The following is a 57129-nucleotide window of genomic DNA, read 5'->3' on the forward strand; positions in this document are numbered from 1 at the left end:
CGAATACCGCCATGCCGTTGACGGAGGTGATGTTGACCACCGACCCCTGGGTACGCTTCAACGCCTCCTCGAAAGCCCTGAAGCAGAGAAACGGGGCTTCCAGATTGAGGATATTGTCCTTGCGCCATATGTCGGCGGTCGTGTCATGCAGGCTGACCGCCCTTGCGGCACCCGCATTGTTGACGAGGGTCGCGACATCACCCAGTTCCGCAACCTCGGCGGCCAGCCTCTCAAGGTCCTGCGGATCGGTGACATCGCAGGTTTTCGCAACGAAGCGGGGACCGGAAAGCAGGGATAGCGCGCCCGAAAGAGCGTCGGGATCGATATCGACCAACACTACCTTTGCATGGCTTTCAGCGAGCGCCGCAGCAATTGCCCGACCAATATCACCTGCCGCGCCGGTAACGACGGCGAGCTGGTCTTTCCTGTCCTTCATCTCCTACAACTCCCTTGAAGCTTTACGACCCGCCACAAAGCGAGGTCTCCGGCAAAGCAGCCTGTGTTTTTCGGCATACCGCCCTCAATCACCGAGCAATTGCTTGTCATCCGGGTCACGATGTTCCACGAGCTGCTGCTTGATATGACGCAACGTCACCATCGACCGCTGCCGTTGGTGATAGGCAGCAAGCGTCGCCAGAACATCGACGGCGGCCAGATAGGCGTAGCGCGATGAGGTGGGGCGGAAGATATTGTTTCCCTCGGGTACATTAACGGCCACCACCATATCCGCAGCCGCGGCAACAGGCGTGTCGCTCTGGGTGAGCGCAATGGTGGTGACCCCCATTTCCCGCGCCAGCCTGAAACATTTCACCAGTTCCATGTTTCGGCCGGAAAAGGACGAACCGATGATGACGTCTTCCTTGCGCGCAGCGGCGGTCATCATCAGCTGCATGCTGTGATCGGCGCTGGTCGAAACGCGCAGACCCAGGCGGAACAGCCGGTTCTGGATTTCCGAAGCTATCATCGAGGAATTGCCGCCCGCGCCGAAGGCGTAGATCATGCCGCTATTGGCGATCCTGATCGCGGCCTCATCGGCCAGAGCGGGATCGAGCGTCCTGTGCAGCAGGAAAAGCGCTTCCTGCGCCTTGGCAAGCACCTCCTCCGCGACATCGGAAGGGCCGGTGCTGGAGGGCTCGGAGGTAAGATATCGGATACCCACATAGGCCGTCTTGGCGAGGCTGACCTTGAAATCCGAAAAGCTCTGGCAGCCGAGACGCCGGCAGAACCGCGTCACCGTCGGCGGAGATACTTCGGCGCGGGCCGCAAGCTCGATGATCGAGGCATTGACGGCGAATTCGAAGTCCGAAACCAGAATATCGGCGATCCGCCGTTCCGATTGCGAGAACTGCCCCCTGTCTTCCTGTATCCTTGCGAAAATATCCATGTTCACCGGTCTCCGTTCCGCCAAAACTTAAGCCTTGGCTCCGTTACCGATGCACCCTAATAAAGCGCGCCCGTCAACCGCATAGCCCCCTGAATCGATCCTGTTTCGTCCCATTGACGACACGACGGACACCTCTGATTTGAAAATTATTTTCTCTGTTGATTGATAGATGAGCATATGCCAACAATCTTCACCAGAGAAAACTCCAAATCTTGAAAATAATTTCAAAAACGGACCCAAACCATGCGTGACCCCTTCAAAAACCCCTTTCCCGCAACGGACGTCGCCCGCCATTCTATCTGGGAGATGCTGGTAACGCGGGACATCGACGCATTCCTCGCTGCCGACTGGTCGAAGGTCGCGGATGATTTCGTTGAGGACGGCTTTCTCGGCATCAACGCCAACCGCGATGCGAACCCGGACAACTGGCGCCTGTCCTTCCCCTCGCTTACCGCCTATCGCGACGAATGGCTGCGGCAGGCGCAGGATTTTCAAACCCAGCAATTCGCAGAGAATCCGCGCGATGCGATCTTCACGACCACCACGCTGGAAGAAATCGAAGTGGAAGGCGAGACCGCGCTGGTCCGCAAGAAGTTCGACGGCGGGCTTCGCAAGGCCGATGGCAGCTTCGACGTCATGAAATGGCAGACGCTCTATTATTGCCGGCTGCATCAAGGCCGCTGGAAGATCAGCGGTTTCACCGGCTACATGCCCAATCCTATGCCCTGATCCAACGGACTTGGCAGACAGTTTCGAACGCCGGGCCGAAAGCCCGGCGTTATTTTTTCGTCTGGAAGACGAAGAAGAAAACCGACGAAAATGGATCTCGTCAGAGAAAACCGGGCATGGGGAGACAGATTTCATGGCCCGGTTCCTGCCCTTTATTGTATCAGCTTGAGGACGGAGAGATCGACGCGCCGTTCCAGCGCTGTGCCGCTTTCATCGAACAGATGGCAGTCCGACGCCTTAATGCCGGTGACGATGAGTTCGTCGACAACAACCGGCGCGGAACCGGAAAGAAGCGCGCAATAATTTTCACCCGTGGGCGCGACGCCATAAGCGATCGTATTTACACCCAGCCGCTCGATAACGCTGGGCGCGACCTTGATATTCAGGTCGGCCGTTTCGAGACCGGTATGTTCCGGGCGAATGCCGAGCGTCAGCTGCGTGCCTTCAAGACCGGCGCGCGGCTCCACCGGCACGGTGATCGTCTGGCCCTCATATTCCACCGTCACACCTTCGGCGCTGACGGATTTGCAGGTGACCTTGAGGAAGTTCATTTTCGGATTGCCGATGAAACCTGCGACAAACACGTTCGCCGGCTTGTGGTAAAGCTCGAGCGGCGCGCCAACCTGGGCGATTTCACCACCATTCAGCACCACGATGCGGTCAGCCATGGTCATGGCTTCCACCTGGTCGTGCGTCACATAGATCATCGTCGCCTGCAGCGTCCGGTGAAGATTGGTGAGTTCGATGCGCATGTCGGCGCGAAGTGCCGCATCAAGGTTGGAAAGCGGCTCGTCGAACAGGAATATCTTCGGCTCGCGAACGATGGCGCGGCCGATCGCCACGCGCTGACGCTGGCCGCCGGACAACATGCCGGGACGCTGCTGCAGGCGCTGGTCAAGTTGCAGGATCTTGGCGACGCCCTCAACCTTTTCCTTGATCTTGGCCTCTTCCATTTTTTCGACGCGGAGGGGAAAAGCGATGTTTTCGAAAACCGTCATATGCGGGTAGAGCGCATAGGACTGGAAGACCATGGCGATGCCGCGTTTCACCGGCGGCAAGTCATTGACCTTCACGCCGTTGATGACGATATCGCCAGCGGAAATATCCTCAAGGCCGGCGATCATGCGCAGCAATGTGGACTTGCCACATCCCGAGGGGCCGACAAAAACGACGAACTCGCCATCCCTGATGTCGAGCTGAACGCCCTTGATGACTTCGAAATGTCCATAGTTCTTGCGGACGTTGTTGAGATAAAGCTGACCCAAAACTTGCCTCTCCCGTCACCAGCCGACATCAGGCTGCGTTCAGAGACGTTCCGCAACACGGGGAAAATCGCGTCGAACCGGAACCGTTGAAAAACACGAGACGACCCTTCCGTCATAACGGCAGGCATTCTCGCGGCGGATTATGGGGTTGCGGGCGACCTGCGCCCGCAACCGTATCAATGTGGATTACTTGTACTGCTCGAGAGCTGCAGAGGCCTTCTTTGCGGCATCTTCCGGTGTTGCCTTGCCGGTAACGACAGACTGCACCATCTCGATCATCGTGTCCTGGAAGCCCTTGTAGTCAGTGAAAAGCGGCTCGGGACCGCCATAGGCGATACCGTCGATGAGCGGCTTCCAGAAGGGGTCCTTGGCGATGAATTCATCAACCTTCGGCGACGGACGAAGCGGGGTGAGGCCAGCGCCGCCCTGCAGTTCGTATTCACCCTGCGGGCCGGGCGAGGTGATGAATTTGGCGAATTCGGTCGCCTTTTCTTCGACACCGGTTCCCTTGAAGATCGCGAGGCTGTCGGTGATGAGCAGCGTGCCGGGGCCCTTGGCTTCAGGGCCGAGCGGCAGGGTTGCGATACCCCAGTTGATCTTGGTTTCCTGCAGACGGGTTGCGGCACCCGATCCTGCCTGGATCATGCCGACCTTGCCATCGAGGAAGATGGCGCGGATTTCGTTCTGCTCATAGGCCGTCGGACCTTCGACGGAATAAGGCGTGATATCCTTGTAGGCCTTAAGCGCTGCGAGAACCTGCGGGCTGTCGACGGTGATCTTGTCGCCATCGATGACCTTGCCGTTGTTGGTGTAAACCCAGTGCATGAACTGGTGCATGGTATTGTCGAAGGTCTTGGCGGGCAGGCCGTAACCGGCAACGCCGGTCTTTTCCTTGATCTGCTTCGCAAAGGCGATCTCTTCAGCCCAGGTCTTCGGCGGCACTTCCGGATCGAGACCGGCCTGCTTGAACAGGTCCTTGTTCCAGTAGAGCGCCTTGGTCGAGAAAGCGACCGGCACGCCCCACTGTGTATCCTCGAAGGTGACCGTGTCGACGATATTAGGGTAATAGGTCTTCTTTTCGTCTTCCGTCATCGGCACCGGAACGATGAGGTCGTTCTGAGCGAACTGCTTCAGCGTGCGCGAACCGACATAGGCCATGGCGACCGGGGTACCGGCGGCAGCGAGCGTGGTTGCCTTGTCCTGGCACTGAGCCCAGCCAACGACTTCCGGAACGACCTTGTATCCGGCATTCTTGCCTTCCCATTCCTTGATGTATTTTTCATGGATGGGGTCCATCTTGTCGCCGCAATAGATCCAGCTGATCTCCTTGTCGGCGGCGTGTGCCGCCACCGTGCCAAGGGCAGTGGAACCGGCAAATGCGAAAGCGCAAAGCGCCAATCCGTAATGTTTCAGTGCCATAATTAGTCTCCCGTTTTCTGGTGGTCGTTCCTATTGTTGATTATTTCACCGCGCCGGCGGTAAGCCCGCTGACGAGATAGCGTTGCATGAAGAAGATGACGACCATGGCCGGCGCAATGCCGACGAAACTGGCCGCCATCAACTCATTCCAGACGACTTCCTGACGACCGAAATAGGCGAACAGGCCGATGGGCAGCGGCATATATTCGGTCTTGGAATTGAAGGTGAGAGCGAAGATGAACTGCTGGGCATAAGCGCCGATGAAGGTGGTGATGGACACAACCGCGATACCAGGCATCGCAAGCGGCAGGATCACCCGGCGGAAGGTATAGAAATAGCTCGCGCCATCCACATAGGCCGCCTCCTCCAGTTCACGCGGGATACGCAGCATGTAGGTCCGCAAAAGCCAGATGGCGGTGGGGATCAAAAAGGCGGCACCGGGAATGATCATCGCCAGATAGGTGTTCAGCACGCCCATATTGCGCATCAGCCGGTAAAGCGGGATCAAAAGCACCGCACCGGAGAACATGTTGATCGCCAGAAACGCGCCGAGCAATTGCCCGCGACCGCGAAACTGGAACCGCGCGAAAGCATAGGACGCCGGCACCACCAGAAGCAGAACGATGATCGTCGATATCGTCGAGATGAAGAAGGAGTTGAAGACGTAGCGGGCAAAGCCGGGAACGCTGACCCACATGGTCCGATAAGCTTCGAAGGAGCCGTTTTCCGGCCAAAACTTATACGGTGACGAAAAAAGCAGGCTGAGCGGTTTCAGCGAAACCAGAAACCCTTCGACAAAAGGCGCCAGCACGAAGGTCAGGAATACGGCGATGCCGCAATAAATCCCGACAATCTCATACCATCTGTAACGGTTGATCATCGCATTTTTGTCGGTCATCGGCTGGTCTCCTGCGAGATACGGCTGGTGATGCGGAAGTAGAAGTAGGTGAATATGGACAGGAAGATGCAGATCAGCACTGCACGCGCTGCGCCCTCACCGTATTTGTAGGAACCGATTGCCGTCTTGTAGGTGTCGATGATCATGGTCGTCGTCTGGCCCGTCGGTCCGCCCTGTGTCAGGATCCAGATGATGTCGAAGGAATTGAAGGTCGAAATCAGCGAGATCATCGACATGGTAATCATGGCCGGCAGCATCAGCGGCAACGTGATGCGGCGGAAGCGGTAGGTGCGGCTGGCGCCGTCGGTCCAGGCTGCCTCGTAAAGATCCTGCGGAATGGCCTGAATTGCCGCCAGCAGATAAAGCGTCACCATCGGCACGCCGATCCATACGTCGGTGATGATGGTCGCCCAGAAAGCCGTGCTGCCATAGGCGAGGAAGGCGACTGGACCGTCCACCAGGCCAAGATTCTGGAGAACACCGGAAATCATGCCGAACTGGCCGTTATACATCCAGCCCCACATGAAGATGCCGATAGCCATAGGCACGATCCATGGCGGCATGGTCAAAAGGCGAAACAGCGCCCGACCAGGAACGGCCGAATTCAGAAGGACTGCACCAAATGTGCCGATGATCATCTTTATCGAGACGGAAAAGAACGTCCAGATAAAGGTCCGCGTGATGACCTCGGCAAAAGTCGCGTTGAAAATCTTCTCGTAGTTGATGAATCCCACCCAGTTCGTCGTTTTTCTAAGCGACGCATCGGTGAAGGACAGGATGAAGGTATCGACGAGCGGATAAGCAACGATAACCGTGATGTATAAAAGCGCCGGCAGAAGAAGAAGCCAGGCGAAGACGACCGCGCTGCGTTTCGCATCCATCGCCGCGCCCCTCAAGCCGATTTCACGGCGGGGGATTTAGGCTGGCCGTGTAGCGCCAGATCATACTCCTCCCACACCGGCTTGAGATCGATCACTTTACGGCCATGGCGCGCTTCATCCATGGCAAGCGCCAGAATTCCGGCCTCTATCGCATCGAGTGCGGAAACCGGCAGCGGCGTACCCTTGACAATATGGGCGATGACGTCCTCCGCCATTTGCTCATCCGCACCATAATGCTGCGAGAGCGTGGTCGCCGCCGAATAGGTCTTGGCAACGGTCTTTTCATTGGTCCGGGCATTGTGCACGCTCAGGAAGCCGCGAACAAAATCACCCTCGGCCATGCCCTTGGCGCCGATCACGCAGAAGCGGCGGAAATCGTCGGGAACGTTGAGATTGGTATGGAAGGCAAGTGATGCGCCGTTCTCGTATTCGACGATCGCCGTCTGGTAGTCGATGATATCACCGTCGCTGTCGAAGACCTTGTCGGAACCCATCCATCCGCTCGGCTTGCGATGGTAAACCTCCATGTCGTTGATGCCGTCATTCTGCGGCGCGTTCGCCGGCGTGAAGCTCTTGCGCCCGCCGAAACTCGATACGAAACGCGGCCGCGCGCCGACCACGCCATTATAGAGATCGAGGTCGTGGCAGCATTTTTCCAGCATGAAGGAACCGGAATAATTCTCGTAACGCCGCCAGTCGCGCATGAAGAATGCGCCGTGATAGGGCGGGATATGCTCCGAGGCCTCGATGGAAACGACATCACCCAGCCTGCCTTCGGCCTGCGCGGCGCGCAGATCGCGGTAAAGCGGGGAGTAACGCAGGACCAGACCAACGAGCAGCCGCTCGTGGCCGTGCTTGTTGAGCAGCCGGGCGAGTTCGAGGCTTTCCTCGATGCTGACGACGATGGGTTTTTCGGAGAAGATGGTGCAACCGGCCTCAAGCCCGATGCGGATATGCTCAAGATGCATATGGTTCGGCGAGCCGATCATCAGCAGATCGAATTTTTCGTTCGCGATCAGCGCCTCGGGGCTATCGTAAGCCTTGCCGGCCGAAATGCCCTTCTCCTGCAGGCCCGGCAGGCCCGCCGGCGCGGGATCGACATAACCGACGATCTCGAAATCCCTGTCGATCTCATGAAAAACGTAGCCCAGATAACCGAGACGGAATCCGAGTCCGATAATTCCCACCTTCATGAACTTTGTTCCCTGTTCATTCGTAATTCATTTTCGCAGAAGCGACCATTTCTGTGCTGGCCATCCAGTTATCTGCGATAATTTTCCGTCACGATGAAATTAATTTTCACGACGGTCAAGTTAAATTCGATTTCACTAACGCTGCCGCCAGCTGGAAACCGATTTTTTCGTCGAGACAGGTGCGAAACAGATCGCCGCCGGCCACCAACGCACAAAACAATACCAAAAAAATGCCAATCGTCCAGAGCATTTCCGTTATCGGGAAATTTTTTTTGGTTAATGCGAAAATATCAAGCACATAGCCTTATTATCAGGCAAAACATCGAAAAAATAACCGATTAATCGTACAAATCCGACAATGGTTTTATTTTGGTATTGCTGATTACGCGGCATATGATATAGCCAGAGCCGGCCATATCGCCGACCACATGGATCGTGACAGAGGTTATGGATGAACGGGGCAGCGCTTAATCTGGATGACCTGCAATCAGGCGGCGGCCCGCTTTACCTGAAACTGCGCCAGACGATTGAAGACGCCATCAATGGCGGCCGCCTGAAGCATGGCGACGCCTTGCCGCCGGAGCGCGATATTGCCGAAAGCGCCTGCGTCAGTCGCGTCACAGTGCGCAAGGCGGTGGATGATCTCGTCCGCGATGGTCTTCTGGTCCGCCGGCACGGTTCGGGCACTTTTGTCGTCAAGCCCATCACCCGCATGCAGCAGCCCCTGACCAAGCTCACCTCGTTTACCGAGGACATGCGCCGGCGCGGGATGACGGCGAGCACACGCTGGCTGGACAGAGGCCTGTTCCACCCGACTGGCGACGAGATGATGGCGCTCGGCCTTTCCCAATCCGCCATGGTGGCGCGGCTCACACGTCTGCGTCTCGCCAACGACCAGCCGATCGCACTCGAAGTCACGAGCCTGCCGGGCGATATTCTGCCCGACCCGCAACTGGTTGAAAACTCGCTTTATCTGGAGCTCGAGAAAAGCGGTATCCGCCCCGTGCGCGCCATTCAGCGCATCTCCGCCCGCAATCTCACGGATGAGGAAACATTGCTGCTTGGGGTTCCGCCAGGCTCGGCAGCCCTTTCCGTTCAGCGAATGGCCTATCTGGAAAGCGGACGCCTCATGGAAATATCCCGCGCACTGTACCGCAGTGACGCCTATGACCTCGTCGCCGAACTGACGATGGGTCCCGAGTGACAAACCTTGATCAAGGACATGAAACGATGACAACCCTGATGCGCCAGGAAATCGATGAGATTCCCGATGCAGTCGCCCGCCTGCTGGACAATGCCAACGCCGACTTCCGGGAAGCCGGCGCTCACCTGAGGGCCCGTGACCCGGCCGTTATCGTCACCATTGCACGCGGTTCCTCCGACCACGCCGCGCATTTCCTGAAATATGCGATCGAATTGCAGACCGGGCTGCCGGTCGCTTCGCTCGGCCCCTCGCTCGCCTCGATCTACCAGACGAAACTGCGGCTGGACCGGGCGGCGGCCTTCGCCGTCTCGCAATCCGGTAAAAGCCCAGATATCGTCGCTCTGGCGGAAAGCGCCCGTAGGGGTGGCGCGCTTACCTTCTCGCTCGTCAACACCCTGCCCTCCGCGCTCGGCGAAGCGGCAAATCACGCCATCAACATCCAGGCCGGTCCTGAAAAAGCGGTGGCGGCAACCAAATCTTTCGTCAACTCCATCGTCGCCGGCCTCGCGATCCTTGCCGAATGGACGGAAGACAGCCTGCTTGCCAAGGCCGTCAGCGCCCTGCCGCAGAATTTCGCCAAGGCCATCGCGCTCGACTGGAGCCAGATCGGCGAAGCAGTCAAGGGCGAGGAATCGCTTTATATGCTAGGCCGCGGTCCGGCTCTCGCCATTGCCGCGGAAGCCGCCCTGAAATGCAAGGAAACCTGCGAACTCCACGCGGAGGCCTATTCTTCGGCGGAAGTCATGCACGGCCCCGTTTCGCTGGTCGCGCCGAAATTTCCCATCATCGCCTTTGCCGCGCGTGACCGCGCGGAAACCTCCGTGACGGACATAGCGGCCGGTCTCGCCGGCAAGGGCGCAAGCGTTTTCGTCACCTCCGCAAAAGGCAGCCCGGCCAAGCCCTTGCCCTTCGTGGAAACCAATCACCCGCTGACCGACGCCCTGTTGCTGATCGCACCGTTTTACGGCTTCATCGAGCAATTGTCGCGCGCACGCGGCTTCAATCCGGATGCGCCCGTGGCGTTGAAGAAGGTGACGGAAACCCAATGAGCAGCAAGGCATTTGTCGGCGCCCGCATTTTCGATGGCGCCGGGTGGCACGATGGCAAGGTGCTGATGACCGGTGACGGCCGTGTTGGCGACATAGCCGACCGCATGTCCGTACCCCCAGACGCCGACATTATCGATGCGGAAGGACTGCTCATTGCGCCGGGCTTCATCGACCTCCAGGTCAATGGCGGCGGCGGCGTGATGTTCAACAATGAGCCGGATGTGGAAGGCATTGCCCGCATCTGCTCGGCCCATGCGCAATTCGGCACCACGGCGCTGATGGTCACTCTCATCACCGACCGGCCGGACATTACCTCCAGAGCCGCCGAAGCCGGCATCGTCGCCCACAAGGCTGGGGTGCCCGGCTTTCTCGGCCTGCATTTCGAAGGGCCGCATCTTTCCGTCGCACGCAAGGGCACCCATGATCCGGCGCTGATCCGAAAGATGGAAACGGCCGATCTTGCGATTCTGACCGGCTGCAAGGCGAAGCTTCCATTCGTGCTGACAACCATCGCCCCGGAAAACGTAACCGAGGAGCAGGTTACGGCGCTGCGCAAGGCCGGCATCGTCGTCAGTCTCGGCCATACCGATGCGGGCCTCAGCGTGGCGACGGCCTATGCCGAGGCCGGTGCATCCATGGTGACACATCTCTTCAACGCCATGAGCCCGCTCGGCCACCGCGAGCCGGGGCTGGTGGGAGCGGCACTTTCTAACGGGAAGCTGGATTGCGGGCTGATCGCCGACGGTTTCCATGTCGATCCCGCCGCGATCGGCATAGCGCTTCGCGCCAAGAATAGTCCTGGCCGCATTTTCCTCGTTACCGACGCCATGTCCACCATCGGCACGGACGATGACGGTTTTGAACTGAATGGCAGGCGCGTCTATCGCAACGGCGGCCGGCTGACGCTTGAAGACGGCACGCTGGCGGGGGCGGATATCGATATGCTCTCCTGCGTCCGCTTCATGCATGAAAAGCTGGACACACCGCTGGAAGAGGCCTTGAGAATGGCCTCGGCCTATCCCGCCGAGGCGGTGGGCGCTTCCCGCAAAGGTAAACTCCTGCCCGGTTTCGATGCGGATTTCGTCATGCTGACACCCGACCTTCAGATGCATTCGACATGGATATCAGGAGAAAAAATCCACGATGCCGCACGTTCCGGAGCCTGAATCATGATCGTTTGTTTCGATATAGGCGGAACGACCATCAAGGGCGCGATTGCCTACGCTCCCGACGATATTCGCCCCGTGCCGCGCATCCCGACGCCCAAGACCAGTTTTGAAGACTTCGCCGCCGGCCTGAAATCCATCATCGATAATAGCGGCGGCACACCCGCCTGCGTGTCGCTGTCGATTGCCGGCGTCATCGACGCCGACACCGGCAAGGCCACTGTCGCCAATATTCAGAGCATCCACGGCAGGGTATTGAAGGACGAGCTGGAAAAGGCGCTGCACCTTCCCGTCATCGTGTCGAACGATGCGGATTGTTTCGTGATCGCCGAATCGGAAATCGGTTCCGGGCGAGGCCATCGCGTGGTCTTCGGCGTCATCCTCGGAACGGGTGTCGGCGGCGGCCTTGTCATCGACGGCAAGCTCATCAACAGCGACGGCGGTTTCGCCGGCGAATGGGGACACGGGCCGGTGGCCGCGACATTGGCCGGAAACCCGCCGGTTTCACTGCCGCGTTTCGAATGCGGTTGCGGCCTTTCCGGCTGCGTCGACGCAATCGGCAGTGCCCGTGGCATGGAAAAACTGCATTCGCATCTTCACCGGCAGGAGATGACCAGCGAGGACATTATTGCGGCCTGGCAGGCGGGCGATGCGAAGGCCGCGAGAACCATCGATGTCCTCATCGATATTCTCGCCTCGCCTCTGGCGATGGTGATCAACGTTACCGGCGCAACCATCGTGCCGGTCGGCGGTGGACTTTCCAATTCGAAGGCGCTTCTCGCGGCTCTGGACGAGGTGGTCAGGAGCCGCATTCTTAGACGCTTCGATCGCCCTCTGGTCGTGCCCGCCATCTGCCGCATTGAGCCGGGGCTGATCGGTTCCGCCGTTATCGGGCTGAAATATGAGAAAGAAGCCGCCGGCACTGCCTGAGCGGCGTCACACCGTCTCGATCTTTTCCCGGCGGAAACCCAGCCCCACCAGCCGGCCGGGGAGATGGGAAAGAAGCGGAAACCGCATGATGGCCAGCACAAAGGCTGGCGGTCCTTTCGGTTTTTCCGCATCGGCCCGGCCCTTCTTGCCGCCGATACGCATCATCCGCTGCAGAAATTGCGTGGCCTTGGTCGGGAAGGATCGCCGCTTTTCAATTGCGGCAAGATCGTCGTCGGTAACGGCGCGACCGGATACGAGCACCGGCACCAATATATTCGCCGCCGCAACCGCATCCTGAATGGCCAGATTAATGCCAACGCCACCGACAGGCGACATGGCATGAGCCGCGTCACCAATGCAGATCAGGCCCGGTTTCCACCAGCGCTTCAGCCGGTCGATACGGACGGTCAGGAGATGCACGTCGTCCCAGTTCTTGAGCTCATCCAGCCTTTCGCGTGGGAAAGGGCAGATTTCCGCAACCCTGTCCCTGAAGGCTTCAATTCCCTGCAGCTTTATGTCCGCGAAAAATCCCTTTCGCACCACGTAACCGCATTGCCAGTAATCGCCCCGGTTGATCATGACGAAACCCTGCCGCGAGCCGGCATGCCCCATGGTTTCCGTTGGATCACCAGGCTGTTTCGAAAGACGCAACCACAGTACTTCGGTCGGAATGCCGAAACGCTGCACCTCCAGCCCCGCCGCCTCGCGAACGGTGGAGTTACGGCCATCCGCTCCCACCACCAGATCGGCTTCGATCTCGATGATGCCTTCCGGTGTGCTGACCGTGAGACCACCAACATGCCCGCCGCGCTCAATCAGGCCGGTCACCGGCGCATTCATCAGCAATCGGAAATTTTCGTATTGCCCCGCCTTGCCGACAATGAAATTGAGAAAATCCCATTGCGGCATAAAGGCGATGAAGCGGTGACGGACCGGCAGACGGGAAAAATCCGCTATCGTGACACGCTCGCCGCCGATGACCGCATTCAGCCTTGGCGCACGCGTATGCGGCAGGCTCAGGAACTCATCGACAAAACCGAGTTGCTCCATCAATTCAAGCGTCGAGGGATGGATGGTGTCGCCACGAAAATCGCGGAGAAAATCCCCGTGTTTCTCGACAACGACGACATCGATACCGCTGCGCGCGAGCAGCAGGCCAAGCATCATGCCCGCCGGCCCGCCGCCGGCCACGGCGACGGACGTGCGGATACGCTGAACGGACCTGCCGTCATTTTCCGGAGCGTTTGTCGCCTCTTCCATCACCTTCCCCCTATGTCCCGCTGAAAGTCTCTATCGTGTATCCGCCGCCGGAAGATTTGCATTTTTCGGCTGCGGCCAGCCCTGCGCGTCAAACCGGAACAGCATTTCGGACCGGGCAAAGATAAAGGCGAAGGCCATGGCCGTCCACATGCCGAGCAACAGCCCGGCGGCGACATCGCTTGGATAATGTGCGCCGACAATGACACGCGAAACACCGATGACAAGGGCAAGCAAAAGAAACGCCCAGCGGAAGCGCGGCATCAACATGGCGAAAACGCCGAAAAACGCCCCGGCGGCTGTCGAATGGCCGGAGGGAAAACTTTCATAGAGATTGTCGCCCGTAAATGGAGTGAGGCTATAGGCGCCCATTTCAAGGAGAAGCTCCGGCCTTGCCCGCCCGATCAGGAATTTCAGCGTATGGACGAGAATGCTCGCCGTTCCGATCGTCAGAAAGAAATAAGCCAGAAGCCGCCATGCCGTCCTCAGCCGTCCATTGTAGGTCTGCGCCGTTAAAACCCGTGCCGCGACATAGGCCAATATCGCCAGAAGGCCGGTGGAATAGAGCATCCAGCTGAAGGTTCCGAAATCGGTAATCGCGCGGTTAAAGGAAACCACCCCACCCGGCAGGGCCTGCGCACTTTCGGAAAGACGCGGATCAAAAGGAATGAAGACCAGGACCAGCACAAGGCTTGCCGCAAAAATCCACCCGCTGGAAACCAGGAAACGTCGCATCAATATCCTCTCATTGTTTTTCTTGCATATGGCTTTGCCCTCCGCAAAAACAATAGCCCGGGCTTTGTCCTTGTTATGGCTGGTTTTCGCGAGTAGAGGCTAATGCATGTTGCCCGAAAGTGCGTAACGATTTCGGGAGAATGACAGGCACCAAGAGGTGCGAACCGGAAACGACCGACGGACTGAAAATGACGGATGCCAGTGAAATGCCACGCAAGCTGACAATATTGGGTTCGACAGGTTCGATCGGCACCAGCACGCTGGATGTGGTCCGTCAGCTGGGTGGCCGCGACGCGTTCGAGATCACGGCGTTGACCGGCGCGGGCAACATTGCTCTCCTTGCGGAACAAGCGCGGGAATTCGGCGCGCGGCTGGCAGTCACGGCTGAAGATGACAAATACGAAGCGCTGAAATCGGCCCTTGCCGGCACCGGCATAGAGGTTGCGGCAGGCAAATCCGGCCTCGAAGAAGCGGCATCGATGGATGCCGGCTGGGTGATGGCGGCGATTGCCGGAACCCCCGGTCTCGCGCCGACGCTGACAGCCGCGCGGCGCGGCGCAGATATAGCCCTCGCCAACAAGGAATGCCTGGTTTCGGCTGGTGATGTTTTTCTGCGCACGGTCAAGCAGGGCGGCGGCAGGCTGATCCCCGTCGACAGCGAGCACAGCGCAATCTTCCAGTGCCTGACGGGCGAACATAAACAGGCCGTGGAGCGCATCGTGCTGACGGCCTCCGGCGGGCCGTTCCGCACCTGGTCGCGCGACGAGATGGCCAATGTCACGGCGGATATCGCCCGCGCCCATCCCAACTGGTCGATGGGGCTGAAGGTCTCCATCGGCAGCGCCTCGATGTTCAACAAGGGGCTGGAAATGATCGAGGCGAAATATCTCTTCGATCTCAGGCCCGATCAGGTGGAGGTGATCGTCCACCCGCAGTCGATCATCCATTCGATGGTGGGTTATACCGATGGTTCCTATATCGCCCAACTCGGCTCTCCCGACATGCGCACCGCTATTTCTTATGCCCTCACCTATCCGCAACGCGGCAATCTGAATGTCGAGCGGCTGGATTTCGCAAAACTGGCGCGGCTCGATTTCGAAGCGCCGGATGAAGCCCGTTTCCCGGCGATCCGTGTGGCCCGCACGGCGCTGGAGCGCGGCGGCTTGCAGGGCGCAGCCCTGAATGCCGCCGAAGAGACCGCCTTTCACGCCTTCGTCGCGGGCGGCATCGGTTTTCTGGATATGGCCGAGATCGTCGAAACGGTCATGGACCGCATGCATGACGGCCGATCTGCCGACACCATCGAAGACGTCTTCGCAGCGGATGAGGAAGCCCGTCGTCACGCCCGTGAATTGATCGCCACAAAAGAAAAGGCCGCGTAAACGCGGCCCGGTCTTCTTTTATCTTAACTGCGGCCTCACGCCACCGCACGCGCCAGTGCACAATGTGACCAGAGCTGGTGCAGCGCGCCGACGAGATGCTCGATGTCGGCATCGCTATGCAGCGGCGTCGGGGTAATGCGCAGGCGCTCGGTCTTGCGCGGCACGGTCGGATAGTTGATCGGCTGCACATAGACGCCGTGACTGTCGAGCAGGATATCCGAAATCCATTTGCACTTGGCAGCATCACCCACCATGACAGGCACGATGTGGCTGGGATTGTCCATATGCGGAATGCCGCGTGCATCGAGAAGACCGCGCAGCTTGCGCACCCGGTCCTGATGGCGGGCGCGCTCGAAGGGGCTTGCCTTCAGATGCTGGATCGAAGCGATTGCGCCGGCGGCAAGCGACGGCGGCAGGGCCGTCGTGAAGATGAAGCCGGAGGCGAAGGAGCGGATGAAGTCGCAGACCGCCGTGGACCCGGTGATATAACCGCCCATAACGCCGAAGGCCTTGCCGAGCGTTCCTTCGATGATCGTCAGGCGATCCATGAGACCTTCGCGCTCGGCAATGCCGCCGCCGCGCGGGCCGTACATGCCGACGGCATGAACTTCATCGAGATAGGTCATGGCGCCATAACGGTCGGCCAGATCGCAGATTTCCTTGATCGGCGCGATATCGCCATCCATGGAATAAACGGATTCGAAAGCGATCAGCTTCGGCGCGTTCGGATCGGCAGCCTTGAGCTTGGCTTCGAGATCTTCGAGATCGTTGTGTTTCCAGATAACCCGCTCGCAACGGCCATAACGGATGCCTTCGATCATCGATGCATGGTTGAGCGCATCCGAGAAAATGATCAGGCCCGGAATTTTCTGGCCGAGCGTGCCGAGTGTGGCCCAGTTTGACACATAACCCGAGGTGAAGATCAGCGCCGATTCCTTGCCATGGAGGTCGGCAAGTTCCTGTTCAAGCAGGACGTGATAATGGTTGGTACCAGAAATATTCCGGGTGCCTCCCGCACCCGCGCCACAGTGATCGATAGCGGCTTTCATGGCTTCGATGACTTTCGGGTTCTGGCCCATGCCCAGATAGTCGTTGGAGCACCAGACGGTTACGTCCTTGCGTTCGCCATTGGCGTTGTACCGTGTCGCGCGGGGAAAATTGCCCTGCTGGCGTTCGATATCCGCAAAAACGCGATAGCGTCCCTCAGAATGCAGGCTTTGCAGTTCCGTTGTGAAAAATGCCTCGAAGTCCATGCCATGCTCCAGAATTGACCAGATCGTTTTTCTGCCTCGACACCGGGACCGTCAACCCTTGCGAGCTGCTTTAACCACGTCTGCGTCAATTCGCCGTTGTTTTGAACCATTCCAATAAACCGTTTATAGACGCTGATGAAAAGTACAAAATTGATTCACATCAAAAAACCGCGAGATTTGGAACCTTTTTCGCACCGCGCCGTTGTCTGGCACACAATCGATTTACGCTCGCAGGAATGCCTGGAAGATGAGGCTTCCCTAAACGACATCGAATTGTTAGTTATCTGTGGCGGTCGGAGGTAGCAGTCGCCGCAGATAAATATGGGACGCCTACCGAGCCGAAGAGCTCATTGTAACGTTGGAGAGAGTTTCATGAAAAAGGCAATCATATTTGCGCTCGTCGGCCTGTCGCTTGCAAGCTGCACGCAGACGGAAAAGGGCGCTTCGATCGGTGCCGTTTCCGGCGCTGTTATTGGTGGAGCCATCACGGGTAATGTTCGCGGCGCGGCAGTTGGCGCAGCGATCGGCGGTGTCGGCGGTGCTTTGATCGGCAATGCTTCCGAGCCGGGCTATTGCTATTATCGCGACCAGTACGGTCAGCGTTACACGGCACGTTGCCGCTAATCGCTTCGCGAAATACCGTTGCACAGAAGCCCCGGTCATCCGGGGCTTTTTGCGTTATGGCGGGCAAAAGACGGGGCGGAGGGTCCTCAAAGCCGTTTATTTATGATTAAATTGCAATGTTAACGGACAGGAAACGGGTTAGGGCGACAATAAAGGCTCAACCATAAAGCAGCTTATGCGAAGAACACGAACTAACCCGAAGACAGGTATTGCGTATCGGAAAGCCGGCACCGCTCTCGCGGTTGCTGTGACGTTCGCCCTGTATCCGGCGTTTACCCGTGACGCCTTCGCCTTCAAACTGTTCGGCATGCGCCTCTGGGGTTCGGAAGAACCGGAGGTCGAGGTTATCAATCCGGTCAAATACGCCGTCACGCTTGATGCCCAGGACGCCGACAAATCCCTGAAAGACAGCCTGGAAAACAGCTCGCTTCTCCTGGCGGACAAGGAAAAGCCGGCCTCAGGCGATCTTGGCCTTCTGATAAAGGCAAGAGACGACAGGGACAGGCTGATTGCGGCGCTTTATGAAAACGCCCGTTATGGCGGCATCGTCAAGGTCACTGTCGCCGGCAAGGATGTGGATAGCCTGCCGCCAAATCCGGTGTTCGATCATTCCGCTCCGGTGCCCGTGGTGATCACGGTAACGCCCGGCCCGGTCTTCAAACTTGGCAATGTCAGGCTTGAAGGCGATGTGACCGGCCGCAACCTTGAGGACTATGGCCTGACGACCGGGGGCGACGCCGGTTCTCTGGCCATCATCCGCGCCAGCAACAAGCTGATCGATGATCTGAAGGCCGAAGGCCGGCCGCTTGCGAAGCTGACGAAACGAGAGGCTGTCGCCAACCACGCGACGAACACGGTCGATATCACCATGGGGGCCGAAGGCGGTCCCGTGGCGCCCCTTGGCACGGTGACGGTAACAGGTGAAAAAACCGTCGATGGCGATTTCATCCGCCGTTATTCGCGCCTCAATGGCGGCGAGCCCTATTCGCCGGAAAAACTGCGCAAGGCCGCCGACCGGCTGCGCCAGCTGGGCGTCTTTTCCAGCCTGACGATCAAGGAAGCGGGAACGCTGGCGCGCGACGGCACCATTCCGCTCACCATCGAGGTTTCAGAAGGCAAACACCGCTATTTCGGCGTCGGCGCACAATACTCCACCACGGAAGGCATCGGCCTTCAGGGTTATTGGGGCCACCGGAACCTGTTCGGACAGGCAGAATCGCTGCGTATCGAAGGTTCTGTCTCGCGCATCGCCGAAGCATCGAGCGTCGAAGGCATGGATTATTCGGCGGGTATTACTTTCATCAAGCCCGGCATGTTCAATCCGCGCACCACCTTCAAGACCAGCCTGATTGCCAAGACCGAACACCCCGATACATACGACGCCAAGACAGTGACGGGCACAGCCGGTTTCGCCTACGAGCTGAACGACACTGACACTGCGGCAGCCGGTCTCGAGGTGCAATGGGCCGATACCGAAGACGCATTCGGCAAGAACGAATACCTTACCACCTCCATACCGCTGGAATTCGTTCGTGATACACGCGACGACAAGCTCAACCCCACCGAAGGCTTCCGCGCATCGCTGGCCGCCAAGCCTAGCTATGAAGCGCTGAACGGCACCTTCTTTTCCTCTTTTGAAGGCTCCATCTCGGGCTACAAAGGGATTGGCGCCGAAGACCGGCTGATCATGGCCGGAAAGCTTTCCGGCGGCGTGCTCGTCGGCGGCAGCGATCTGCAGGACATTCCCACCACAAGGCGCTTTTATGCGGGTGGCGGCGGATCGGTGCGTGGCTATAGCTATCAGGAAATATCGCCGTATAATGCCGCTGGCGACGCAACGGGCGGCCGTTCTTATGTGGTCGGCTCCATCGAAGCCCGCATCAAGGTCACCGATACAATCGGCATCGTGCCCTTCATCGATGCGGGTGTTGTTTCGGATGAAGTGACACCCGATTTTTCCGATATCCGGGCTGGCGCCGGTATCGGCCTGCGTTACGCGACACCCTTCGGGCCTCTGCGTCTCGATGTCGCCATGCCGCTTGAAAAATACGATGGTGGCAACAGTCTCGGCATTTATGCTGGCATCGGCCAGTCTTTTTAAACGCCGCAGTCGAACACCCTTGCAACAGAGTGTAGATTACCCTTTATGAAAATGTTGATTCGATTGCTGAAATGGCTGGGCTACGCTGCTTTGTTCGGCGTGGTGTTGGTGCTGCTCGCGGTTCTGTTCGTCGGTCTTACGCCGATGGGCGCAAGGATCGCCGCAACGCAGATTTCATCACTCGTTTCCACGCCCGATCAGGTGATCGAGATTTCTCCCCCGGGCGGCCTTTTGACCGGCCGTCTGCGGCTTGACAATGTCACCCTTTCAGACCGGCAGGGCCCCTATGCCCGCGTCAACCAGATCGCCGTCGACTGGTCGCCGCTTTCGTTGCTTGCCGGTACCTTCCATGCCGACCGCGTCTCGGCCGGATCGATCGATGTCGAGCGTAAACCGCTTGCGTCAGAGCAGACGCCGACCAAGAGCTCCAGCAATTCCTCGCTGCCGATCGAAGTCGCCGTCGACAATTTCAGCTTTCCCGATATCAGCCTTGGGCAATCACTTCTCGGCCGCCCTTTCGACCTGACCGCTGAAGGCAGCCTCAAGGCCGCCCGGGACGACATCAGGCTGTCGCTCACGGCCCACCGGCTGAATGCGCCGGATGCGGAGGTTAACGCCGACGTTGCTTTCCTTCCGAATGAGAACGTCCTGAAGCTGAAAGCGGAGATGAAGGAGCCCGAGGGCGGGCTTCTCGCCACGCTGCTTTCGCTTCCCGGCACACCTGCGGTGGCGATAGACCTCAATGGTGAAGGCCCGCTTTCAGACTGGACGGGCACCCTGCGCGGCAATGTCGCCGGTAACCCCGTCGTCAATGTGACCGGTCGCCACCTTCTTGGCGATGATGGCACACGCCGTATCGAAATTACGGGCGGTGGCCAGCCGGACCTGATTCTGCCCCCGGCCTTCCGCCAGCTTTTTGCCGGCGAGACGAAGCTCGATGCAAATGCAACCCTTTCGCCGCAGGGCCGCATCGAAATCGGTAGCAGCACGCTGGAGACCGGCACGTTGCTGCTGACGGCATCAGGCTCCGTCGATCCGAACGGTGAAAATGATCTTGCCGCCAATCTCATCGGCACCGCCGGCCCCGTGGATTTTCGCTGGCCGCTGGAGAATGGCGAGGTTCAGGCTCTCATCAACGGCCTCGATCTTTCCCTCAAGGGTGGAGCGGAGGCCGCGCATCTCAACACGACCGTATCGCTGCGCAGCCTTTCCCTGCCGCAAGGCCGGCTTGACGATGTCAAGCTGACGGCCGAAAGCGCCGATCTCAACGTCGCCAACCGCAGTGGCACGATCGCGACGGTCCTGTCCGTGGCGCAATCGTCCTTCGTCAGCCCGGATATCGACCGGCTGGTGCGTGCGCCACTCACCATCAAGGCCCCGCTCCGCCTCACCTCTTCCGCCATCGGTTTCGACGGCGCGACGCTGGAAAGCGCCAGTGTCGGCGGCACGCTGAACGGCAGTTTCGATCTCGCCGGCAATCGCCTCACCTCCGGCATTCAGCTCTTCGCACTGCCCGCTACCCTTCCACCGGCGCTCGCGGAAAAGTTCGATACGACTATCGCCCTCCAGGGCGATATCGACCTGACGATCGGTGGACGCACCAGCGTTGAAAACCTTATCGTCAAATCGGGAACGATCGAAGCCACGGGCAATGTCAGCCTCGAAAACGAGGCATTGAGCGCCAGCTTGACGGGTAAATTTCCGGCGCTCGAGAAACTGACGCCGCAGGCAAAGGGCGTCGCCGATTTTGCAATCGAGGCCAGCGGCGCGCTTGCCGCACCGGATTTCAACGTCACCCTGAGTTCCGAAAGCGCCATCCTTGCCGGGCGAACGCTGGAAGCGCTGAAGGTCAATGCAACAGGCAAGGCCGACCCGGCTGCGCCTCAGGCAAAAATCACCGCCAGCGGCAGTCTCGACCGGCAGAAGATCGACGCCAATGCCGATGTAGTGCAGACCGAAAACGGCACGGCGATGCCCGAGCTGCACGTGGCGGTGGGCCGGAATATCCTGAATGGGCAGCTGCAATTCTCGCAGCAGTTCCTGCCATCGGGCAGTCTTTCCTTCAATTTCCCCGACCTTGCGCTGCTCGCCGCACTCGCCGCGCAGCAGGCGGATGGCGATATCGCCGGCGACATCGCCCTGAGCAACGCCAATGGCCGGATCGCCGCGACGATAAAGGCCAATGGCGGCAGCATCCGCCAGGGCACAACAACGATCTCCAAGCTCGCCGCCGATATTTCCATCGATGACCTTCAGGCTCTCGCCATCAATGGCAAGGTCAGCGCCGATAGCGTCAATGCCGGCGCCGCCGCGATATCAGGCCTGAATGCCACCATCGGACATTCCGGCACAACGACGCAGTTTGACGTCAACGGCCGTTACGACAACGCGCCGCTGGTGGTAAAGGGCAGCGCTGAGACCGGCGGATCGCCGATGACGGTGCGCGTCGATGCTTTTTCCGCCGCCCCCAAGGGCATTGCAGTACGACTTGAAAAACCAAGCACCATCGCCATCCAGAACGGCACGGCCCGCATCTCAGATCTGACCATCATCACGGGTGAAGGGCGCGTTGAGGTCAACGGCAGCGCCGGGTCGACGCTCGACATCAATGCCGATATCCGTTCGCTGCCCGCCAGTCTCGCAAATGCCTTCGCCACCGGGCTGGATGCGGCAGGCAGTATCTCCGGCACGGTGAGCGCCAAGGGTGCTGCGTCGAATCCGGCAGTCGATTACAATCTGAACTGGACAAATGCCGAGATTGCGCAGACACGCGTGGCGGGGCTCGCCGCCCTCGGCATCAAGGCGAATGGCCGTTTTGCCGGCGGCACCTTGCAGATCGACACCAATGTGTCCGGCCAGGGCGGCATGTCGCTTTCCGGCGGCGGCTCGCTCGGCATCGCCGGCAATCGTCCGCTTTCCATGGCATTTTCCGGCAGGCTGCCCTTCTCCGCCGTCGCGGCGCAAACCGCAGCGCAGGGTCTCGATGTGGATGGCACCGCCGCCATCGATGTGAAGATTTCCGGCAGCGCTTCCGCGCCTATCGTGACCGGCAGCATCACCACAGATGGTACGCGCCTGACCGACGTGCGCAGGAACCTGACCATCAACGATCTCGGCGCCACCATCACCTTCGACCGCGACCGCGCCGTCATTTCCCGATTGATGGGCAAGCTGGCGGGCGGTGGAACGATCTCGGGAACCGGCAGCGTCGGCATATCAGGCGGTTCGGGTTTCCCCGCCGATATATCGATCACGCTTAATCGCGCCGGTTATAATGACGGCACGCTGGTGACGACGGTGGTAAGCGGCACGCTGACGCTGAAAGGCCCGCTGCTGAATTCCCCCGTGCTGGGTGGCAATCTGACGCTGGACAGAAGCGCCATCACCATTCCGGAAAAGCTTCCGGCCTCGCTGACGGAGATCGATGTCAAGCACAAGAACGCCCCACCAAAGGTGCGCGCGCAGGCCAAAGCGCTCGGGGCTGACCAAGGCGGAAGCGGCAGCTCGTCCACCATCAATCTCGATCTGCAGGTGAATGCACCAAGCGGTATCTTCGTGCGCGGCCGCGGCATCGATGCGGAACTCACGGGTAATCTGACGATCCGTGGCACGGCAGCCGTTCCCGTCATTTCCGGTGGCTTTGAAATGCGCCGTGGCCGGCTCGAAATCCTCACTCGCCGCCTCGATTTCACGACAGGCAATATCAGTTTTGGTGGCGGCCTCGTTCCGGTCCTCGATATGAAGGCGGACTCGACGGTCGGCTCAACGACTATCACCGTGTCCGTTTCCGGCACTGCCAACGATCCGACCTTTGCTTTCTCCTCGGCGCCCGCCCTGCCGCAGGACGAGGTGATGGCACAGTTGATCTTCGGCCAGTCCATGTCGAAACTCTCGGCTCTGCAGATCGCGAGGCTCGCCGATGCCGCCGCCCAGCTGGCAGGCGGACGCTCCACCTCGCTGTTCGACAAGCTCAGAAGCAATCTCGGCGTCGACGATCTCGATATTTCGACCGACTCCGAGGGGCAGGCCCGCGTTTCCGCCGGTAAATATCTAAACGAAAGAACCTATCTCGAACTGCAGCAAAGCGGCGAGTCCGGCGCAAAAGCCATCATCAACCTCGATGTCGGGCGGGGCGTGAAATTGCGCGGGGAAGCGGGCGGCGATGGCGAAGGCGCAGCCGGCATATTTTACGAGAAGGAATATTAGTATTTCCAGTAAAAGTGCGTAGCGGTTTTACGTCCGGACAATGCGTAAAATCAAAGAGAGTATTTTCGCAATTCGAAGAAAAGCGAAAACACTCCAGAGCCGCTTCGCATTTAGGTTTGCGAAACCATCTCATGCTACGAATCTTCCATTGAAGACGGAAATATTGTTTTCCGGCTGTTCAGGCACCAGGCAGAACGCCAAATCCGCATATGCAAGTGTCGGTGCACTTGCGCCGGCCTCCACAGCGAGCATTGGGAAGAATTCTGATGGCAATGATTAACTCTACCAATTTTGGCGGTGAGACGCTCGAAATCATCGCGTTCCGCCTGCATGATCAGGAATTCTGCGTGAAGACGACGACCATCCGCGAAATTCGCGGCTGGGCGCCTTCGACGCCTATTCCCCACGCGCCGAAAGACGTTATCGGCGTCATGAACCTGCGCGGCTCTGTCATCCCGATCATCGATCTGGCCCACAAGCTCGGCATGAAAAGCACCGTCGCCAATGAGAGAAGCGCCATCGTGGTGGCGGAAGTGCACAACATGGTCATCGGCATGCTGGTCGATCGCGTTTCTGACATTCTGACGATCCCGGCAAACCAGGTTCAGCCGGTTCCGGAGATCTCGGCCTCCTTCGACAAGTCGTATTCGGAAGGCATCATTGCCAACGAACACGGCATGATCTGCTTCCTGAACCTCGCAAAAATGTTCAAGGGAACCGAAGCGGAAGACCTCGCCGCCTAATCAGGCCTTTTCCGCTGGCCTTGCCAGACGAAAACTATCAATCAATCCAGACCGCCGGAGCACCCGCCCGGCGGTTTTGTTTTTCCTTTTCGCTGTTTTATTAAATAAGAACATTTTAATATTATAGATATCTAATATTAAAAGCCATAGATCATTATCGCGCCGGCACGACTATCACGCGGGCCGATACCTGACCAAGGCGAAGAGACAAAAGTGCCTGCATTGCTGCCTTCGGCGGCAAAACCTGTTCGTTATTCAACATGATACGACGTGGACCGCATGTCCTGTGCGGCTCGCCGCGCCGTGGGCTGATTTTGGGGGACGTGGAATGCTGGGGTTAGGAAAAAGCGCAGATAACAAAAATATGCTCGACGCCATATCGAGATCACAGGCGGTCATAGAATTCGATCTCAAAGGTAACATTCTCACTGCAAATAAGAATTTCTGCGCGGCGCTGGGTTATGATCTCGCCGAGATCGTCGGCAAGCATCATCGCATCTTCTGCGACGGCGAACTCGCCGCATCGCGGGCCTATCAGGAATTCTGGGCCTCTCTCGCCCGTGGCGAGTTCCAGGCCAAGGAATATCGCCGTATCCGCAAGGACGGCTCCGTTATCTGGATCGAGGCCTCTTACAACCCGGTTTTCCGTTCGGGCAAACCCTATAAGGTCGTGAAGATCGCCACCGACATCACCGCCAAGAAGATCAAGGCCGTGGACGATGCCGGCAAGCTGGAGGCGCTCTCCCGTTCCCAGGCAACCATCGAGTTTTTGCCCGATGGCACCATCATCACCGCCAATCCGAATTTCTGCGCCACGGTGAATTACGACGTCAAGGAAATCGAGGGCAGGCACCACCGTATGTTCTGCGATCCGGCCTATGCCGCCTCGCCTGCCTATGGCAATTTCTGGCCGCGACTGGCGGCGGGGGAATTCATCTCGGATGAATTTGTCCGCTACGGAAAGAACGGCAAGGAAATATGGATCCAGGCCGCCTATAATCCGGTGCTGGACGAGGCAGGCAAGGTGGTGAAAGTGGTGAAATTCGCCACGGACGTCACGCCGCGTATGAGCGCCATCAGCGTGCTTGCCGATGCCCTGCGGGCACTGGCCGAGGGTGATCTTGTGCAGCGCCTCGACAACAGCTTCGTGCCCAGCATGGAAAAGCTGCGTGCGGACTTCAACGAGGTCGTCGCCAAGCTGCAGACCACCATGCAGACCATTGCCCACAATGCCTCGACAATCGCCTCCGGCTCAGGCGAAATCCGCATCGCCGCCGATCAACTCTCGCAACGCACCGAACAGCAGGCGGCCTCGCTGGAAGAAACCGCAGCCGCACTGGAGGAAATCACCACCACCGTGTCCGATGCCAGCCAGCGCGCCGGCGAGGCCGGCAAACTGGTGCTGCGAACGAGAGAACATGCCGAACATTCCGGCGACATCGTCCAGCAGGCAATTTCCGCCATGGACGCGATTTCTCGGTCCTCGGGTGAAATCACCAACATCATCGGCGTCATTGACGACATTGCTTTCCAGACCAATCTTCTGGCCCTGAATGCGGGTGTCGAAGCTGCCCGGGCCGGGGAAGCGGGCAAGGGTTTCGCCGTTGTGGCACAGGAGGTCCGGGAACTCGCCCAACGGTCCGCCGTTGCGGCCAAGGAAATCAAATCCCTCATCAACACCTCTCGCGAGCAGGTCGCCAATGGCGTGGATCTGGTTGGCAGAACCGGCGGCGCCCTGCGGGATATCCAGTCACAGATGAGCGAGATCGACACCAATGTCTCGGCCATCGTTGAAGCTTCGCGCGAACAGGCGAATGGTCTGCGGGAAATCAATCAGGCCGTCAACGTCATGGATCAGGCCACCCAGAAAAACGCCGCCATGGTGGAGGAAACCACTGCCGCCAGCCACGGCCTCGCCACCGAGGCGGAAAATCTGCACGAGTTGCTGCGGCAGTTCAGAATATCACACGAAGCATCAGCATCACCCGCCCGCCCGGCGGACAAAAAGCCTGCCGTCGTCACCAGACTTCCCGCGCCGCAGCCTCGATATGCCGCCGCGCCAAGGTCTCACGGAAACGCAGCAGCGGAATGGGCGGAATTCTAGGCCCGTTCAGAAGCCGGAAGGTCGCCGGGAAACGGCGGCCTCAACGTTATAGAATGATACGATCCGCCCGGGTGAAGATTTCAAAATCCTCACCCCGCACCAGCGCCACAAGCGTGATACCCGAGCTCTCAGCCGTTTCAATGGCAAGCGCGGTGGGCGCGGAGATCGCCGCCAGAATGGGGCTGCCAAGGATGGCCGTCTTCTGGACCATTTCCACCGACAGGCGGCTCGTGACCACCACAATGCCCGCATCGGGAGATAGGTTCGCGTTGATAACCGCACCTGCAAGCTTGTCGAGTGCATTATGCCGGCCGACATCTTCTCGGGCGGCAAGCAGCCCTCCTTGAGGATTGTAAAAACCCGCGCCGTGCACTGCCCTCGTTTCGCGGTTGAGGCTTTGCGCCCCGTTCAGCGCTTTCACCGCCGCAACGATGTCATTGCCATCAACGGAGACTTCCGCGCCGCTCAGATCCGGTACCACGCGGACTGCCTGTTCAATGGATTCGATGCCACAAAGACCGCATCCGACCGGGCCCGCCATATGCCGTCGTCTTGCCTTCAGCGCATCGGCGTTGGCATCCTGCAAATCCACCTGAACATCAAAACCCTGCCCGGCCTCGATCACTTCAATGGAACGGATTTCCGCCCTGGTGGATATGATGCCCTCCGTGAGACTGAAACCGATTGCGAAATCGACAAGATCGGCGGGGCTGGCCATCATCACGGCATGGGTGCTGCCGCCATAAGAAAAGGCAACCGGCACCTCCTCGGGCACCGCCCGCTCGCCCTCGACTATGGCCCCTTCCCGCAGAGCGGTTCTTGCGACCCTTCGGTAACTTGCCTTTGCCGACACGCTGATCACTCCTCCATGACGAAAATCTGCCTCATCTCGCTAAGGATCCCAAAGCAGCACTTCTTCCCGCCACCACATCTAACCTATAGCCATGAAAATCGGAATCGGTTTCCGAGTGCATCTATTGAAGGCGCTTTACTATCCCTGCTTTACCCATTGTCTGCCCGTGAATCGCCGGCGTAATTCGCTAGCAACATTCCGAAGCCCGAGCCGAGCTGACGGACGGGCTCATGCGCGGAAACGGGAATTTTTCGCTTGGATAAAGTGGCAGACACTAGCCCAAAACAAAAAAGCGACCGAAACGGCCGCTTTCTGTTTTGAATTTTTTGTGGGCAGTCATTCTTTCGAACCCGCCCGGTGCTTTCAAGCAGCGACGAGAACCTCATGCAGGTTCGTCAGTTCGTAAAGGTGCTTTTCAAGCTTGGTCAGATGCTCGTGGTGATGATTGCCCTCTTCGATTTCGGCCTTGGCCGCATCGATACGCTTCTGCAGCGTGTCGGGAGACATGTCATCGGCCGAAACCGCGGATTCGGCAAGAAGCGTGCAGCCGGTCGGCAGAATATCGGCAAAACCACCGAAAACCACGTATTTATGGGTCTCACCGGAAGCGAACTTCACCGTTACCAGACCCGGCTTGATCGTGGTCATCGTCGGCGCGTGATTGGCCAGAACGGTCATTTCACCCAGCGTAGCCGGGATGACGACTTCCGTAACCGTTTCGGAAACGAGCAGACGCTCCGGGGAAACGAGATCGAATTTGAAACTGTCAGCCATGGCTATTCACTTCTTTTCAACTACGCGGGCGTCACGGACTTGTCTTTTACAACGTAGGCAAAGCCGTTCCGCTTTCGCCACCATTGTCGGCAAGGCGCGCGGTAGAACCACGCGCCCGCCAATTCATGATCAGGCAGCCTCGGCAGCCAGCTTCTTCGCCTTTTCGATGGCTTCTTCCATCGAACCGACCATGTAGAAGGCAGCTTCCGGCAGGTTGTCGTATTCGCCGTTGACCAGGCCCTTGAAGCCCTTGATCGTGTCTTCGAGCGCGACAAGCTTGCCCGGCGAACCGGTGAAGACTTCGGCAACGAAGAACGGCTGCGACAGGAAGCGCTCGATCTTGCGGGCGCGGGCAACCGTCAGCTTGTCTTCTTCCGACAGTTCGTCCATGCCGAGGATGGCGATGATATCCTGAAGAGACTTGTAGCGCTGCAGGGTCGACTGAACCTTACGGGCAACCTCGTAGTGCTCTTCGCCGACGATCATCGGGTCGAGCATGCGCGAGGTGGAGTCGAGCGGGTCAACAGCCGGGTAAATACCCTTTTCAGCGATCGAACGCGACAGAACCGTCGTTGCGTCAAGGTGCGCGAACGAGGTGGCCGGCGCCGGGTCGGTCAAGTCGTCGGCGGGAACATAAATCGCCTGAACCGAGGTGATCGAACCCTTGTTCGTGGTGGTGATGCGTTCCTGCATCTGGCCCATGTCCGTGGCGAGCGTCGGCTGGTAACCCACGGCCGACGGAATACGGCCGAGCAGAGCCGACACTTCCGAACCAGCCTGCGTGAAGCGGAAGATGTTGTCCACGAAGAACAGAACGTCCTGGCCTTCGTCACGGAAGTTTTCAGCGATCGTCAGACCGGTCAGAGCGACGCGGGCGCGGGCACCCGGCGGTTCGTTCATCTGGCCGTAAACGAGCGCAGCCTTGGAACCTTCACCGCCGCCAAGCTTGTTGACGTTGGACTCGATCATTTCGTGGTAGAGGTCGTTACCTTCGCGGGTACGCTCACCCACGCCGGCGAATACCGAGTAACCGCCGTGCGCCTTGGCGACGTTGTTGATCAGTTCCATGATGAGAACCGTCTTGCCAACGCCGGCGCCGCCGAACAGGCCGATCTTGCCGCCCTTGGCGTAAGGAGCCAGAAGGTCGACGACCTTGATGCCGGTGACGAGGATCTGTGCTTCGGTCGACTGCTCGACGTAAGACGGCGCATCCTGGTGGATGGCGCGCTTCTTGGCCGTAACGATCGGGCCTGCTTCGTCAACCGGCTCGCCGATGACGTTCATGATGCGGCCGAGCGTTTCCGGACCGACCGGAACCTCGATCGGAGCGCCCGTGTTGCTGACCGGCTGACCGCGGACGAGACCTTCGGTCGAGTCCATAGCGATCGTGCGGACGACGTTTTCGCCAAGATGCTGCGCGACTTCCAGAACGAGGCGGTTGCCGTTGTTCTCGGTTTCGAGCGCGTTCAGGATCGGAGGCAGTTCGCCTTCGAACGCCACGTCGACAACAGCGCCGATAACCTGGGTAACCTTGCCCGCGCCGTTCACCGCTGCGGTTTTCTTGGGGGTAGCTGCCTTAGCCATTATCCTTACCCTCTTTCCTTACCTCAGAGCGCTTCCGCGCCCGAAATGATTTCAATGAGTTCCTTGGTGATCTGAGCCTGACGCTGACGGTTGTAGGAAAGCGTCAGCTTGTTGATCATCTCACCGGCATTGCGCGTTGCATTGTCCATCGCGCTCATCTTGGCGCCCATTTCACCGGCAACGTTTTCGAGCAGAGCCCGGAAAACCTGAACCGAAATGTTGCGCGGAATAAGGTCTTCCAGAATAGAAGCCGCATCCGGCTCATATTCGTAGACGGCGCTCTGCGTCGCGGCATCCTCTTCCACAACAGGCGTTGCGGCGGGAATAAGCTGCAGGCCGGTCGGGATCTGGCTGATGACGGACTTGAATTCCGAATAGATCAGCGTGCAGACATCGAACTCACCCGCGTTGAAGAGCGAGATCACCTTCTTGGCGATCTGGTCGGCGTTTTCAAAACCGACCTTCTTCACTTCGCGCAGTTCGATGCGCTCGATGATGTTGGCTGCAAATTCGCGGCGAAGGCTGTCGTAACCCTTCTTGCCGACCGTGATGATCTTGACCGTCTTGCCTTCCGAAATCAGCTTGCGGGCGTGATCGCGGGCAAAACGGGCGATTTGCGAGTTGAAACCGCCGCAAAGACCACGTTCAGCCGTGCAGACGACGAGCAGGTGCACGTCGTCCTTGCCGGTGCCGGTCATCAGCGCCGGAGCAACGTCCGCCTCGACCGCCTTGGCGATGTTGGCAAGAACGGCGCTCATGCGCTGAGAATAAGGCCGGGCGGCCTCCGCAGCTTCCTGGGCGCGCCGAAGCTTCGCCGCGGCGACCATTTTCATCGCCTTGGTAATCTTCTGCGTCGCCTTTACGGAGGCAATGCGGTTTTTCAGATCCTTTAGTGAAGGCATCCGTTATCCGTCCGAGTAAAAGAGCCCTAATTACGAGAAAGACTTCGCGAAGCTATCAAGAGCGCCCTTGAGCTTGCTCTTGGTATCGTCGCTGATTGCCTTTTCCGTGCGGATGGTGTCGAGGATCGCCTTGCCTTCCGAGCGGAGGTAGGAGAGCAGACCCTGCTCGAACTTGCCGACCTGCGCGACCGGGATCTTGTCGAGATAACCGTTGACACCGGCGAAGATCACCGCGACCTGCTCTTCCGTCTTGAGCGGGGAGAACTGCGGCTGCTTCAGAAGCTCGGTCAGGCGGGCACCGCGGTTAAGCAGGCGCTGCGTGGAAGCGTCAAGATCCGAGCCGAACTGGGCGAAAGCGGCCATTTCGCGATACTGGGCAAGTTCACCCTTGATCGAACCGGCGACCTGCTTCATCGCCTTGATCTGGGCGGCAGAGCCAACGCGCGAAACCGACAGACCGACGTTAACGGCCGGACGGATACCCTGGTAGAACAGGTCGGTTTCAAGGAAGATCTGGCCGTCGGTGATCGAGATCACGTTGGTCGGAATGAAGGCCGAAACGTCGTTGCCCTGGGTTTCGATGACAGGCAGAGCCGTCAGAGAGCCAGCACCCATTTCGTCGGAGAGCTTTGCAGCGCGCTCCAGAAGACGGGAGTGAAGGTAGAATACGTCGCCCGGATAAGCTTCGCGGCCCGGAGGACGGCGCAGCAGAAGCGACATCTGACGGTAAGCAACGGCCTGCTTGGAAAGGTCGTCATAACCGATGAGGGCGTGCTTGCCGTTATCACGGAAGTATTCGCCCATGGCGCAACCGGCAAACGGTGCCAGATACTGCATCGGAGCCGGGTCGGAAGCCGTGGCAGCAATGATGATCGAATACTGCAGGGCGCCGCGCTCTTCCAGAACCTTTACGAACTGGGCAACGGTCGAACGCTTCTGGCCGATAGCAACGTAGACGCAATAAAGCTTGTCGCCTTCCGGACCATTGTCGTGAATGGCCTTCTGGTTCAGGATCGCGTCGAGAATGATCGCGGTCTTGCCGGTCTGGCGGTCGCCGATGACGAGCTCGCGCTGGCCGCGGCCAACCGGGATGAGGGCGTCGATAGCCTTGAGGCCGGTCGACATCGGCTCATGAACCGACTTACGCGGAATGATGCCGGGAGCCTTGACGTCAACGCGCGAACGCTTGGCGGCGTTGATCGGGCCTTTGCCGTCGATCGGGTTGCCGAGGGCGTCAACGACGCGGCCGAGCAGTTCCGGGCCAACCGGAACGTCAACGATAGCGCCAGTCCGCTTTACGGTGTCGCCTTCCTTGATGGCACGGTCGGAACCGAAGATAACCACACCGACGTTGTCGGCTTCGAGGTTGAGCGCCATGCCGCGAACGCCGCCAGGAAACTCGACCATTTCGCCGGCCTGAACATTGTCGAGACCATAGACGCGGGCGATACCGTCACCGACGGAAAGCACCTGACCGACTTCCGAGACTTCCGCCTCGTTGCCGAAATTTTTGATTTGATCTTTCAGAATTGCGGAAATTTCCGCGGCGCGGATATCCATCAGCCAACCTCTTTCAGTGCAAGCTTAAGGGTGGAAAGTTTGGTGCGAAGAGACGTATCGATCTGGCGAGAACCAACCTTGACGATCAGGCCACCGAGGATCGAAGGATCAACGGTAACGGAAACCGTCACATCCTTGCCGGTAACGCTCTTCAGCGCCGCCTTCAGTTCAGTTTCTTGCGCTTCGTCGAGCGCATGTGCCGAGGTGACCTCGGCGGTAATTTCGCCGCGATGGGCAGCAGCAATGGAGCGATAGGCGCGGATCATGCCGGGAACGGCAAACAGACGGCGGTTATTCGCAACGACCTTGAGGAAATTGACAGCAAGACCGGCAAGACCGGCCTTCTCGCAGATTGCGGTGATTGCCTTGAACTGATCCTCGGCGGAAAACACCGGGCTCGCAACCAGACGCTTCAAATCGTCACTTCCATCGAGAAGTGCGCCGAACCTGTCCAGATCGGCTCCAACTGCCTCGACCGCACCCGCTTCCAAAGCAAGCTCGAAAAGCGACGATGCATACCTTTCGGCTACACCGGATGTTCCATGGGAGGTATCTGCCACGGGCACTTTTTCCCTGCTAATCGTCCAAGAACATCAGCGAGGGGGATCCTCCGCATCAAATTCTTGAAATCGTTTCAATTTCCCCGAAAAAGACCGGAATTCCCCCCTGCCTTTTCCCAATTTCGCGGTCCGTCTAGCATAGGACGCCGGGACTCGCAACACGCGTAATAGCGGAAAGCGCCGTTTGGGCAAGGGGGAATGCGTTTAAATTTTCCGATTCCGCCCAGGATGCGGCTCTGGTGCGGCACAAAAGCCAAAAAGCCCGCCTCAGACCAGCCCCAAGACGTAGCTCAACGCGAGTGCGGACAGCAGAAAGTGTACAACCAGAAGTAAGAAATTCCGCATGGTTGCGCCACCATCTGACAGTATTGAGAGAATGCCGCCGAACACGCTGAGGCCGAATGCCGCACCAAAGGCGAGATAGACCATTGGCTGCGCCAGAAGCAGGGCGGCGGCGCCCAGACCGAGATAGAACCCCGCAAGCGACGAACGCACGAGCGCATAGCCGTCCCTGCGCTCACCAGCCGGCTGCAGACCGAAGGCGCGCAGCGTAATGCCCGGCGCAAACATGAAAAAAAGGCCCATCACGGCCGATACTACCGCCGCGCCAAAGGCCAGCTGCTCGCCAAACTCGGCGGGAAAATAAAACTCCATCTCGTTCCCCAAATCATTTTGATTGCCTGCTGCGTTATGACACGGTCATGACAGCGGGAAAACGCCTCGCCGGCGAAGTTCAAAGGAAACTTTGCGGATCGATATCGAGCTGCACATGCACGCTGCCCCGCTCCTTCGGACCATTGGCCAGCAATGTACGAAGAAAAGACTGCATGTCGGAATTGCGCCGCCCGTGCACCAGGAGGCGGAAACGGTGGCGGCCGCGGATGAGCGCGAGCGGCGCTTCTGCCGGGCCGAGCAGCATGATGCCGGTAACCTGGGGGGCCGCGGCCCTCAAGCCACGTGCATGGGTTTCCGCTTCCCCGCGCGTATCGGCGGAAACGATGATCGAGGCAAGGCGCCCGAACGGCGGCAGAACAGCCTTTTCCCGCTCCACGATCTCCCGTTCGTAGAAGGCCGAGGCATCGCCAGAAACGATGGCCTGCATGACGGGATGCTGCGGCTGATAGGTCTGCAACAGGCCGTGACTTTTCAAACCCGTACGTCCGGCGCGGCCGGTGACCTGCGAAAGCAGCTGGAAGGTTCGCTCCGCCGCACGCGGATCGCCATTGGCAAGGCCAAGATCGGCGTCGACAATGCCGACGAGCGTCATAAGGGGAAAGTTGTGCCCCTTGGCAACCAGCTGCGTGCCGATGACAATATCCGCCTCGCCCTTGACGATGGCCTCCAGCTCCAGACGCAACCTCTTGACGCCCATGAGATCGGACGAGAGCACGATTGTGCGAGCCTCGGGGAAATTTTTCTCCACCTCCTCGGCAATGCGCTCCACGCCGGGACCGCAGGCCACCAGATGATCGAAGGTGCCGCATTCCGGGCAATGATCGGGCGTCGGCTCGCTGTGGCCGCACTGGTGGCACTGCAATTGATTGCGGAAGCGGTGCTCCACCAGCCAGCTGGAACATTGCGGGCACTGGAAACGGTGGCCGCAGACACGGCAGAGCGTCAGCGGCGCATAACCACGGCGATTGAGGAACAGCAACGCCTGCTCGCCCTTTTCGATCGTCTTGCCGATACCACGCAGCAGGACGGGTGAGAGAAACCCTCCCCTTTCCGGCGGATGGCGGCGCATATCGACAAGATGCAGGTCCGGCATCGCCGCATCGCCGAAACGCGTATGCAGGTGAATGGTGTTATAACGTCCCGAACTGCCGTTGACCTGACTTTCCACCGACGGCGTGGCCGAGACCAGCACGACCGGGAACTCGGCGATCCGCGCCCTGACGACGGCCATATCGCGTGCATTATAAAAGACGCGGTCTTCCTGCTTGTAGGCCGGGTCGTGCTCTTCATCGACAATGATGAGACCGAGATTGTCGAAAGGCAGGAAAAGCGCCGAACGCGCACCGGCCACCACCTTCACTTCACCAGTGACGGCCTGCCGCCAGACCTTTTCACGCATGCGCGGTGACAGGTCCGAATGCCATTCCGCCGGTTTTGCGCCGAAGCGGTCCTGAAAACGCTCGAGAAAGGCTGCCGTCAGAGCAATTTCCGGCAACAGGATAAGAACCTGCTTGCCTTGCTTCAGCGTCTCGGCCACCGCCTCGAAATAGACCTCGGTCTTGCCTGAACCGGTCACGCCATCGATGAGCGAGACGTGAAAACCACCCTTGCGCACATCTTCAAGTATCTCCGAAGCGGCCTGTTTCTGCGGGCCTTCCAGGCGCGGCTCCACATAATCAGGGTCGGGCTCGGCGACGACAGGCGGCGCCGGCAGAAAAACCGTCTCGAACACGCCCTGTTTCACAAGACCATCGATGACACTGGTCGAGACGCCGGCGGCATGGGCAAGCCCGCTCTTCGTCCATCCGTGCCCTTCGGCTGCCAGCTCCATCACCCGCTCGCGGGCGGGGGTCAGGCGCTCCGGCCTGCCTTCGGTCAGCCGCAGCCCCTCGATCATCGGTTCGGGATCGAAGGCGGCAGGCGCACGCAGCGCCATACGTGCCACAAGACCGGGCGGAGAAAGCGTGTAGGCGGCAACCCAATCGATGAAACGGCGCATCTCCGCCTTCAGCGGCGGGCATTCAAAACTCTTGGTGATGGGCCGCAGCTTCTTCGGATCGACACCCTTTTCGCCGGCATCGTCCCACACCACACCGAAGACTTGCCGGGGACCAAGCGGCACCTGAACGACGGAACCGGTTTCTACCACCATATCTTCAGGCACGGCGTAGCTGTAGGGCCCGGGCGCCGGCATGGGCACAAGAACGGGCACCGTGCGCGTGAGCGACGGCGGGTCAAACAGAGCCCCAAACAGATCGGACGAATCTTTTGCCATGATGTGGCGACCATGCCCCGACGACAGGAAAAAGGAAACCGCCCGGATGTAGTGGGCGCGCCTTCCAAAGTCCACCTCTTAACCAAATGCTGATCATAAGCGCATAGTTTCGAGACATGGAATGGAGCGCCGTGTGACCGAAATCCTGACATTTGCTGAACCCGATCTCCTGAACGAGCGCCAGTCCTGGCTCGCCGCCCTTGCCGGCGAACGCCGACTTGCGGACAATACCGTCGAAGCTTATGAGCGCGACACCCGCCAGTTCCTGACTTTCCTCACCGGTTACATCGGCAAGCCCGCGGCTATAAGCGACATAGCCGATCTGCGTCCGGTGGACCTTCGCGCCTTTCTGGCCAACAGGCGCAAGGAGGGTGCGGGCGCGCGATCGCTCGGCCGGCATCTGGCCGGCTTGCGCTCCCTGCTGCACCACCTGCAGAAAAATGGCCTCGTCAACGCGGCTGGCGCGGCTGCCATGCGCGCGCCAAAACAGCCGAAATCCCTGCCGAAACCGCTGACCGACCGGCAGGCGCTGAAAATCACCACTGCCGAGGCGCAATTGAACGAAGAGCCCTGGATCGCCGCCCGCAACGCGGCAGTCCTCTCACTGCTTTATGGCTGCGGCCTGCGCATTTCCGAGGCGCTGGGTCTTACGCCATCTGATTTCCCACCCGGTGCCCGCAGCCTGCGCATTACCGGCAAGGGCAATAAGACGCGGATCGTGCCCCTGCTGGCGGTGGTGACGGAAGCGGTCGACGCCTACAAGAAGCTCTGCCCCTATGCCCTGTCAGCGGATGAGCCCATGTTCCTCGGCGCACGCGGCGGCAAGCTGCAGCCCGCCATCATCCAGCGGGAAATGCAGAAGCTGCGCGGCGCGTTCGGCCTGCCGGAAAACGCCACGCCACATGCGTTGCGCCATTCCTTCGCCACCCATCTTCTGGCCGGCGGTGGGGATTTGCGCACCATTCAGGAACTGCTCGGCCACGCCAGCCTTTCCACCACACAGGTCTATACCGGTGTCGATACCGCAAGATTGCTGGAAATCTACGACAATGCCCACCCACGCGCATGAAGCAGGAAATGGTTAACCATAATCATTAACCAGACATCCAAGCCGCCGTTCTATAAGCGAAGGACAACCGGATTGGACCGATGCACAGCCTGATAAGACCACAAAATCTCACCGCCACCCTGATGGGCAAGGCCGGCGATGCCCTGCTCTGGCTGCTGGCGGCCCTGCATGTCACCGCCGTTGCAATCCTGCTCATGACCCTGCTTTCGCTGGGGCAAGCGGAAGCCGCAGAGCAGCAGCAGATCACGTGCACGGGCAATGACATTCTCGTGGAAATGCGCAAGACCGATCCTGAAGGCTTCGCAAAGATCGAACAGGAAGCGGCCGCGATCCCGAACGGCAAGGGTAATTTCTGGCGTATCGAAAAGGCAGGCACGGCCCCGTCCTATCTTCTCGGCACCATGCATGTCACCGATCCGCGTGTTCTGGAAATGCCGGCCGCCGCCAGCCCCGCCTTTGAAAAAGCCGCGATTGTCATCGTGGAATCGGACGAAATCGTTGACGACAAGAAGGTCGCGACTTCGTTGCTGAGCAAGCCTGAGCTCACCATGTTTCTGGATGGCAAATCGATCACCGACATTCTGTCGCCCGATAATGTCGCCCGCCTCGAAAAAGGCCTCAAGGAACGCGGCATCCCGCTGAACGCCGTTTCGCGGATGAAGCCGTGGATGCTTTCGAGCTTCGTCGCCCTTCCCGCCTGCGAATTCGCCCGCAAGGCGACCGGCCTTTCCTTTCTGGACAAGAAGCTGGCCGAAGATGCGATTGCGGACAGCAAACGCCTTGTCGGGCTGGAAACCATGGTTGAGCAGCTGACGGCCATGTCCGAACTGCCGATGGAATTTCATCTTCAGGCGCTGATCGAGACGCTGGAACTCGGTGAGCGTATGGATGACGTGATGACGACCATGACCGATCTTTACGTCGCCGGCGATATCGGCATGACCATGCCCATGCTGAAAAGCCTCGATCCCAAGAAGGCCGCGGCTGAAAACGAACAGGGCTACGCCGCCTTTGAACAGCGCATCATTACCGACCGCAACCACGTCATGGCGGAACGGGCAGCCCCCGAGCTTGCCACGGGCAATGTTTTCATGGCCGTCGGCGCGCTGCATCTGCCCGGCGAGGAAGGCGTTATCGAACTTCTGCGCGCCCAGGGTTTCACCCTCACGCGGGTTGACTGACCCGCTCACGCCCGATGCTGACGGGCCGGACATTGGAGCAGAAGGGCCGCATCGTCGCTGGTACGATGCGGCGGTGAAACGGCTCGACGACAAGAAGATAGAGCCGCCCAAACAGGTTCTTGCGCCTGACGATGGTGGTGACAATCACCATCTGGCCGTTCCCCCTTTCTTCAAGATCGACAACGATCCGGAAATCGAGATGGCGGTCGTCGAAGCCAAGCACTGTCCGCTCCTGGGTGGAAGAAAGAACGGGAAAACCGCCCGCCGACGTGCCAGCCGCCAGTTCGACCGTTCTTAAACCGAAAAGCGATACGACACGGTTTCGAAGCGCCATAAGGCTGCTGATCCACGCCGGAGGATGATCGAGAAGGAGCCTGCTCGCATCGAGAGAGGACGGCTCCGGCGTCACCATCTCTCCCTGATAGCGATCCCGCCAGTCTGCGCCCGGCAATATGTCTTCGATCTCCTGCATTCCTGAACCCCCGCCGCGCTATGCGGCAAGGGTCACCTTCCTCTTTTTCCGAGAAGCCGGGAACGCGACAAACCGCCGCTTAGCCGTGCGTCATGCGCTTCAGGACATTGGTGCGCCAGTAGAACTGATGAACCAGAACGGCGCCGACGTGACCGGCGATCAACACCCACATCAGCGCCTTGAAGGGACCGGAATGCAATTGCCCGGCCGACTGCGCACCGAAATAATAAGCGGCGATACCTGACAGGGGCAGAACGAGAAACAGGGCATAGAAGGTGAAATGCGCCACCTTCGCGGCGATCTGAAACGGTCGCGGTTCTTCGGTGGGATGCGGCGGCACGCCTTGGAAGAAGCGCAGACAGAGGCGCAAAACCGCAAGAAACAGCACGGCAAAACCGACATAGGCGTGGATATTGGCTGAAGAAATCTGCTCCGGCGTCAGTGTCTCGCCCCGCCGCATCAGCCGATAGGCATGTTCCATACCATCGGGAAACACCAGATTGAAGAAGATCAGAAGCGCCATCGCCCAGTGAATGATGCGCTGTGGAACCGAAAAGGAAACTTGACTTGGAAACGCCATTTTATTGCCTTTTATCAAAAGGTTAGACAGGCTATGGCGCGAGTATGGAAAACCCCGGCCTGCATGGCAAGCCGGGGTTTGGCAGATGACTGAAATTTAATGTTGGAGCAGCGGGCTCCAAAACCGATCACATGTGGATCGGCTTGAAGAAGGTCGCCAGCGCTGCTTCCTTCACCGCTTCCGACATGGTCGGATGCGCATGGCAAGTGCGGCCGAGATCTTCCGAAGAACCACCGAATTCCATCAGCACGGTGATTTCGTGGATCATTTCGCCAGCGCCAAAGCCGACGATATGACCGCCGAGAACCCGATCGGTTTCCTTGTCGGCAAGAATCTTCACGAAACCATCCGTCACCTGCATGGCGCGGGCGCGGCCATTGGCGGTGAAGGGGAACTTGCCGACCTTGTAAGCGATGCCGGCGGCCTTCAGTTCTTCTTCTGTCTTGCCGACGGAAGCGATTTCAGGCTGCGTATAGACCACGGCCGGAATGACGTCGTAGTTCACGTGGCCGCGCTGACCGGCGAGGATTTCCGCGAGAGCAACGCCCTCGTCTTCCGCCTTGTGCGCCAGCATCGGGCCCTTCACCACGTCGCCGATCGCGTAGATGCCGTCGACATTGGTCTTGTAGTGGCCGTCGATTTCAACGCGACCGCGGCTGTCCAGCACGACACCGGCTTCGGCAAGGCCGAGACCTTCAGTGTAGGGCTTGCGGCCGGTCGAGATCAGCACGACGTTTGCTTCCAGCGTTTCAGCCGCACCGCCCTTGACTGGCTCGAACACCACCTTCGCACCGGCGCCCGTCTTTTCAACGGCCGTCACCTTGGCGCCGAGCTTGAAATCGAGACCCTGCTTGGCGAGCAGACGCTGCGCCTGCTTGGAGACTTCGCCGTCCATGCCGCCGAGAATATTGTCGAGGTATTCAACAACGGTGACCTTCGCGCCGAGGCGCGACCAGACCGAACCGAGCTCGAGGCCGATCACGCCGCCGCCGACAACGATCAGCTTTTCCGGAACCTTGGAAAGGGCGATCGCGCCGGTGGAGGAAACGATGACGTTTTCATCGATATCGACCTGAACGCCCGGAATGCCGGCAACATCAGAACCCGTGGCGATGACGATGTTCTTGGCTTCGATTTCCTGTGTCTCACCCTTGTCATTGGTGACGGCGACCTTGCCGGCGGAAACCACCTTGCCGGTGCCTTGGAAGGCATCGATCTTGTTCTTCTTGAACAGGAAGGAAACGCCATCGACATTGGCCTTCACCACGCCGTCCTTGTGGCCCATCATCTTTTCAAGGTTCAGCTTCGGAGCAGCAACTTCGATACCGAGCGTATCGACGCCATGGGCAACATGCGCAAAGGTTTCGGACGCGTGCAGCAGCGCCTTCGACGGGATGCAGCCGACATTGAGGCAGGTGCCGCCATAGGTCGCGCGCTTTTCGATGACGGCGACCTTGAGGCCGAGCTGTGCCGCCTTGACCGCGCAAACATAACCGCCGGGGCCCGTGCCGATTACAACTACATCATATGCCATGTTCGTTTTCCTGATTGATGTCGGGCAAGATGCGGATCATTGCCCTGCTTGCGTTTGACCTGAAACTCAGGCCGCTTTTTCCGTTGCGAGTTTTATACCGAGAGCGATGAACACCACACCACTGGTGCGGTCGATCCATTGGCTGGCGCGCTGAAATGCCGCGCGCATGCGTGGCGTCGTCATGAACAGGCTGACGCCGACGAACCACAGGATGAGGCAGCTTGCCATGACGAGCCCGTATCCGAATTTGATGGCGACCGGCGTATGCGCGTGAACCACCGTCGAAAAGATCGACAGGAAGAAAAACACCGGTTTGGGATTGAGCGCATTGGCGGCGAAGCCGAGCGTGAAGGCCTTGAGCCCTGTCTGGCCGCTTTTGGCCCGAACCTCGCCTTCAGCAGCGGTCGGCAGTTCGGTCTTGCCAGCGCGCAGCGCCTTGATGCCGATATAGATCAGATAGGCGACGCCGAGCCATTTGACGATGTTGAAGAGATAGATCGACTGGGAAATGATGAGGCCAAGTCCGAGGATCGTATAGGTGACATGGAACATCAGCGACGTTCCCACACCGAAACTGGTGATGATGGCCTGCTTGCGCCCGTGCACCATGGCCTGACGCATGACCATCGCCAGATCGGCCCCGGGAGAAACGATCGCGAAAAAGAAGATCGCCATCAGGGATGCAAGTTCGATGAGATATTGATGCATGAGCTCGACCTCAGATCAGCGCGACAAGCATGAGGACCAGACCGACGAGGGAAACGACCCACGCGATCGACCGCATATAGGGAACGCCTGCAAGATAAAGCGGGATGTAGACGACGCGCGCCACGGTCCATATCCAGCCGCCCGTCAGCCCCCAGCCGGAGGCGTCGCCGACGATCGCAAGAGCGAGAACCAGACCGACGAAAGCCGGATAGGTTTCCCGAAAATTATCCGAGGCGCGCTGCGCGCGTCCCGCAAAGACCCCTTTGAGGTCCGGACGCGCATCACGCGTACCCGCATTCCAGGCAAGACCAACTTCCCGCGTGACGGACATGGCCTGAATGCAGATATGCAGGAGAAGAAGAATGACGCTGAGCGCCAGCAGGAACACAAAAGGTCCATTCCCGCCGGCCAGGTTTTCCATCCCTCTTCTCCCCTATCTAGTCTTAGAGATCGAGAACCAGACGTTCCGGATCTTCCAGGCTTTCCTTGACGCGAACGAGGAAGGTCACTGCTTCCTTGCCGTCAACGATACGGTGATCGTAAGAGAGCGCAAGATACATCATCGGACGGATGACGACCTGACCGCCGATGGCGACCGGACGCTCCTGGATCTTGTGCATGCCGAGGATACCCGACTGCGGTGCATTGAGGATCGGCGAGGACATCAGCGAACCGTAAACACCGCCATTGGTGATGGTGAAGGTGCCGCCCTGCATGTCGGCCATGCCGAGCGAACCGTCACGCGCTGCCTTGGCGAGGCGGCCGAGTTCCTTTTCAACGCCTGCGATGGAGAGCTGGTCGGCATCGCGAATGACAGGAACGACGAGGCCCTTGTCGGTGCCGACAGCCATGCCGACGTGACAATAGTTCTTGTAGATGATGTCCGTGCCGTCGATTTCAGCGTTGACGGCGGGCAGTTCCTTCAGCGCGTGGGTCACGGCCTTGGTGAAGAAGCCCATGAAGCCGAGCTTGACGCCGTGCTTCTTCTCGAACACGTCCTTGTAGCGGTTACGCAGGTCCATGACGGCGCTCATGTCCACCTCGTTATAGGTGGTCAGCATGGCGGCCGTGTTCTGCGCATCCTTCAGGCGACGGGCAATCGTCTGGCGCAGGCGGGTCATCTTCACGCGCTCTTCGCGAACCTGATCCTGTTCGGCCGAAACCGGACGGGGGGCAGCAGCGGCAACCGGAGCAGCGGCGGGTGCAGAAACACCCTTGGCGACGGCAGCGAGAACGTCGCCCTTCAGAACCTGGCCACGCTTGCCCGAACCGTCAACCTGATCGGCAGACAGGTTGTTTTCAGCAAGCAGCTTGCCGGCGGCAGGTGCCGGCGGCATGGAGCCGGTTGCCGGAGCGGCAACGGCGGCAGGTGCCGGTGTGGCAGCCGCAGCAGGCTTTGCGGCAGGTGCAGCGGTTGCAGCGCCGGCGGCACCTTCGGCGATCTGGCCGAGAAGCGCGTCGAGACCGACGGTCTCGCCGTTCTGCGCAACGATTTCGGTGAGAACGCCGGACGCAGGCGCCGGGACTTCAACGGTAACCTTGTCGGTTTCCAGTTCAACGAGAGGTTCGTCGGCCTTGACGGTATCGCCGACCTTCTTGAACCAGGTGCCTACGGTCGCTTCGCTGACGGATTCGCCGAGGGTTGGTACGCGGATTTCAGTGGCCATGATCTAGTTCCGTTATTCAGGTGTCTTTTTTGCGGGGCGATGCGGGAGAGTTCTCACTCTCCCAGCGCGTCTTCCAGGAACGCAGCAAGCTGCGCCAGGTGCTTGGACATCAGGCCGGTCGCCGGAGAGGCGGCAGCCGGACGGCCCGTGTAACGGACCTTCTGGTACTTGGCGTCGATATGCGCCAGAACCCATTCCAGGTAAGGATCGATGAACGACCACGCACCCATGTTCTTCGGTTCTTCCTGGCACCAGACCATCTCCGCATTGCGGAAACGGGAAAGCTCGTTGATGAGCGCCTTCGCCGGGAACGGATAGAGCTGTTCGACACGCAGCAGGTAGATGTCGTCGATACCACGCTTTTCGCGTTCCTCGAGCAGATCATAATAGACCTTGCCCGTGCACATGACGACGCGGCGGATCTTCGAATCCTTCTGCAGCTTGATCGGGCCGTCCTTGATGACTTCAGCATCGTCCCACAGGAGACGGTGGAAGGAGGACTCGCCTGCAAGCTCGGCCAGCGAAGAGGTGGCGCGCTTGTGACGCAGCAGCGACTTCGGCGTCATCAGGATCAGCGGCTTGCGGAAGTCGCGCTTCACCTGACGGCGCAGGATGTGGAAGTAGTTGGCCGGCGTCGTGCAGTTGGCTACCTGCATGTTATCTTCGGCGCACATCTGCAGCCAGCGCTCCAGACGGGCGGAAGAGTGCTCCGGACCCTGACCTTCATAGCCATGCGGCAGAAGGCAGACGAGACCGGACATGCGCAGCCACTTGCGTTCACCCGACGAGATGAACTGGTCGAACACGACCTGAGCACCGTTGGCGAAGTCGCCGAACTGGGCTTCCCAGAGCGTCAGCGCATTAGGACGGGCCAGCGAGTAACCGTATTCGAAACCGAGGACGGCTTCTTCCGAAAGCATCGAGTTGATGACTTCGTAACGGGCCTGCGTCGGCGCAAGGTTTGCCAGCGGGATGTAGCGTTCTTCGGTTTCCTGATCGTAGAGAACCGAGTGACGCTGAGAGAAGGTGCCGCGTTCGCAATCCTGACCGGAAAGGCGGATCTTGTGGCCGTCGACGACGAGCGAACCGAAAGCGAGCGCTTCCGCCATTGCCCAGTCGATGCCTTCGCCCGTCTCGACCATCTGCGAGCGGTTTTCCATAAAACGCTGGATCGTGCGGTGAGCGCTGAAGCCTTCCGGTATGGTCGACAGCTTCTTGCCGATCTCCTTCAGCTGCTTCATCGGTACGCCGGTCTTGCCGCGACGCTGCTCATCGGCATTGTCGGCAGCGCGCAGACCCGACCACTGACCGTCCAGCCAGTCGGCCTTGTTTGGCTTGTAGGACTGGCCTGCTTCGAATTCCTGTTCCAGATGAGCGCGCCAGTCGGCCTTCATCTTCTCGAATTCGCCTTCGTTCATCAGGCCTTCCGCGATCAGGCGGTCGGCATAGATGCGCGCCACTGTCTTGTGACCACGGATAACCTTGTACATTTTCGGCTGCGTGAACGCCGGCTCATCGCCTTCGTTATGGCCGAAGCGGCGATAGCAGAACATGTCGATGACGACAGGCTTGTGGAACTTCATACGGTATTCGGTCGCAACCTTGGCCGCATAGGTCACCGCTTCCGGATCGTCGCCGTTGACGTGGAAGATCGGCGCTTCGATCATTTTGGCAACGTCGGACGGATAGGGCGACGAACGCGAGAAGGCCGGGTTCGTCGTAAAGCCGATCTGGTTGTTGATGATGAAGTGCATGGTGCCGGCAACGCGGTGACCGCGCAGACCGGAAAGGCCGAGAATTTCGGCAACAACGCCCTGACCCGCAAAGGCGGCATCGCCGTGCAGCAGCAGCGGCAGCACCTTGGCGCGTTCCGACAGCGGAATGATGTCGCCGTCCCACTGCTTGGCCAGCTGGTCCTGCTTGGCGCGGGCCTTGCCCATGACGACGGGGTTGACGATTTCCAGGTGCGACGGGTTGGCCGTCAGCGACAGGTGAACCTTGTTGCCGTCGAATTCGCGGTCGGAGGAGGCACCGAGGTGGTATTTCACGTCGCCCGAACCCTCGACATCGTCAGGCTTGAACGAACCGCCCTTGAACTCGTGGAACACGGCGCGATGCGGCTTGCCCATAACGTTCGTCAGAACGTTCAGGCGGCCGCGGTGAGCCATGCCGAGCACGACTTCTTCCAGACCTTCCTGGCCGCCGCGCTTGATGATCTGCTCCAGCGCCGGGATCAGCGATTCACCGCCATCGAGGCCGAAACGCTTGGTGCCCTTGAAACGCACGTCGAGGAACTGCTCGTAGCCTTCGGCCTCGACCAGCTTGGACAGAATGGCCTTCTTGCCTTCAGCCGTGAAGGCAACGCCCTTGTCCGGACCTTCGATGCGCTCCTGAATCCAGCCTTTTTCTTCCGGGCTGGACATGTGCATGAATTCGACGCCGATGGTGGAGCAGTAGGTGCGCTCCAGAATATCGATCATCTCGCGCACGGTCGCATATTCGAGGCCGAGCACGTTATCGATGAAAATCTTGCGGTCGTAGTCGCTTTCCTCGAAGCCGTAGGATTTCGGCGACAGCTCGTTGTAATCCTCAACCGCGACCGCGATGCCGAGCGGATCGAGCTTGGCATGCAGGTGGCCGCGCATGCGGTAGGCGCGGATCATCATGATGGCGCGAACGCTGTCACGGGTCGCCTGCAGAACTTCCGCCTGGCTGACCGGCTTGCCGGTGTCGGCGCTCTTAGCCTCAGCTTTCGCCTGAACCTTCTTCTCGATGGCCTTTTCGACCGTGGCCCAGTTGCCGTCGAGTGCGGATACCAGTTCGCCATTCGCCGGGATCGGCCAGTTGGCGCGCTTCCAGGAGGCGCCCTTGGCCGCCTTCTTCACGTCTTCCGGATTATCGGACAACGCCTTGAAGAAGCTCTGCCACTCCGGCGACACGGAAGAGGGGTCCTCTTCGTACCGGGCATAGAGCTGCTCGATATAGGCTGCATTCGCGCCGTCCAGAAACGACGTGATCTGAAACTGCTCGTTCGCTTCTTGCCTTGCCATTGTGTTCTTGCGGACTTATCCGTCCGCCTCCTCGATGCCGTTAGGGCCGTTCGCCGGCCTGCCGCTTTGATTATTGCTGTCTGCCGCCGGGGCGGTATGCCGTTCTGTCTGTCGTTCCTTGCGGCATCGGGCAGCGTGGCATTGAAGCCGCGCCGCCCGTTACCGATATCATGTGGTCTCAGCCCTTGAGGACTTCAACCAGCGTCTTGCCGAGGCGCGCCGGGGAAGGCGATACCTTGATGCCGGCCGCTTCCATGGCTGCAATCTTGGACTCTGCGTCACCCTTGCCGCCGGAAACGACAGCGCCGGCGTGGCCCATGGTGCGGCCCTTCGGAGCCGTACGGCCTGCGATGAAGCCGGCCATCGGCTTCTTGCGGCCCTTCTTGGCTTCGTCGATCAGGAACTGTGCCGCATCTTCTTCAGCCGATCCGCCGATTTCGCCGATCATGATGATCGACTGCGTGGCGTCGTCAGCGAGGAACATTTCCAGGACGTCGATGAACTCGGTGCCCTTGACCGGGTCGCCGCCGATGCCGACAGCAGTGGTCTGGCCGAGGCCTTCGTTGGAGGTCTGGAACACGGCCTCATAGGTGAGCGTACCCGAACGCGAAACGATACCGACGGAACCCTTGCGGAAGATGGAGCCCGGCATGATGCCGATCTTGCATTCTTCCGGCGTCAGGATACCCGGGCAGTTCGGGCCGAGCAGGCGCGACTTGGAGCGGTCGAGGCGAGCCTTGACGCGAACCATGTCCATGACCGGGATACCTTCGGTGATGCAGGTGATGAACGGAATTTCCGCATCGATGGCTTCGATGATGGCGTCTGCTGCACCTGCCGGCGGAACGTAGATCACGGATGCGTCTGCACCGGTCTTTTCCTTGGCTTCGGCAACCGTTGCGAAGATCGGCAGGCTTTCACCCTTGGAACCGGTCCAGGTTTCGCCGCCCTTCTTCGGGTGAATACCGCCAACCATCTGCGTGCCGTAATAGGCAAGCGCCTGTTCGGTGTGGAAGGTGCCGGTCTTGCCGGTCAGACCCTGAACGAGGATCTTCGTGTCTTTATTAACAAGAATAGACATTATTTCCGGTCCCTCAATTAGCCGTTGATCGCCGCGACGATCTTCTTGGCTGCGTCGTCCAGATCGTCAGCAGCCGTAATCGCAAGGCCAGATTCGTTGAGAAGCTTCTTGCCAAGTTCGACGTTGGTGCCTTCGAGGCGAACGACGAGCGGAACCTGCAAACCGACTTCCTTCACCGCGGCGATGACGCCCTCGGCGATAACGTCGCACTTCATGATGCCGCCGAAGATGTTGACGAGGATACCCTCGACCTTCGGGTCGGCAGTGATGATCTTGAAAGCTGCCGCAACCTTCTCCTTGCCGGCGCCGCCGCCGACGTCGCAGAAGTTAGCCGGCTCTTTGCCGTAAAGCTTGATGATGTCCATGGTCGCCATGGCAAGGCCAGCGCCGTTGACCATGCAACCGATGTTGCCGTCGAGTGCGACGTAAGCGAGGTCCCACTTGGAGGCTTCGATTTCCTTGGCGTCTTCTTCGGTCTCGTCGCGCAGCGCCTTGACGTCGTCATGGCGGAACAGCGCATTGCCGTCGAAGGACATCTTGGCGTCGAGAACGCGCAGATGGCCATTTTCCATGACGATCAGCGGGTTAACCTCGAGGAGAGCCATGTCCTTCTCATTGAAGGCCTTGTAGAGGATCGGGAACAGCGCCTTGGCGTCTTCCGCAGCAACACCATCAAGCTCGAGAGCCTTGGAGATCGCGGCAACGTCGGCGTCGCTCACACCCTTTTCCGGGTTGATGGCGATGGTGTGAATCTTCTCGGGCGTGTCGTGGGCGACAGCTTCGATATCCATACCGCCTTCGGTGGAAACCACGAAAGCAACCTGGCCGACGGAACGGTCAACCAGCAGCGAGCAGTAGAGTTCGCGGGCAATGTCTGCGCCGTCTTCGATGTAGAGACGGTTGACCTGCTTGCCGGCGTCGCCCGTCTGCGCCGTTACCAGCGTGTTGCCGAGCATGTCCTTGGCGTGGGAAACGACTTCGTCGATCGACTTTGCCAGACGAACGCCGCCCTTGGCGTCGGGGCCGAGTTCCTTGAACTTGCCCTTGCCGCGGCCGCCAGCGTGGATCTGGCTCTTGACGACGTAGAGCGGGCCGGGAAGCTGCTTTGCGGCAGCTTCGGCTTCTTCGACCTTGAGAATGGCGACGCCTTCAGCAACCGGCGCGCCGTAGCCCTTCAGAAGAGCCTTGGCCTGATATTCGTGAATATTCATGGAATAATCCCTGTTTGGAGCCGCTAGGCTATTACTTCAGCGACGGAGCGATGTTGACGCAGGCTTCGCAAAGACCAGCGACGGCGCCGACGGATTTCTGGAAGGCGGCTTCTTCTTCCTTGTTGAGTTCGATCTCGATGATGCGCTCGATACCGCCGGCACCGATGATGGTGGGAACGCCGACATACATATCATCAACGCCGTACTGGCCCGAGAGGTGGGCAGCGGCGGGCAGAACGCGCTTCTTGTCCTTAAGGTAGGATTCTGCCATTTCGATCGCCGAAGCGGCCGGCGCGTAATAGGCCGAACCGGTCTTGAGCAGGCCGACGATTTCCGCGCCGCCGTCACGGGTGCGCTGGATGATCTGCTCAAGGCGCTCAGCGGTCAGCCAGCCCATCTTGACGAGATCCGTCAGCGGAATGCCGCCAACCGTGGAATAACGGGCGAGCGGCACCATCGTATCGCCATGACCGCCGAGAACGAAGGCGGTGACGTCCTGGACCGAAACATTGAATTCTTCAGCGAGGAACAGGCGGAAACGGGCGCTGTCGAGAACGCCGGCCATGCCGACGACCTTGTTCTTCGGCAGGCCAGAGAACTTCTGCAGCGCCCAGACCATGGCGTCAAGCGGGTTGGTGATGCAGATGACGAAAGCGTTCGGGGCATATTTCTTGATGCCGGCGCCGACCTGTTCCATCACCTTGAGGTTGATGCCGAGAAGATCGTCGCGGCTCATGCCTGGCTTGCGGGCAACGCCAGCGGTGACGATGCAGACGTCAGCACCTTCGATGGCAGCATAATCGGAAGCGCCGGTGAGCTTTGCATTGAAGCCTTCGACCGGGCCGGACTGGGCAATATCCAGACCCTTGCCCTGCGGGATGCCGTCAGCAATATCGAAGAGGACGATATCGCCCAGTTCCTTCAGGCTGGCGAGATGCGCCAGCGTGCCGCCGATCATGCCAGAACCAATAAGTGCAATCTTTTTGCGAGCCATCGAATGCTTCCTCTTGAGCTTCAATTCAATTTCACCGCGCCAAACCGGCAGCCAAATTGTCGTACTCCGATTAGCCCCATTGGCTAAAATAGGCAACAGATTCTTTTGTGGTGAATATTTTCAATCGTTTAGATCATTATTTTCTTACGTAAACGTAAGAAAATGCGTCACGAAAGTGTCAAACTTTCTGCCGCTTTTCGTGATGAAGCGCCAGGTAATCTGCGCTGCGCATCTCGAACAGGCGCGAGGCGGTACGATCGAACTCGAAACCTTCGGTTCCCTTGCGTTTGCCGAGCAGGTCTTCAGGCATGGCTGCGGCTGATGCGAAAAGCCTGACGCTATGGTCGTAAAGCGCGTCAATGAGGATAATGAAACGCTTGGTCTCGTTCCGCTTGTCCGCGTTGAGCAGCGGGATATGGTCGATGAAGACCGTATCGAAACGATTGGCGATGGCCAGGAAGTCGGAAGCCCCGAGCGGCTTCTCGCAGAGATCTGAAAACGAAAAGCGCGCCACCCGGCCGCTGGCGCGTGGCACCAGAATGGAGCGGCCCTTCATGGGTATTTCCGTTGGGGCAACGAGATGACCGCCGGTCATGTGCCGCCAGGCCATGTCCATCGCCTGATCCGCCGAACCGTCGAGCGGCGTGACGTAGACCGGAAGGCTTTCCAGCTTCTCCATCCGGTAGTCGGTGGGGCTGTCCAGCGTCACCACGTCAACATATTTCTTCAGCAGATCGACGAAGGGCAGGAAAAGGCCGCGATTGAGACCATCCTTGTAGAGATTGTCGGGCACGACATTGGAGGTCGTCACCAATGTGCACCCATTGGCGAAGAGTTCGCTGAACAGCCGGGCGAGGATCATCGCATCGGCAATATCCGTGACCGTAAATTCGTCGAAGCATAAAAGCTCCGCTTCCGCCAGAAGCTCCGCCGCAACTGGCGGAATGGGATCGGCCTGTTTGGTTTCACCATTCTTCAGCTTCTGCCGATGCGCGTGCACACGATTATGCACATCCGCCATGAATTCATGAAAATGGCAGCGACGTTTGGAAGAGACGGGCGCCATTTCGTAGAACATATCCATCAGCATCGTCTTGCCGCGGCCAACACTGCCATACACATAGAGCCCCTTGACGGAGGCGGCAGGCCCGGACTTGCGCGCAAACATCCAGCCCAGCGCGCTCTTCTTCTTGGCCGGCTTGCGTGCCTTCAGATCCGCAAGGATACGATCAAGATGCGCCGCCACACCAAGCTGGGCGGCATCGGCCTGCAAGGTGCCAGCTGCCGTCAATGCGTTGAGCTGTTCAACGACACTATGATTGTAATCAGGCAAGGGCTTCATGGATAAACGCCTCGGACGCGGGCGCACAAAGGCACCCGCGACGAATGGACAGGCTTAGAGCGAAAAGAGCGTTCCGGCTGCACCGGATAGACTCATCGGCTGAGGCTGAGCGGCTGACCGCTATTGGTGGTGCCATCAAAGCGCGCATCGGCGCTCTTGTAGACGCGGCCAATCGTGTCACCCGAACGGTTCTTGAAGAGAACCATCTTGCCGGACACTTCCCAGGACCCCATCGCCGTCAGCTCACCCGCGCAACCGCGCGTGCCGCCACGCGAGCCGCTGCCGAGATTGGTGAGCGTCAGGAACATGTCGCAATTGGCGCCGCCATTGGAAACGCGCCAGTTGCCGACCATGGATTCCTTGGTAACGTCAAGTGCGGCTGCCGGCGGAGCGGCAGAAGCGACATTGGTTCCGCCAGGGGCGGCCGAGGCAGGTGCCGACGGGAACTGGCTGCCCGTGGCGCCACCGGGCGGCGGCAGGGCGCCGGACTGGACCGAGGGCACCGGCTGCGCCTGCAAAGGCGGCGTATAACCGGGATTGTTGCTGGCGTTGTTGTTGTAATCGTAGGAGGTACGTTGGCAACCGGCGAGAGTCATCACAACCGCAAGGCCCGTCACCACATATCTGAATTGCATATCAAGCTCCCGATTCTCTCGCTTCCGGAAAGATCATGATCAAACAAGAAGGCTGAATTATTACCAAAGCCTTATCTTGCGCAAGCGATGGCCGGGATAATTACCATTTCGGTCGATTTTTACCGAATTTTCCCACGCCGGGTTGTAAAAAGGGCCACGGTCGAGACCGCGGCCCGCTAGATTTTCTGTCGTCAGCGAATCGCCTTTAAACGCGACGCTCGACCATCATCTTCTTGATTTCCGCGATCGCCTTGGCCGGGTTCAGACCCTTCGGGCAAGCCTGCGCGCAGTTCATGATGGTATGGCAGCGGTAAAGGCGGAACGGATCCTCGAGATTGTCGAGACGCTCGCCGGTTGCCTCATCGCGGCTGTCGATCAGCCAGCGATAGGCCTGCAGCAGAACGGCCGGACCGAGATAACGGTCGCCATTCCACCAGTAGCTGGGACAGGAAGTGGAGCAGCAGGCGCAGAGAATGCACTCATAAAGACCGTCCAGCTTCAGGCGGTCCTCATGGCTCTGCTTCCACTCCTTGGCGGGCGTCGGCGAAACCGTCTTCAGCCAGGGTTCGATGGAGCGATGCTGCGCGTAGAAGTTCGACAGATCAGGAACAAGGTCCTTCACGACAGGCATATGCGGCAGCGGATAGACCTTCACCGTGCCGTTGATCTCTTCCATGCCCTTGGTGCAGGCGAGCGTGTTGGTGCCGTCGATGTTCATAGCGCAGGAGCCGCAGATGCCTTCACGGCAGGAGCGGCGCAGCGTCAGCGTCGGGTCGATATTGTTCTTGATGTAGAGAAGCGCATCGAGAACCATCGGCCCGCAATCGTCGACATCGATATAATAGGTGTCGATGCGCGGGTTCTGGCCGTCATCCGGGTTCCAGCGATAGATGCGGTATTCGCGCACATTCTTCGCGCCGTCCGGCTTCGGCCAGACCTTGCCTTCGCTGATCTGGGAATTCTTGGGGAGAGCGAGTTCAACCATATCCAGTTCCTCAAATCAGTAGACGCGCGCCTTCGGCTCGATCTTTTTGGGATCGATGCCGTCGGCGATGAGGTCGGTGTGAACAGGGCGGTAGTCGAGCTTGACGTCGCCCTCCGGGCTGACCCAGGCAAGCGTGTGCTTGCGCCAGTTCACGTCGTCGCGACCGGCGAACGGACCGTCGACGAAATCCTCGCGGGCGTGCGAGCCGCGGCTTTCCTTGCGCGCTTCCGCGCCATAGACCGTGGTGATCGCATTGGCCATGAGGTTGTGCAGCTCGAGCGTCTCGACCAGATCGGAGTTCCAGACCATCGAACGATCGGTGACCTTGACGTCAGGCAGTTCCTTCCAGATGGCGGAAAGACGCTGGCAACCGCTTTCCAGCGATTCCTGCGTGCGGAACACGGCCGCGTCGTCCTGCATGGCGCGCTGCATCTTGTCGCGCAGCACCGCCGTCGGCGTCGAGCCGTTGGCGTAACGCAGGCCGTTGAAGCGCTCCATGATCTTGTCGCAGGCAGCCGTATCGAGAGCGGGAACAGCCTCGTCACGATTGATGACCTGAGCGGCGCGGATCGCGGCTGCACGGCCGAAGACCACGAGGTCGATCAGCGAGTTGGAACCGAGGCGGTTGGCGCCGTGAACCGAGGCGCAACCCGCTTCGCCAACAGCCATCAGGCCGGGCGCGATACGTTCCGGGTTGTTGGCATCGGCATTCAGCACTTCACCCCAGTAGTTGGTCGGAATGCCGCCCATATTGTAGTGAACCGTCGGCAGGACCGGGATCGGCTCGCGGGTCACGTCGACACCCGCAAAAATCTTCGCGCTTTCGGAAATGCCCGGAAGACGCTCATGCAGGATCGCAGGATCGAGGTGATCGAGATGCAGGAAGATGTGGTCCTTGTTCTTGCCGACGCCGCGGCCTTCACGGATTTCCATCGTCATGCAGCGCGAAACAACGTCGCGCGACGCAAGGTCCTTCGCGGAAGGCGCATAACGCTCCATGAAGCGCTCGCCTTCGGAGTTGACGAGATAACCGCCTTCGCCGCGCGCGCCTTCGGTAATGAGGCAGCCTGCGCCATAAATGCCGGTCGGGTGGAACTGCACGAATTCCATGTCCTGAAGCGGCAGGCCGGCGCGGGCAATCATGCCGCCGCCGTCACCGGTGCAGGTGTGGGCAGAGGTCGCCGAGAAATAGGCGCGGCCGTAACCGCCGGTCGCGAGAACCACCATCTTGGCGGAGAAGCGATGGATCGTGCCGTCATCGAGGTTCCACGCCACGACGCCCGTGCAACGGCCGTCTGCCGACATGATGAGGTCGAGCGCGAAATATTCGATAAAGAATTCCGCGTTGTTGCGCAGCGACTGGCCATAAAGCGTGTGCAGGATGGCGTGGCCGGTACGGTCAGCAGCGGCGCAGGTGCGCTGCACCGGCGGGCCTTCACCGTAATTCTGCATATGGCCGCCGAAGGGGCGCTGGTAGATCTTGCCTTCTTCGTTACGCGAGAAAGGCACGCCGTAATGCTCAAGCTCATAGACCGCCTTCGGCGCTTCCATGGCGAGATATTGCATCGCATCAACGTCACCCAGCCAGTCGGAGCCCTTTACGGTGTCGTAAAGGTGCCACTGCCAACAGTCGGGCGTCATGTTGGTGAGCGAGGCGGCGATGCCGCCCTGCGCCGCAACCGTGTGGGAGCGCGTCGGGAAAACCTTGGTGATGCAGGCCGTGCGGAAACCCTGTTCCGCCATGCCGAGCGTTGCGCGCAGACCCGCGCCACCGGCGCCCACCACGATCACGTCATAGGAGTGATCGACATAGGTGTAGGCCTTGCCATTCTGGGAAGGTGAACTGATCGATGCCATGGCGGACTTATCCTGCGAATGCGATTTTCAGAATGGCGAAGATGGAAAGGCCGCCAATCAGAATCGCGAAAAACGTATTGAGCATCAGAAGAACGAGCTTCGAAACCTCGGCGTGGACGTAATCTTCGATGATGACCTGCATGCCGAGCTTCATGTGAATGAGGCCGGACACCAGCACCAGAGCCATGATAACCGCAACAAGCGGGTTCGACAGCGCGGCGACGACTTCCGGATAGGGCGCGCCGGCATATTTGATGAGGAAGATCACGAAGAAGATCAGCAGCGGAACGTTGGCAACCGCGGTGACGCGCTGGCGCAAGAAATGGTCGGTGCCTTCCTTGGCAGAGCCGAGACCGCGAACCTTTCCGAGAGGTGTACGCATATCCATGAAAAATCTCCTCAGCGCACGATCAGGGCGATGACCCAGATCAGCGCGGTCAGACAGATCGACACCACCCACGAGGCCTTTGCCAGCTTGGTGGTAAAGTGCTTTTCGAAGCCGTAGCCCAGATCCCACATGAAGTGGCGAAGCCCGCCTAGCATGTGGTGCACGAGAGCCCAGGTATATCCGATCAGGATGAGTCTACCGATGATCGTACCCATCGCCCAGTTGACCCAGTCGTAATAGGCAGGACCCGAGGCGATTGCGATCAGCCACCAGGCAACCAGAAGCGTTCCGAAATAAAGCGCGCCGCCTGTGATGCGGTGCACGATGGAAGCAACCATCGTCGGAATCGGCTTGTAAATTTGAAGATGCGGCGACAGAGGCCGGTTATTAGTCGCATTCGCCATCAGAACCTCGCGGCGTTTTCCCGTGCGCCCATCAGACAGGACGCCCCCAAGCAACAGCACATGACGAAAGAATGTGCATTGCACCAACCGCGACGTTTAATCACATGGGAGCATCACCACAAGCACATTTCATGGCCGATTCCAATTTAATCGATTGGTTCACGAATTTTTTTTGGAATTTTTTTGCGTCAAAATAAAAAATCGAGCGTTTCCAAGATTTACGCCCTCAAAATATTTACCTTTACGTAATTCATGAATCGTGTAATTTACCTTTTGTTAATGAAGAAAATCCGGAGAATGAGGCTCATGTTACAGCGCCGAATCGCTGCTTTAACCATGATGGTTGCAGGCGTCATTTTCACAGTAATGCCTCCGGCGGCGGCAGATGATTATTATGGTCGCCGTGATTATCAGCATCATTATCAACATCGTCAATCGCAGGTGAGCTTCTCAACGGACGGGCTGCCATCCACCCTCTCCGGTGGCACTTATGTGGGCGCGATATCGGCGCTGCGCGTTCGTGGCAATGGCAATTATTTCGCAATTGGCGGCGGGCTTTCACGGAAAGGCGCAACGCTCACAAGAGGCTCGCAGCTTGCGCCAAAGGCGAAGATCATCAATGTCCGTGCCGAAACCGCTGACGACGCCTGCGCCTATGAACATGGCGTCTGCATTATCCGGCCCTAAAGTATTTCCGGCGAAAGCATGACGCGGTTTTACTGCAAATGTGCGATGCACTGATCAGATAAAACGCCAGACGGTGGTCTTCTTCACTTCGCCGTCTTCCAGCGCCCGCGTCACCGGCACCTGATAGGTCGCCTCCGCCCGGAGCCGATCTTTGGGCAAATAGGCCCGCCCCGGATCGCCGACGAGCACGCTCACGCCCTTTTCCGTCAGTTCCCGAAACCACGGCACGAGAAGATCTGCAAAAGCGCGATCGTAAAACACGTCGCCAGCCAGCAGAACATCCGTAGCGACCGGCTTCCCGACCAGATCAAGTCCGGTGAAGGCAATGTCCACCTCATTGAGAGCCGCATTCAGCCGAATGGCCGTCTCTGTCCACGGATCGATATCGGCCGCCAGAACCGCGCTGGCACCTGCCTTTGCCGCGGCGATGGCGACAAGGCCGGAGCCGCTGGCGAAATCCAGCACGCGCCTGCCGGAGACGCTGTCGGGATGATCGAGAACATAACGGGCAAGCCCCTGCCCGCCGGCCCAGGCGAAGGCCCAGAAGGGCGGCGGCAGGCCGATCGCTTCCAGCTCCTCCTCCGTCTTCAGCCACAGCTCATGAGCCTCCGTGGCAAGATGAAGACGCAATTCCGGCACATGCGGCGGGCGCATGATGCCGGTGTTGTTGAGAATGAAGCGTTCGGGATCGGTCCTCACCGAAGGGTCAGTCCGGTGATTTCGGTGGATTGGCGAGGTTACCCATGCGGCAAACCTCAAGATATTCCTCCTCCGTCACCGGCTGCACGGAAAGCCGCATGGAGGTGACGAGAGACATCTTTTCCAACTTGGGATTGGCCTTCACATCCTTCAGCGAAACCGGCTGCGGCATATCGCAAACGGCGCGGATATCGACGCAATCCCACTTCAGATCGCCTTCAGCGGTCGAGTCCGGATGCGACAGCGCACAGACTTCGACGATGCCGACGACATCCAGCCCTTCATTGGAGTGGTAGAAGAAACCCTTGTCGCCGATCTTCATGGCCCGCATGTTGTTGCGGGCCTGATAGTTGCGCACGCCGGTCCATTCTTCGCCGGCCTCGCCCTTGGCCTTCTGCATTTCCCAGGACCATTTGAACGGCTCGGACTTATAAAGCCAGTAATTCGCCATGTCCGGTCACGCTCCCGGATTGTTGAAGACCCAATTATAGGGCTTCACATCGACGCTTTCGAACAGGCCGGCTTTTGCATAGGGATCGGCATCGGCAAGGGCCTTGGCCGCATCGATATCGGCAGCTTCCACGATGACGAGGCTGCCATTCGGCTTGCCTTCGGCATCGAGAAACGGACCGGCGATCTTCAGCGTGCCCTCGGCATTCAGCCTGTTCAGATGTTCCAGATGCGCCGGGCGCGTTTCCATGCGCACGTTCAGATGGCCGGGCTTGTCCTTGCAGATAAAGGCAAACAGCATTTTCGTCTCCTCGCTGGAGCATGTCTCCCAAAAGTATCAGCGGCTTTGGGACCAAGACATGCGTAAAATATTGTTCGACCGCCCCACCCTCATTCGGTGGTGATCGGCCGTGTCATCAATTGTTGCAT

The 57129-nt window shown here is 59.2% G+C and carries 53 protein-coding genes (2 of these 53 only partly in view); 14 read left to right on the forward strand and 39 right to left on the reverse strand.

Translation table 11 applies throughout. The features are described 5' to 3' along the window. Positions 1–436: the 5' portion of an SDR family oxidoreductase gene (locus MRBLRC7O_RS11245; RefSeq protein ID WP_003504903.1), read on the reverse strand. It extends 347 nt beyond the left edge of the window; only the first 436 of its 783 coding nucleotides appear in the window; the start codon lies at positions 434–436; its stop codon lies beyond the left edge, outside the window. A gap of 84 nt (positions 437–520) precedes the next feature. Next, entirely contained in the window at positions 521–1384 is an 864-nt protein-coding gene (locus tag MRBLRC7O_RS11250) for a MurR/RpiR family transcriptional regulator (RefSeq protein WP_003504906.1), read from the reverse strand. Between the two features lie 243 nt (positions 1385–1627). Here MRBLRC7O_RS11250 and MRBLRC7O_RS11255 point away from each other — a divergent pair, with 243 nt between their 5' ends. Continuing rightward, entirely contained in the window at positions 1628–2113 is a 486-nt protein-coding gene (locus tag MRBLRC7O_RS11255; RefSeq protein WP_003504908.1) for a hypothetical protein, read from the forward strand. 152 nt (positions 2114–2265) lie between these two features. Here the strand turns inward: MRBLRC7O_RS11255 and MRBLRC7O_RS11260 are convergent, their stop codons facing one another. The 6 genes from MRBLRC7O_RS11260 to MRBLRC7O_RS11285 all read right to left on the reverse strand — a co-directional run bounded on the left by MRBLRC7O_RS11260 (position 2266) and on the right by MRBLRC7O_RS11285 (position 8067). Continuing rightward, on the reverse strand, positions 2266–3378 hold the full coding sequence (locus MRBLRC7O_RS11260; protein ID WP_003504910.1) for an ABC transporter ATP-binding protein: 1113 nt from the start codon (positions 3376–3378) through the stop codon (positions 2266–2268). A 186-nt stretch (positions 3379–3564) separates the two neighbouring features. Further along, entirely contained in the window at positions 3565–4797 is a 1233-nt protein-coding gene (locus MRBLRC7O_RS11265; RefSeq protein ID WP_003504912.1) for an ABC transporter substrate-binding protein, read from the reverse strand. 40 nt (positions 4798–4837) lie between these two features. Then, positions 4838–5695: a carbohydrate ABC transporter permease gene (locus MRBLRC7O_RS11270; protein ID WP_003516772.1), complete on the reverse strand. Its 858-nt coding sequence runs from the start codon at positions 5693–5695 to the stop codon at positions 4838–4840. Next, a complete protein-coding gene (locus MRBLRC7O_RS11275) occupies positions 5692–6576 on the reverse strand; it encodes a carbohydrate ABC transporter permease (RefSeq protein WP_020812890.1) in 885 nt (294 codons plus the stop codon). Before MRBLRC7O_RS11275 ends, MRBLRC7O_RS11270 begins: the two co-directional genes overlap by 4 nt. A gap of 11 nt (positions 6577–6587) precedes the next feature. Beyond that, on the reverse strand, positions 6588–7769 hold the full coding sequence (locus tag MRBLRC7O_RS11280) for a Gfo/Idh/MocA family protein (protein WP_080866458.1): 1182 nt from the start codon (positions 7767–7769) through the stop codon (positions 6588–6590). A 115-nt stretch (positions 7770–7884) separates the two neighbouring features. Continuing rightward, a complete protein-coding gene (locus MRBLRC7O_RS11285; protein WP_035212808.1) occupies positions 7885–8067 on the reverse strand; it encodes a hypothetical protein in 183 nt (60 codons plus the stop codon). 153 nt (positions 8068–8220) lie between these two features. Between MRBLRC7O_RS11285 and MRBLRC7O_RS11290 the strand changes: the two genes are divergently transcribed. From MRBLRC7O_RS11290 to MRBLRC7O_RS11305, 4 genes are read left to right on the forward strand one after another with little or no spacing between them, the layout of a single operon-like run. Continuing rightward, a complete protein-coding gene (locus MRBLRC7O_RS11290) occupies positions 8221–8973 on the forward strand; it encodes a GntR family transcriptional regulator (protein WP_003504923.1) in 753 nt (250 codons plus the stop codon). 26 nt (positions 8974–8999) lie between these two features. After that, positions 9000–10022, forward strand: coding sequence for an SIS domain-containing protein (locus tag MRBLRC7O_RS11295; protein ID WP_080866459.1), 1023 nt, complete (start codon positions 9000–9002; stop codon positions 10020–10022). Continuing rightward, positions 10019–11188: an N-acetylglucosamine-6-phosphate deacetylase gene (nagA, locus tag MRBLRC7O_RS11300; protein ID WP_080866460.1), complete on the forward strand. Its 1170-nt coding sequence runs from the start codon at positions 10019–10021 to the stop codon at positions 11186–11188. The genes MRBLRC7O_RS11295 and nagA overlap by 4 nt, the downstream gene beginning before the upstream one ends. A gap of 3 nt (positions 11189–11191) precedes the next feature. Continuing rightward, on the forward strand, positions 11192–12118 hold the full coding sequence (locus MRBLRC7O_RS11305) for an ROK family protein (protein ID WP_003504929.1): 927 nt from the start codon (positions 11192–11194) through the stop codon (positions 12116–12118). Between the two features lie 6 nt (positions 12119–12124). On the opposite strand, the gene MRBLRC7O_RS11310 is transcribed toward MRBLRC7O_RS11305, so the two are convergent. Both MRBLRC7O_RS11310 and MRBLRC7O_RS11315 read right to left on the reverse strand, forming a co-directional pair. Beyond that, a complete protein-coding gene (locus tag MRBLRC7O_RS11310; RefSeq protein WP_080866461.1) occupies positions 12125–13378 on the reverse strand; it encodes an FAD-dependent oxidoreductase in 1254 nt (417 codons plus the stop codon). A 30-nt stretch (positions 13379–13408) separates the two neighbouring features. Next, entirely contained in the window at positions 13409–14110 is a 702-nt protein-coding gene (locus tag MRBLRC7O_RS11315; protein ID WP_020812884.1) for a phosphatase PAP2 family protein, read from the reverse strand. Between the two features lie 188 nt (positions 14111–14298). Here MRBLRC7O_RS11315 and dxr point away from each other — a divergent pair, with 188 nt between their 5' ends. After that, positions 14299–15492: a 1-deoxy-D-xylulose-5-phosphate reductoisomerase gene (gene dxr / locus MRBLRC7O_RS11320; protein WP_080866636.1), complete on the forward strand. Its 1194-nt coding sequence runs from the start codon at positions 14299–14301 to the stop codon at positions 15490–15492. Between the two features lie 35 nt (positions 15493–15527). Here dxr and hemA read toward each other — a convergent pair whose 3' ends face one another. Next, positions 15528–16745, reverse strand: a complete 1218-nt coding sequence (gene hemA, locus MRBLRC7O_RS11325; protein WP_003504938.1) for a 5-aminolevulinate synthase — start codon at positions 16743–16745, stop codon at positions 15528–15530. Positions 16746–17117: 372 nt separating this feature from the next. On the opposite strand from hemA, the gene MRBLRC7O_RS11330 reads away from it, so the two are divergent. The 5 genes from MRBLRC7O_RS11330 (at position 17118) to MRBLRC7O_RS11350 (ending at position 26523) form a co-directional block, all read left to right on the forward strand. Then, entirely contained in the window at positions 17118–17369 is a 252-nt protein-coding gene (locus tag MRBLRC7O_RS11330; protein ID WP_003504940.1) for a YMGG-like glycine zipper-containing protein, read from the forward strand. Between the two features lie 175 nt (positions 17370–17544). Beyond that, a complete protein-coding gene (locus MRBLRC7O_RS11335; RefSeq protein ID WP_080570252.1) occupies positions 17545–19470 on the forward strand; it encodes an autotransporter assembly complex protein TamA in 1926 nt (641 codons plus the stop codon). Between the two features lie 45 nt (positions 19471–19515). Next, positions 19516–23676, forward strand: a complete 4161-nt coding sequence (locus MRBLRC7O_RS11340; RefSeq protein ID WP_111820515.1) for a translocation/assembly module TamB domain-containing protein — start codon at positions 19516–19518, stop codon at positions 23674–23676. 266 nt (positions 23677–23942) lie between these two features. Beyond that, a complete protein-coding gene (locus MRBLRC7O_RS11345) occupies positions 23943–24419 on the forward strand; it encodes a chemotaxis protein CheW (RefSeq protein ID WP_003504949.1) in 477 nt (158 codons plus the stop codon). Between the two features lie 328 nt (positions 24420–24747). After that, positions 24748–26523 carry a methyl-accepting chemotaxis protein gene (locus tag MRBLRC7O_RS11350; RefSeq protein WP_035212813.1) on the forward strand — a complete coding sequence of 592 codons (1776 nt, stop codon included), beginning with the start codon at positions 24748–24750 and terminating at the stop codon, positions 26521–26523. Between the two features lie 46 nt (positions 26524–26569). On the opposite strand, the gene fdhD is transcribed toward MRBLRC7O_RS11350, so the two are convergent. From fdhD to MRBLRC7O_RS11390, 8 genes are all read right to left on the reverse strand, one after another. After that, positions 26570–27385 carry a formate dehydrogenase accessory sulfurtransferase FdhD gene (fdhD, locus tag MRBLRC7O_RS11355; RefSeq protein WP_080570253.1) on the reverse strand — a complete coding sequence of 272 codons (816 nt, stop codon included), beginning with the start codon at positions 27383–27385 and terminating at the stop codon, positions 26570–26572. A gap of 354 nt (positions 27386–27739) precedes the next feature. Continuing rightward, positions 27740–28150, reverse strand: a complete 411-nt coding sequence (locus MRBLRC7O_RS11360; protein WP_003492358.1) for a F0F1 ATP synthase subunit epsilon — start codon at positions 28148–28150, stop codon at positions 27740–27742. A gap of 129 nt (positions 28151–28279) precedes the next feature. Beyond that, the gene (gene atpD, locus MRBLRC7O_RS11365; RefSeq protein ID WP_003504956.1) at positions 28280–29734 is read right to left on the reverse strand and encodes a F0F1 ATP synthase subunit beta; all 1455 of its coding nucleotides are present in this window, start codon (positions 29732–29734) and stop codon (positions 28280–28282) included. Between the two features lie 23 nt (positions 29735–29757). After that, positions 29758–30636, reverse strand: coding sequence for a F0F1 ATP synthase subunit gamma (locus MRBLRC7O_RS11370; RefSeq protein ID WP_003504958.1), 879 nt, complete (start codon positions 30634–30636; stop codon positions 29758–29760). 30 nt (positions 30637–30666) lie between these two features. Further along, positions 30667–32196: a F0F1 ATP synthase subunit alpha gene (gene atpA, locus MRBLRC7O_RS11375; RefSeq protein WP_003516747.1), complete on the reverse strand. Its 1530-nt coding sequence runs from the start codon at positions 32194–32196 to the stop codon at positions 30667–30669. Continuing rightward, positions 32196–32762, reverse strand: a complete 567-nt coding sequence (locus MRBLRC7O_RS11380) for a F0F1 ATP synthase subunit delta (RefSeq protein ID WP_173739219.1) — start codon at positions 32760–32762, stop codon at positions 32196–32198. The genes atpA and MRBLRC7O_RS11380 overlap by 1 nt, the downstream gene beginning before the upstream one ends. 261 nt (positions 32763–33023) lie before the next feature. Further along, entirely contained in the window at positions 33024–33410 is a 387-nt protein-coding gene (locus tag MRBLRC7O_RS11385) for an AGROH133_08824 family phage infection protein (protein WP_080866463.1), read from the reverse strand. Between the two features lie 79 nt (positions 33411–33489). Further along, positions 33490–35706 carry a primosomal protein N' gene (locus MRBLRC7O_RS11390; RefSeq protein WP_080866464.1) on the reverse strand — a complete coding sequence of 739 codons (2217 nt, stop codon included), beginning with the start codon at positions 35704–35706 and terminating at the stop codon, positions 33490–33492. A 121-nt stretch (positions 35707–35827) separates the two neighbouring features. Between MRBLRC7O_RS11390 and MRBLRC7O_RS11395 the strand changes: the two genes are divergently transcribed. After that, entirely contained in the window at positions 35828–36775 is a 948-nt protein-coding gene (locus MRBLRC7O_RS11395) for a tyrosine recombinase XerC (RefSeq protein ID WP_080866465.1), read from the forward strand. A gap of 80 nt (positions 36776–36855) precedes the next feature. Next, complete coding sequence (locus MRBLRC7O_RS11400; protein WP_080866466.1) at positions 36856–37956, forward strand: TraB/GumN family protein; 1101 nt, start codon at positions 36856–36858, stop codon at positions 37954–37956. Here MRBLRC7O_RS11400 and MRBLRC7O_RS11405 read toward each other — a convergent pair. From MRBLRC7O_RS11405 to sdhC, 16 genes are all read right to left on the reverse strand, one after another. After that, positions 37940–38428 (reverse strand): DUF2867 domain-containing protein, encoded by a 489-nt coding sequence (locus MRBLRC7O_RS11405; RefSeq protein WP_003504971.1) that lies wholly within the window; start codon positions 38426–38428, stop codon positions 37940–37942. The genes MRBLRC7O_RS11400 and MRBLRC7O_RS11405 overlap by 17 nt on opposite strands. Before the next feature lie 79 nt (positions 38429–38507). Beyond that, entirely contained in the window at positions 38508–39008 is a 501-nt protein-coding gene (locus MRBLRC7O_RS11410; protein ID WP_080866467.1) for a cytochrome b, read from the reverse strand. 127 nt (positions 39009–39135) lie between these two features. After that, positions 39136–40542, reverse strand: a complete 1407-nt coding sequence (lpdA, locus tag MRBLRC7O_RS11415; RefSeq protein WP_003504975.1) for a dihydrolipoyl dehydrogenase — start codon at positions 40540–40542, stop codon at positions 39136–39138. A 66-nt stretch (positions 40543–40608) separates the two neighbouring features. Next, complete coding sequence (locus MRBLRC7O_RS11420) at positions 40609–41250, reverse strand: LysE family translocator (protein WP_003504977.1); 642 nt, start codon at positions 41248–41250, stop codon at positions 40609–40611. A 10-nt stretch (positions 41251–41260) separates the two neighbouring features. Then, positions 41261–41671 carry an MAPEG family protein gene (locus tag MRBLRC7O_RS11425; RefSeq protein ID WP_003504979.1) on the reverse strand — a complete coding sequence of 137 codons (411 nt, stop codon included), beginning with the start codon at positions 41669–41671 and terminating at the stop codon, positions 41261–41263. Between the two features lie 22 nt (positions 41672–41693). Next, positions 41694–42917 carry a 2-oxoglutarate dehydrogenase complex dihydrolipoyllysine-residue succinyltransferase gene (odhB, locus tag MRBLRC7O_RS11430; RefSeq protein WP_060725403.1) on the reverse strand — a complete coding sequence of 408 codons (1224 nt, stop codon included), beginning with the start codon at positions 42915–42917 and terminating at the stop codon, positions 41694–41696. 53 nt (positions 42918–42970) lie between these two features. After that, a complete protein-coding gene (locus MRBLRC7O_RS11435) occupies positions 42971–45967 on the reverse strand; it encodes a 2-oxoglutarate dehydrogenase E1 component (RefSeq protein ID WP_080866468.1) in 2997 nt (998 codons plus the stop codon). A gap of 178 nt (positions 45968–46145) precedes the next feature. Then, positions 46146–47048: a succinate--CoA ligase subunit alpha gene (sucD, locus tag MRBLRC7O_RS11440; RefSeq protein ID WP_003492390.1), complete on the reverse strand. Its 903-nt coding sequence runs from the start codon at positions 47046–47048 to the stop codon at positions 46146–46148. Positions 47049–47065: 17 nt separating this feature from the next. Next, positions 47066–48259: an ADP-forming succinate--CoA ligase subunit beta gene (sucC, locus tag MRBLRC7O_RS11445; RefSeq protein WP_003492393.1), complete on the reverse strand. Its 1194-nt coding sequence runs from the start codon at positions 48257–48259 to the stop codon at positions 47066–47068. Between the two features lie 31 nt (positions 48260–48290). Next, the gene (gene mdh / locus MRBLRC7O_RS11450) at positions 48291–49253 is read right to left on the reverse strand and encodes a malate dehydrogenase (RefSeq protein ID WP_003504984.1); all 963 of its coding nucleotides are present in this window, start codon (positions 49251–49253) and stop codon (positions 48291–48293) included. Between the two features lie 178 nt (positions 49254–49431). Continuing rightward, positions 49432–50595: a cell division protein ZapE gene (zapE, locus tag MRBLRC7O_RS11455; protein WP_003504985.1), complete on the reverse strand. Its 1164-nt coding sequence runs from the start codon at positions 50593–50595 to the stop codon at positions 49432–49434. A 92-nt stretch (positions 50596–50687) separates the two neighbouring features. Continuing rightward, on the reverse strand, positions 50688–51230 hold the full coding sequence (locus MRBLRC7O_RS11460; protein ID WP_003523510.1) for a protease inhibitor Inh/omp19 family protein: 543 nt from the start codon (positions 51228–51230) through the stop codon (positions 50688–50690). Between the two features lie 205 nt (positions 51231–51435). Continuing rightward, entirely contained in the window at positions 51436–52215 is a 780-nt protein-coding gene (locus tag MRBLRC7O_RS11465) for a succinate dehydrogenase iron-sulfur subunit (RefSeq protein ID WP_003523509.1), read from the reverse strand. A gap of 15 nt (positions 52216–52230) precedes the next feature. Further along, on the reverse strand, positions 52231–54072 hold the full coding sequence (gene sdhA, locus MRBLRC7O_RS11470; protein ID WP_080866469.1) for a succinate dehydrogenase flavoprotein subunit: 1842 nt from the start codon (positions 54070–54072) through the stop codon (positions 52231–52233). 7 nt (positions 54073–54079) lie between these two features. Beyond that, positions 54080–54460, reverse strand: coding sequence for a succinate dehydrogenase, hydrophobic membrane anchor protein (sdhD, locus tag MRBLRC7O_RS11475; RefSeq protein WP_003504989.1), 381 nt, complete (start codon positions 54458–54460; stop codon positions 54080–54082). An 11-nt stretch (positions 54461–54471) separates the two neighbouring features. Beyond that, entirely contained in the window at positions 54472–54864 is a 393-nt protein-coding gene (gene sdhC, locus MRBLRC7O_RS11480; RefSeq protein ID WP_003504990.1) for a succinate dehydrogenase, cytochrome b556 subunit, read from the reverse strand. Positions 54865–55170: 306 nt separating this feature from the next. Here sdhC and MRBLRC7O_RS11485 point away from each other — a divergent pair, with 306 nt between their 5' ends. Further along, on the forward strand, positions 55171–55551 hold the full coding sequence (locus MRBLRC7O_RS11485; RefSeq protein WP_060725400.1) for a hypothetical protein: 381 nt from the start codon (positions 55171–55173) through the stop codon (positions 55549–55551). 54 nt (positions 55552–55605) lie between these two features. Here MRBLRC7O_RS11485 and MRBLRC7O_RS11490 read toward each other — a convergent pair whose 3' ends face one another. The 4 genes from MRBLRC7O_RS11490 to MRBLRC7O_RS11505 all read right to left on the reverse strand — a co-directional run. Beyond that, positions 55606–56250, reverse strand: coding sequence for a class I SAM-dependent methyltransferase (locus MRBLRC7O_RS11490; RefSeq protein ID WP_080866471.1), 645 nt, complete (start codon positions 56248–56250; stop codon positions 55606–55608). A 7-nt stretch (positions 56251–56257) separates the two neighbouring features. Then, positions 56258–56701 (reverse strand): EVE domain-containing protein, encoded by a 444-nt coding sequence (locus tag MRBLRC7O_RS11495; protein WP_003504993.1) that lies wholly within the window; start codon positions 56699–56701, stop codon positions 56258–56260. A gap of 6 nt (positions 56702–56707) precedes the next feature. Continuing rightward, positions 56708–57001: a YciI-like protein gene (locus tag MRBLRC7O_RS11500; protein ID WP_003504994.1), complete on the reverse strand. Its 294-nt coding sequence runs from the start codon at positions 56999–57001 to the stop codon at positions 56708–56710. 89 nt (positions 57002–57090) lie between these two features. Further along, positions 57091–57129, reverse strand: the final stretch of a protein-coding gene (locus MRBLRC7O_RS11505) for an NAD(P)H-dependent glycerol-3-phosphate dehydrogenase (protein ID WP_003504996.1). It continues 945 nt past the right edge of the window; the window shows 39 of its 984 coding nt (coding positions 946–984); the start codon falls outside the window, past its right edge — the gene reads right to left on this strand; its stop codon occupies positions 57091–57093.

Origin of the sequence: Agrobacterium radiobacter, assembly GCF_040801995.1 — a bacterium.
Taxonomy (GTDB): domain Bacteria; phylum Pseudomonadota; class Alphaproteobacteria; order Rhizobiales; family Rhizobiaceae; genus Agrobacterium; species Agrobacterium radiobacter.

Bases quoted from the DNA above. Each gene is read 5' to 3' on its own strand.
- MRBLRC7O_RS11465 (WP_003523509.1), bottom strand. From the start codon at position 52,215: ATGGTTGAACTCGCTCTCCCCAAGAATTCCCAGATCAGCGAAGGCAAG.
- MRBLRC7O_RS11255 (WP_003504908.1), top strand. From the start codon at position 1,628: ATGCGTGACCCCTTCAAAAACCCCTTTCCCGCAACGGACGTCGCCCGC.
- dxr (WP_080866636.1), top strand. From the start codon at position 14,299: ATGACGGATGCCAGTGAAATGCCACGCAAGCTGACAATATTGGGTTCG.
- MRBLRC7O_RS11330 (WP_003504940.1), top strand. From the start codon at position 17,118: ATGAAAAAGGCAATCATATTTGCGCTCGTCGGCCTGTCGCTTGCAAGC.
- MRBLRC7O_RS11405 (WP_003504971.1), bottom strand. From the start codon at position 38,428: ATGCAGGAGATCGAAGACATATTGCCGGGCGCAGACTGGCGGGATCGC.
- MRBLRC7O_RS11315 (WP_020812884.1), bottom strand. From the start codon at position 14,110: ATGCGACGTTTCCTGGTTTCCAGCGGGTGGATTTTTGCGGCAAGCCTT.
- MRBLRC7O_RS11335 (WP_080570252.1), top strand. From the start codon at position 17,545: ATGCGAAGAACACGAACTAACCCGAAGACAGGTATTGCGTATCGGAAA.
- hemA (WP_003504938.1), bottom strand. From the start codon at position 16,745: ATGGACTTCGAGGCATTTTTCACAACGGAACTGCAAAGCCTGCATTCT.
- MRBLRC7O_RS11425 (WP_003504979.1), bottom strand. From the start codon at position 41,671: ATGGAAAACCTGGCCGGCGGGAATGGACCTTTTGTGTTCCTGCTGGCG.
- MRBLRC7O_RS11485 (WP_060725400.1), top strand. From the start codon at position 55,171: ATGTTACAGCGCCGAATCGCTGCTTTAACCATGATGGTTGCAGGCGTC.
- MRBLRC7O_RS11290 (WP_003504923.1), top strand. From the start codon at position 8,221: ATGAACGGGGCAGCGCTTAATCTGGATGACCTGCAATCAGGCGGCGGC.
- odhB (WP_060725403.1), bottom strand. From the start codon at position 42,917: ATGGCCACTGAAATCCGCGTACCAACCCTCGGCGAATCCGTCAGCGAA.
- MRBLRC7O_RS11390 (WP_080866464.1), bottom strand. From the start codon at position 35,706: ATGGCAAAAGATTCGTCCGATCTGTTTGGGGCTCTGTTTGACCCGCCG.
- MRBLRC7O_RS11395 (WP_080866465.1), top strand. From the start codon at position 35,828: ATGGAGCGCCGTGTGACCGAAATCCTGACATTTGCTGAACCCGATCTC.
- sucD (WP_003492390.1), bottom strand. From the start codon at position 47,048: ATGTCTATTCTTGTTAATAAAGACACGAAGATCCTCGTTCAGGGTCTG.
- MRBLRC7O_RS11280 (WP_080866458.1), bottom strand. From the start codon at position 7,769: ATGAAGGTGGGAATTATCGGACTCGGATTCCGTCTCGGTTATCTGGGC.
- zapE (WP_003504985.1), bottom strand. From the start codon at position 50,595: ATGAAGCCCTTGCCTGATTACAATCATAGTGTCGTTGAACAGCTCAAC.
- MRBLRC7O_RS11495 (WP_003504993.1), bottom strand. From the start codon at position 56,701: ATGGCGAATTACTGGCTTTATAAGTCCGAGCCGTTCAAATGGTCCTGG.
- MRBLRC7O_RS11275 (WP_020812890.1), bottom strand. From the start codon at position 6,576: ATGGATGCGAAACGCAGCGCGGTCGTCTTCGCCTGGCTTCTTCTTCTG.
- atpD (WP_003504956.1), bottom strand. From the start codon at position 29,734: ATGGCTAAGGCAGCTACCCCCAAGAAAACCGCAGCGGTGAACGGCGCG.
- sdhA (WP_080866469.1), bottom strand. From the start codon at position 54,072: ATGGCATCGATCAGTTCACCTTCCCAGAATGGCAAGGCCTACACCTAT.
- MRBLRC7O_RS11435 (WP_080866468.1), bottom strand. From the start codon at position 45,967: ATGGCAAGGCAAGAAGCGAACGAGCAGTTTCAGATCACGTCGTTTCTG.
- MRBLRC7O_RS11340 (WP_111820515.1), top strand. From the start codon at position 19,516: ATGAAAATGTTGATTCGATTGCTGAAATGGCTGGGCTACGCTGCTTTG.
- MRBLRC7O_RS11295 (WP_080866459.1), top strand. From the start codon at position 9,000: ATGACAACCCTGATGCGCCAGGAAATCGATGAGATTCCCGATGCAGTC.
- MRBLRC7O_RS11310 (WP_080866461.1), bottom strand. From the start codon at position 13,378: ATGGAAGAGGCGACAAACGCTCCGGAAAATGACGGCAGGTCCGTTCAG.
- MRBLRC7O_RS11250 (WP_003504906.1), bottom strand. From the start codon at position 1,384: ATGGATATTTTCGCAAGGATACAGGAAGACAGGGGGCAGTTCTCGCAA.
- nagA (WP_080866460.1), top strand. From the start codon at position 10,019: ATGAGCAGCAAGGCATTTGTCGGCGCCCGCATTTTCGATGGCGCCGGG.
- sdhC (WP_003504990.1), bottom strand. From the start codon at position 54,864: ATGGCGAATGCGACTAATAACCGGCCTCTGTCGCCGCATCTTCAAATT.
- MRBLRC7O_RS11350 (WP_035212813.1), top strand. From the start codon at position 24,748: ATGCTGGGGTTAGGAAAAAGCGCAGATAACAAAAATATGCTCGACGCC.
- MRBLRC7O_RS11370 (WP_003504958.1), bottom strand. From the start codon at position 30,636: ATGCCTTCACTAAAGGATCTGAAAAACCGCATTGCCTCCGTAAAGGCG.
- MRBLRC7O_RS11360 (WP_003492358.1), bottom strand. From the start codon at position 28,150: ATGGCTGACAGTTTCAAATTCGATCTCGTTTCCCCGGAGCGTCTGCTC.
- MRBLRC7O_RS11265 (WP_003504912.1), bottom strand. From the start codon at position 4,797: ATGGCACTGAAACATTACGGATTGGCGCTTTGCGCTTTCGCATTTGCC.
- MRBLRC7O_RS11500 (WP_003504994.1), bottom strand. From the start codon at position 57,001: ATGCTGTTTGCCTTTATCTGCAAGGACAAGCCCGGCCATCTGAACGTG.
- sucC (WP_003492393.1), bottom strand. From the start codon at position 48,259: ATGAATATTCACGAATATCAGGCCAAGGCTCTTCTGAAGGGCTACGGC.
- MRBLRC7O_RS11460 (WP_003523510.1), bottom strand. From the start codon at position 51,230: ATGCAATTCAGATATGTGGTGACGGGCCTTGCGGTTGTGATGACTCTC.
- MRBLRC7O_RS11410 (WP_080866467.1), bottom strand. From the start codon at position 39,008: ATGGCGTTTCCAAGTCAAGTTTCCTTTTCGGTTCCACAGCGCATCATT.
- MRBLRC7O_RS11345 (WP_003504949.1), top strand. From the start codon at position 23,943: ATGGCAATGATTAACTCTACCAATTTTGGCGGTGAGACGCTCGAAATC.
- sdhD (WP_003504989.1), bottom strand. From the start codon at position 54,460: ATGGATATGCGTACACCTCTCGGAAAGGTTCGCGGTCTCGGCTCTGCC.
- MRBLRC7O_RS11305 (WP_003504929.1), top strand. From the start codon at position 11,192: ATGATCGTTTGTTTCGATATAGGCGGAACGACCATCAAGGGCGCGATT.
- atpA (WP_003516747.1), bottom strand. From the start codon at position 32,196: ATGGATATCCGCGCCGCGGAAATTTCCGCAATTCTGAAAGATCAAATC.
- MRBLRC7O_RS11420 (WP_003504977.1), bottom strand. From the start codon at position 41,250: ATGCATCAATATCTCATCGAACTTGCATCCCTGATGGCGATCTTCTTT.
- lpdA (WP_003504975.1), bottom strand. From the start codon at position 40,542: ATGGCATATGATGTAGTTGTAATCGGCACGGGCCCCGGCGGTTATGTT.
- MRBLRC7O_RS11385 (WP_080866463.1), bottom strand. From the start codon at position 33,410: ATGGAGTTTTATTTTCCCGCCGAGTTTGGCGAGCAGCTGGCCTTTGGC.
- MRBLRC7O_RS11270 (WP_003516772.1), bottom strand. From the start codon at position 5,695: ATGACCGACAAAAATGCGATGATCAACCGTTACAGATGGTATGAGATT.
- MRBLRC7O_RS11400 (WP_080866466.1), top strand. From the start codon at position 36,856: ATGCACAGCCTGATAAGACCACAAAATCTCACCGCCACCCTGATGGGC.
- mdh (WP_003504984.1), bottom strand. From the start codon at position 49,253: ATGGCTCGCAAAAAGATTGCACTTATTGGTTCTGGCATGATCGGCGGC.